Genomic DNA, 57,671 nt, shown 5'->3' on the forward strand with positions numbered 1-57,671 from the left:
CGCTTCAACAGCGGAGGAATAATACATCACACTCATACTGAATATGATGATGAGTCCCAGGCTCATACGCGTCCAAACGTTAGCGCGAAGGTTAGGGCGTGACCCGTATCGGTTGCTCATGAAACTATAATCTTTCATGCTCCTCATACGGGATTGGTTCATGATCTGTTGCTTGTCTTCATCCCCCTCATTGATGCCGTGCTTCCTGATTCGTGTTGTACATGAACAAAGACTCGCTTGATGATTTCCCTTGTCCTCCAAAATTCCAGTTTGCATTCTCTTCTGCTCCCTTCAAATTGAATTGATAGTTAGAACCTACTGGAGTGTCTGTGCGGTGATTCGATTACAATCCCTGATATACAAACTGGCAAAAAACAAAAAAAGCACCCGTAAGTCAGGCGTATTGCCTGCTCTTACGGGTGCTTCCCTCATAAGCCGTTCCATATGGGATTCGCCGAAATAGTCATCATTTCGAATCGAACCACTACCTTTTTCTAATATATTCCATACGTTGTATCTGGTCAAGCCAGATAGAGAAATCAGCATATTTACCGGGAGAACCCTTCCCGCTTGCAGATTATCTTACTGTCCGGCCAGGATGGCTTTCATTTCTTCTGTCAGGTCTTCTTCCTTCAGTATCATGTAGATATTCTCCCCCTGGGTAACATTCAACTTGATCTGATAGATGGTATCTCTCTCTGTTTGATAACCGGACCGTTGACGCTTGAGCAGTTGGCTGATAATTTTTTTATTTTTGGTTGCGACCTGTTTATTGCCAGTAGCATTCCCGTCTACATACTCTGACTGAGGATAGAGCAACTGAGGATTCCCGGGACTGTTGACCTCCTGCTTCACAAACTGCGCGGAAGCCACCTCATCTACTGAAAATTCCAGTTGTTCGTATAATTTGTTTTCTTTCAGCCAATCCAATACTCGATCATAGCTTGGTTTGATCTCAAAATTCCACATCTCCTTAGGCTGAAAAGGATCATTCGATGAAGAATCCTGATTCATTTCCGCAATTGCAAAAGACTGCCACGGGGAACGTTGCTCCTCGTATGTCTGGTCCATAATATCCTGCTTCAGCAATTCCTTGAACTCACGAACTTGCTGCGGATTACTGATATACACCTTCAGATAAGGACTAATGGTTGAGCGAATTCCAATACTCAGCGCGTCCTCTTCCAGCTTATACGTATCATATGCAACTCTTTTGTAGTCCTGGGTCTGTTTCAGAGTCATTAATTCCTGACGGAACTCAGCTTCGGGAATGTAGTATTTGCGTTTCATCACCTTGCCGTTATCCAGCTTGTAATTAATAAACACATACTCGTCATTACGCATACCTGGATTGATGGGATCATCCAGCAAAGACAGATCAGAATCCACGATCTTCTGATGAAGAGCAATAACGGCTTTCATATATTCAGAATCACTTAAATAAAAAGGACCATCATCCACCTTCAATGAGACACCGTTTGTATAAGTGTATCTCTCCCCCCCAAGCTTGATACTGTTGACCTTGTTCAGTTCAGGTACTCGGATAACATATCCATTCCAATTGGCAACAGGGACGTACAGAATCAATCCAGCCACGATACCATATAAAGCAAACTTGGGCAGCAGTTTGCTGCTCCAGATCAACCACGTCTTGCGGATAATCATCTCGGCACCAATATAACCGACAATTCCACCGAGGATATATCCGAAGATTCCCCACCCCGATGATCCTCTTGGAGCAATTATGGTAAAGTAGGCACCGCCAATTAAAACCAGCGTAAACATTAAACCAAATCGGAATATGGGTTTAACCAGCGTAAACGTCACCGCTTGGGTAGCAGATTCCACCTGTCTCTTCGCATAGAATACGTAAGACAACGGGATGAATAACAGTGTCAATATCGAATAAATAATGAGTTCCCAACCGATCACAGGAGCCCCACTAATCGAAGCCATGCGAAGGACTAAAGATATTTTTTCTGCATTTCGCCCAATCTCATCGTACGGATATCCAAGCAGGTAATGCTGAAGATGCAAGGAAAAAATGAACCATACAACAACAGGCAACAATAGAAGCGCGTACACGGTGAGTCCCTGCAACACGGACTGTCCAATGCACATACCAACCACCACGGTCAGCATGAACATAAACAACGAGTAAATGCTCATACTGAGGCCCCACATCCAGATTGAACTACCTCCGAATATAAATGCGGGCTGATCCAGTGCTGCCCATACCCAGCCTGTAATGGCAGTCGTTATCCAGATCGGAAGCAGGATCATAATAAATCCTGTCAACAAATTAACGGTTAACAGATGCTTGCGGCGCAGCGGCAAACTGTGAAACAGATCTGAAGGTGCACCGGATTGCACATACCGGAACAGAAAAATGCCCGCAGCTACCGGGAACGTAATGGCAAACAGAATTTGTACTTCTCCATTCGCCTGGAACAAACTCGTAATCTGCTGTGGTAAATCCCGGTACTCTGTACCGATATGGAGCGGTAGCGAAAACAACAACGTGATCAGGTACAAGATGCCGATCCATCCATGCTGCCTGAAATTTTGGAACAGGATGCCCCGGTTACAGAACAATCGGTTGAATATCATATCCTGCATCCTCCATTTCATAGATAAATATTTCTTCCAGCGTCAGCGGCAGCACATCCAGCAGATAGGGATCAAATGCACGGAATCGTTCCGTCACAGCCTCGCGATTGCCTTTCACAATAAACAGGGATACACTTCCACGCTGCTCTTCATGCAAAATATTCACCTGTTCATCCATTGCCTTGGCATGATCAGGATGGCGGAAAGCAACCTGAATTTTATGCGTATCAGCCTTCAGATCATCCAGATCTTTCTCTACGATAATCCGGCCTTTATGCATGATGGCAACATGGTCGCACAAATCTTCAATCTCGCGCAAATTGTGAGACGAGATCAGAATCGTCACTTGACGCTCCGCTGCTTCCTGGAACAGCAGATTCTTGATCTGCTGCCGCATGACCGGATCAAGTCCATCGATCGGCTCATCCATGAGCAGCACTTCAGGCATACAGCTGAGCCCAAGCCAGACGGCTGCCTGACGGCGCATGCCTTTGGACATGCGATGCAGTTTACGTTTCACGTCCAGTTTAAATACACTGCCGAGCTGCACAAAACGCTCCTCATTCCAGCGCGGGTATACCGAACGATAGAACTCAGCCATCTGATGGATGGACGATTGCGGGAAAAAGTAAGGCGCATCCGCCATAAAAATGGTGCGTCCCTTGAGGTCCATATTTTCATATATTTCTTGTCCCTCAATGCGAACCGTTCCGCTATCCTGACGATAGATGCCTGCCAGTATTTTGAGCAGCGACGTTTTGCCTGCCCCGTTGGAACCGAGCAAACCGTAGATCGATCCCTTATGTACTTGCATCGTGACGCCATCAACGGCTTTTTCCTGTTCAAATGCCTTAATGACCTGATTCAGCTCAATCATGCGGCTCCCCCTTCTCTATACGGGCCATCGCTTCCTCAAATAAAAGCGTCATATCGGCTTTGCTCAAACCGGAATATGAAGCTTCCGCAATCAGCTTCACCAGAGCGGCTCTGATTTCATCTCTCATGGCTGCATTCGGATGTTCCACGGACGATGATACGAAGCTCCCTTTTCCCTGCAATGAATAGATATAACCTTCACGTTCAAGTTCCCGGTACGCTTTCTGAATCGTATTCGGATTAACCGTGAGTTGCCCGGACAGTGTGCGAACGGAAGGCAGCTGCTCATCAGGTTGGAGAACACCGTACACGATCATTTCTTTGATTTTGTCCACTAGTTGCTCATAGATCGCCTTACGGCTGCGTACATCCAATTCGAACATCCCGCACCTCCTCTCTATAAAAGTTGTAATACCCTATTGATGAAAGATGACTGTATTTTGAAGTGTATATATCCAACACTAAGGTGTATTAACTGTACTATTATTATTAGTACAGTTAATACAGATTGTCAACCATTTACTTTGACTTCTCGTATGATTCGCGTTAGGTTTATATATATGATTAAAGTGACATATAGACAGATGGAAATAGATCACTCTGTTATATAAAACGCGTAATTTCGGGGTTCAGTTTGGTTCGGGCGGGTTGCTACTGTTCGTTAAATCACTTATCCAGCTAAATACGTTCAATGCTTGTTCTGATCTTTCCTCTTCCGTTATGATGGAGAAGAACGTTGTGCACATTCACTGGTTCACGCGCTCGCTTCGCTCGTTGTCTGTACAGTTGTCCTAACGTCTGACATATGCGTACATATTTTATAGATGGCTTTTAAAAACCTCATAAAGGAGAATCCGGGATGAATGAACAGAAACAGAATGATTCTATAGAACGTAATCGCCCAGAAACTACAAGCTTGTCAAGTAGCTTTGAAACAAACTCGACATCCACAGCTTCGACACAGCGTGTATTAATCGTAACCGCCGTTGATGCGGAAAAAGAGGCTGTACTGCGCGGCCTGGGTGACCAGGCAGCGGAACGCTTTGATGTGATAGCTGCGGGCGTAGGCCCTGCCTCGGCCGCTGCAGGAACCGCTGCCGCGCTGGCGCAAGGCTCCGCTGCGCCAAGCAAACCCGATGCGGCACAGGCATCTGCCGCATCCTCAAGGCCGGGGCCCCTTGCCGGGACCGGACTGACCCCAGCGTACACGCTGGTGGTCAGTGCCGGCATCGGTGGCGGGTTCCCCGGCCGGGCGGACGTCGGCTCCCTCGTGGTGGCCGACGCCATGGTTGCCGCCGATCTGGGCTCGCAGACGCCAGACGGCTTCCTCAGCGTGGACGAACTCGGTTTCGGCTCGTCCCGTGTGGCGGCGGACGCGGTGCTTGCCGCGCGCCTGCGCCATGAGCTGCAGCGGGCAGGGCTCGCTGTCAGCGGAGGCACGGCGGTCACCGTATCTACGGCGACCGGAACTGCCGAGACGGCCGCGGAGCTGCTGCGCCGCGTGCCGGATGCCGCCGCCGAAGGCATGGAAGGCTTCGGCGTAGCAACCGCAGCCCAGCAGTTCGGCGTGCCGGCACTCGAACTGCGGGCTATATCCAACGCGGTCGGTCCACGCAACCGCGACGCCTGGCGCATCAAGGACGCCCTGGATGCGCTCCAGGCTGCAAGTTCCATTTTACGGGAGGTACTTACATCATGAAAATTGCATTTTCCCCTTGTCCCAACGATACATTTATCTTTCACGCCTGGGTGCATGGACTGATTCCAGGTGCACCTGAGCTTGATGTCCGTTATGCGGACATCGATATTACCAACGGCCTTGCGGCAAATCCGGATGGACCAGATACACCTGAAGTCATGAAAATATCCTATGCAGCACTGCCTTATGTGCTGAATGATTATGCGCTCTTGCCTGCGGGCGGCGCACTTGGCAGAGGATGTGGTCCACTGGTTCTGACCGCTAACGGCACAACCGATCCGGCCTATCTCTCGGGACGCCGAGTTGCCGTGCCGAGCGAACGTTCAACAGCCTACCTGTTATTCCGTCTCTGGGCAGCACAAAATGTTCCCGGCGGTGTAGGCGAGATTGTCGTTATGCCATTCGACCAGATTATGCCTGCTGTCCGGGACGGCAAGATCGATGCCGGCTTGGTGATCCATGAAGCACGCTTCACGTACCAGAATTATGATCTCAAACTTATGACAGATCTCGGTAACTGGTGGGAAAGCGACACTGGCCTGCCAATCCCTCTGGGTGCAATCATCGCCCGTCGCAACCTGGATGCTCACGCTCTTGCAGGTTGGGCACGTGCCTCGGTGGAATACGCATGGGCGCATCCGGATGAGTCCAAAACATACGTCATGGAACATGCACAAGAGATGGACCCTGATGTAACTGCGCAGCATATCGGCCTGTACGTTAACGAGTTCAGCGCCGACCTGGGCGATGACGGTTACGGTGCAATTACAGCGTTGCTTGGTCGAGCGATGAAAGAAGGACTTGTTCCCGAGTTCGATCTGGATTTGTTGCGGATTTAATTCGCACGGCATCAATACAAAACATACATCACTGAGGTCTGTGCCCAATTTCGTTTTTCTATTTTCTGCTGGGTACAGTCTCATTACTGATACTACCGATAACTAAAAGGGCTGTCCTATAAAGTCATGTTCATGACAATAGGACAGCCCTTTTTAATTTATTTCAACAACAAACCGAACCCGTATCACAATATTGTTCCAAACTCCATCATTCCGCCACTACCGTGCGAATCATAATCCGCAGAGCATCCAGCATCATGGGAATGGGTAGTGACGACACGGAAGGCTGAAGCACAGCCATCTCCGTTGAAGCCGGAAAATGTACAAATCCGGCACGAATCGGAAGCTGTTTCAACCGAATATGATCCAGCACCCGGTACATCGTATTGTTGCAAATATACGTACCTGCCGTATTGGACACTGCAGCCGGGATGCCTGCTGCCCCTATGTTACTCACCATCGCACGAATCGGCAATGTAGAGAACAGGCCGTCCGGGCTCCCTTCCACTATGAGCTCGTCCACGGGATGTTGGCCCTGGTTGTCCGCGAAGGAGCCAGGAGGAACGTCTTTGACATTGACAGCAATCCGTTCAGGTGTAATGGCTGTCCTGCCTTTGGCCAGTCCACAGGCGATGACGGCATCCGGTTGATAGGATTCCATCTCTGCGATTAGCAGATCCGCACATTCATCGAAGTGCACAGGCAGCAGTACTGTTTTCAGCTCTGCTCCCTCAATCACTTCATGCGCAAGTGCTTCCATCAGTTCTCCCGTCGGATTCACCGCATCCCCGCCAAAAGGTTCAAATCCGGAGATCAGAATTTTCACCATCGCTTCTCCACTCCTATCTATTTATTTCGGATTTGTAACGCAGGCCCCACTGACCACGAATCGTGTCCATCAGCTTCATAATTTCCAGGGATTCGTCCAGTTGGATCGTTCTGCTCTCTGTACGTCCCTCCAGGATGCAGCGCCCTGCTTCCTCCGCTTCAAACGCATATCCGATACATGTCCGGTCATCGGTAAATTTCTCCGGTTCATCCTGACCGTTCACGTGCAGATAGGCTTCCTTGCCTGCCAGGAAGAGCGGCAAACGAATGTATCCTTCTGTGCCATATATGACCGCTTCGTTACTCAGGTTAAGCCGAATGGCCCCATTCAGCGATGCAGAACGACCTTCGGAATAAGACAACAATACGGAGAATTGTTCATCCACACCCGTCTGTCCAATGTTCGCCGTACTCCACACATGCTGAGGCTGCTCGCCAAAAATCATGGACGCAAAGGAGATCGGATATACCCCTGCATCGAGCAAAGCACCTCCACCCAGATCCGGGTTAAGCAACCTGCCTTCCGGCTCCCAGCCTACACGGAAACCAAAGTCTGCTTTGACCAGACGTACCTCGCCGATTCTGCCTTCCGCAATCCATGCTCTGGCCTGAGTGATCGGCGGCAGGAAGCGTGTCCACATGCCTTCCATGAGAAAAAGCTTGCGCTCACGCGCCTTCTCCACCAGTTGCTCCAGCTGACGGGCATTCATCGTAAACGGTTTCTCACAGAGTACCGCTTTGCCCGCTTCCAGACAGGCAAGCACATTTTCCTTATGTAACGGATGGGGGGTTGCCACATAAATAATATCCACTTCAGGGTCCTGCAGCATTTCATCATATGAACCGTAAGCGCGTGCAAAACCATATTCAGCTGCAAACTTCTCTGCGCTTTCGGCTGTTCGTGAACCTACCGCTGCTTTTACGGCGTTCCCGGCATGCTCCAAATCCCGCGCGAACTGAGATGCAATCCATCCTGTGCCCATAATGCCCCAATTTACTTTGTCCCGTCCAACAACTTTCGTCATCGTAAAGCCTCCCCTGATATCAAATATTTTAAAAAGATCACGATCTTGATTAGGCCAACACGGAGTCTTCTTTATTTTACCAAAAAGAACCGCTTGCGTCAGACCGGTTTCATCTCCCCCATTCCATCATCTAAATTCAACAAACGAATTGAGACCCACTCTCATTTCAATTATTCCGTATTTTTGCTAAGATAATTGCAGATCACGGATGAAAGGACGACCCGACTTTGTCCACACTTTTAACCATTAATAAGCTAGTGAAACGTCTCGGTTTAACCGAACAGCGTATTTTATTCGAACAAGTGAATGCAGCAGTGGATCAGGCAGAACGTATTGCGATACTCGGTGCATCCGGCCAAGGGAAAAGCACATTGCTCCGCATTCTCGCCCTGCTGGATGTTCCTGATGAGGGAGATCTGATGTGGAAAGGAATTTCTTATCGGGATTCGGACCCTCGTATATGGCGCATGCGTATGACTTATGTGGCGCAGCAGGCTGTCATGCTGTCAGGCAGTGTGGAGGATAACCTGAAAATGGTACACCTGCTTCACCGACAGCCATATGATCAGGACTTGGCCCAACGCCTGCTTGCAGGCATGGGATTGGAGAACCTTGATATTCAGAAACGGGCCAGCGACCTCTCCGGTGGGGAGAAACAACGCATAGCCCTGATCCGTTCCATGATGCTTCGTCCTGAGGTGCTGCTGCTGGACGAAGTGACTGCTTCCCTGGATCGGACCAACGCCCGCCTGGTGGAAGAGCAATTGACCCGCTGGAGTCAGCAGGAGGGCACTTCCCTCGTCTGGGTTACCCATGATCAGGAACAGGCACAATCTTTCAGTACAACCACCTGGTTCATGGGCAACCAGACCTTGTTGGAACGCCAGCCGACAGCTCATTTTTTTGACAATCCGGCTACTGACCTGGCCAGACAATTCATTATGCACCCTGCCCCTGCGGCAGAATAAGGAGAAATCATGTCACTCATCGCTCTGAGTTTTACCATTATATTTGTGATGTTCACCATGCTCATCTCTGTCTGGCAGAAGCTTGATCTGGAAAAGGATATCGCCATCGGCACTGTTCGTTCTGCAGTACAACTGTTGCTTGTCGGTTATGTACTTCAATTTATTTTTAACTCGGACCACCCCGCTCTCATCATTGCCATTGTCGGATTCATGATTACAGTAGCTTCCATTAATGCCGGCAAACGCGGAAAAGGACTTCGCTGGATTTCCTTATATATTGCGGCTGCAATTACGGTTACGGAGCTGCTCATGATGGGGTTATTGTTAGGTCTGGGTATTGTGGAGCCTACTCCCCAATACATTATTCCATTGAGCGGCATGACCATCGGTAATGCCATGGTGGTGTCCGGGCTGTTTCTGAACCAGATGAAACGCGAGGTCGAATCCTCCAAAGGAGAGATTGAATCTCTGCTTGCACTGGGCGCAACGCCAAGACGCGCTTTTCAGGACGTATTGAAACGCTCCGTGAAATCCAGCATGATTCCCACGATTGATGGTATGAAAACGGTAGGACTCGTACAGCTTCCTGGCATGATGACAGGCATGATCATTGCCGGTGCCGATCCGGTTGAGGCCGTTCGTTACCAGATTCTGATCGTATTTGCTTTTACCAGTTCAGCCGCTATTACCAGCATCCTGCTCAGCCTGATGACGTACCGACAGTGGTTCACATCGGATATGCGGTTGCGCTCGCTATAACACATCAATCCCGCCAGGAAAGGAGGTCACACGATGTTAACCCATCCCAGCACCAATAATAACCGCAATACCTCCCACACGTTGAACCAACCGGATCAGCCGAAACGCACTGATGAATCCATTTCACGAACGGAAATGGATGCTTTTCTGAAGAATGCGTTGCTCGAACTTCGTCAGGCAGAGTTGATCACCGTGAATACGCATTGGCAATGGAGTCAGACCGAGCTCCCTCACCATACCTTTGTCTACTTGCACAAATTCACGGGTAAACTGGTGGCGAACGATATCGAAACCCTTGTCGCCCGTAAGTCCGCCTTCCTGTGTACTCCGGGAACTTCTCTGGAGCTCTTCTCTGATGCTGACCATGAGATTGAACTGTACATCATTCATTTCGATCTGTTTCGGGTTGCTGAGAAAACGGAAGAACGGCGAATATATGAGCGAGAGCTTGGTTCACCTTTAACAGGGTGGATTCAAGGCCCTTACTATGGGATACAGCGAATTGCCGCACAATTAACAACCGAAGCTTCACAGACCAGCCTGAAAGTGCAGCTGCTCCTGACCGATCTACTTCATATGCTCTGGCCGCAGGAAGGTCAGTCGGCTGCGGAAGGACAGGATGAGCCTGAACAATGGCTCAGATCCACCTTGCAATACATGCGGGAAAACTATATGAACGAAATCAAGCTGGAAAAGCTGGCCGAACTGGCCGGCATGCATCCGTCGTATTATTCACAGCTGTTCAAGAGCCGGATGCAGAAAAATCCTATCGAATATATCACTCATTTACGAATGAATCGGGCCAAGGAACTGCTCATGACTTCAGATCTACGTATTCGTGATGTGGCCCGCCATGTAGGCTATCGGGACGAATTCTATTTCAGCCGCAGGTTTAGGAACCATGCTGGTTATGCGCCAACATCCTACGCCAAGCAGGTCCATCGAAATATCGTCTCACTCTCCTATCCATACACCGATCACCTGATGACACTTGGCATCACACCATGCGCAGCTCAAATCCAGGGTCATCTGCCCCATGTTCCCAAATCGTTAACGCTGCCATTCCATGCCTATGAACCCTGGGAACAGGGACGCCAGGCATTCCTTGATGTGAATCCCGATTTGATTCTAACCAAGGATAACGCAGCGGCTAAAGCGATGGAACATATCGGAGATGTCGCTCCAATCATCACCATCCCTTGGAATCAGACAGACATCTTCGGTCATTTGCAGAAAATCGCCTCTATCGTGGATCGTACTCAAGCGGCGAAGGAGTGGCTTGATCGGTATGAGCGCAAGACAGAGCGGGCTCGCAAAAAGATCAGGGAAACGGCAGGTCAGATCACCGTCGCTGTCTGTACCTTAACTGCAAAAGGACCGCGCATGTACAGCAATCGCAATTTCGGTCATGTATTTTACCGCAGCCTGCAACTGGCCGCTCCTGATCGAATTCAGAGGGAACTGGCGGGAAAAACTGCCGGAGTGGGATTCAACTGGATGTCTTTCACGCCAGGAGAATGGGATGGTCTTGAAGCGGATGTGCTCCTGATTGCAGTTATGTCCATGCATGAACGTGTCGCACTGCTGCAGCAGATTACTACAGATCCGTTGTGGAAAAAATATCCTGCAGTAAAAAATGGGCGAGTGCATGTCATAGACTGGAATTCATGGGTGGTATACGCTCCGTATTCCATCAACATCCAGCTTGATGAAGCGCTCTCCATGTTGACGAACAAAGCCGTATTTCTGTAATCTAAAAAATGTCCATCTCTAGAATCTTAATTTATGCCATGTACGGGCCTGAATTAAGATTTTATAATGTTCACTAATTGATAATGATAATCAATAACAACAGCAATGCGTTGTTGGTAACAAAGGAGTGACCCGCATTCAACATCCGGGACTGTCACAACGTCCGTCCAAATCACGAAAATCCGCAGTGACGGTTGGCCTGATGTTTTTGGCGGCTATTGCCGCGCTGCTGCTTAGTATGTTTGTCGCCATTTCTCTGGGGGCCAAAGGGTTAACACTGGAGACGGTATGGACTGCCATATTTCAGTACAACCCGGCTTTGACGCCGCATCAGATTATTCACGAGTTACGGTTGCCACGTGTAATTGCTGCTGCTGTCATTGGCGCAGCCTTTGCAGTAGCTGGAGCGCTCATGCAGGGGATCACACGCAATCCGCTGGCAGACACCGGCATACTTGGAATCAATGCAGGTGCTACCTTTGTCGTGGCGCTCAGCTTCGCATTCTGGCCGGGATTACCTTATGGCTGGATCATGTTCCTGTCATTTGCAGGGGCTGTTCTCGGCACATTGCTCATTTTCCTGCTGGGCATGGCGGCCCCCGGAGGACTAACATCCATAAGGCTAACCGTTGCGGGTGCCGTTATTGCAGCGATGCTAAGTTCACTCAGCACTGGTGTAGCCATATATTTTGACTTGAGCCAGGATTTGGCCTTCTGGTATGCGGGTGGCTTCGGGGGGATTGAATGGCGGCATCTAAAGCTGATTCTGCCTGTGCTGCTGGTTGCCCTCGTGCTCACCATGCCCATGGCCCGTCGTGTCTCCCTTATGTCGCTCGGAGAAGAAGTTGCGATTAATCTCGGGATCAACCTCCGCTGGACCAGGCTGTTTGCCTTGACAGCGGTTGTAGTGCTGGCTGGCGTATCCGTATCTGCTGTAGGCTCGATCGGCTTCGTTGGATTAGTTATTCCACACATCTCTCGCAAATTGGTTGGCGTGGATTATCGACTTATTATTCCGATGTCCTCCCTGCTCGGAGCCGTCTTGCTGGTGCTCGCCGATCTGGGATCACGCATTGTGAATCCGCCTCAGGAACTGGCAGTAGGCATTATGGTCGCCTTTGTCGGTGTACCCTTCTTCCTCTATCTGGCCCGTAAAGAAAGGAGGGCCCTGTAGCGATGAACTCCAATACACACTCACGAGGCAAACGTTCCATAGCGGTCAGTGTTACGCTGCTCTGCATCGCCTGTGCCGTCATCGTGATCAGCCTCAACACGGGAACGATTCGCCTGTCACCAATGGCCGTGCTTCACACCCTGCTAGGCAATGGTACGCCGGATGATCAGATTGTATTGTTTGACTATCGACTGCCACGCATTCTGGTTACTGTACTGGCTGGAGCAGGCCTCGGCGTCGCTGGTGCTGCGCTGCAAGGTATTACACGCAATCCACTTGCCGATCCAGGCATCCTCGGATTGCATGCAGGAGCGGCCTTTGGATTGATGGTATTTGTAAGCTTCTCCCATTCCATGAATGGCTCGGTTGCCTTGCTGATTCCGTTGTTTGCTTTTGCAGGCAGTGTCGCCGCGGCGCTGATTATCATGCTGCTATCCTATGATCGTCATAACGGAGTAGCCCCCATTAAGCTTATTCTGGTGGGCATTGCCGTAGCGGCCGGATTCCATGCCTTGACGCTGTATTTGTCCCTCCGTTTGGATGAAGAAACCTATTCCTTCGCCGCTCGCTGGCTGGCTGGCAGCGTCTGGGGCAGAGACTGGGTTCATGTCCAGGCGCTGCTTCCATGGATTGTACTCTGCATCTCGTACATATGGAGTCGCTCCAAAACGCTGGATGCCTTTAATCTGGGAGATGCTGCCGCAACCAGTATTGGTACACCCGTCAGATCCCAACGTGTTATTTTGCTATTGTGCACGGTAGCATTATCTGCCGTCAGTGTGTCCATGGCTGGCGGGATTGGATTCATTGGTCTGGCGGCGCCGCATCTGGCCCGCAGACTGGTTGGCCCGATGCATCGCCATCTGATCCCAGCCGCCGGACTCATCGGTATGGTTATTCTGGTCGCCGCCGATACGGTCGGGCGAACGATCTTTCAGCCTAATTCCATTCCGGCAGGCGTCGTGGTCGCGGCGATAGGCGCACCTTACTTTTTATACCTGTTGGTACGAACCAAGTAATGGTTTTAAAGGAACAATACAAATAATTCCACCGGTACACCAAACATAAAAACGACATCCATGAGATGTTCAAGGAGATTGAGATTACCCATGTTAAAGAAAAACCTTATGCTCTTCATGAGCATCTGTCTGGTGCTTGTACTCGCAGCCTGCGGGAACGCCAATAATTCATCCTCTGCTTCGGAAGGTTCCACTACGGACACTTCGAACGCTACACAGGACACCAATTCCGCTTCTGGAGACCAACGCATCGCATCCATGTCGATCCATCTGACCAATGACCTGCTGTCTCTCGGCATTACACCGGTTGGTTCGGTGATCGGCGGGGAAGCTAAAGCCTTCCTGTCCCATGTTGCTGACCGTCTTCAAAATACAACACCGCTCGGTCCCGTCAAGGACCCGGACATGGAAGCCTTGCTTGCCCTGAAACCGGATGTCATCTACCTGGACGAAGAATTCTCCGGTGATGATATTGCCAAATTCGAGAAAATTGCCCCCGTACACGTCTTCAATCTGGATGATGGCACTTGGCGCGACCACTTGAAAGACATTGGTAAACTCGTGAATCGCGAGAAGGAAGCCGAGCAATACATTCAGGATTATGCGACAGAAACGGAAGAAGTGAAATCCCTGATCCATGACACTATTGGTGATGGTACCGTAATGGCTATCCGTGTTACCGCCAAAGAATTGCGTGTATTCAGTACACGCCGTCCGATGGGACCGATTTTGTATGAGGATCTGGGTCTGACCCCATCTAAAGGCATTGAGGAATTCGATTCGTCCAAACCATATCAAGTCGTTTCCCGTGAAGTGCTGCCCGACTTTGATGCAGATGCGATCTTTGTTGTCGTGAACTCGGATGATGAAGCTCAGAACATGTTCAAAGAGCTGCAAAACAATCCGATCTGGCAAGGGCTTAAGGCTGTCAAAGCAGGCCATGTCTACCCGATCGGTGCTCAACCTTGGCTGGATTATTCTTCAATCGGCAACAAAATGGCCATGGATGAAGCCAAAGAAATGTTCTCCAAGAAATAAAATAATCCTTACTCACAACGCATAATAAAACACAAAAAAACTCTCTTTGTAGATCGGAACAGAGTCAGGCAACACGCTCTCTCCATCCGCTCAAAGCAGAGTTTTTTTATATTCATATTTGTATCTCCGGATGGACGATGTCCTGCATTCCCCGTATACTCACCCGTTTCGATGACCCAATCGGCGTTTTTACGCCGGAAAGCGGCAGCCAGCAGCTTTTTGCCACTGATGGTCTCGTATACTTTCTGAAGAGAGGTTAGTGTAAATGTCTCCGGCATCAGATTAAAAGCAATATCCGTATATTCCACCTTGGCCCGCAGACGTTCCAGCGCGTAATGTATGATCTTCGCATGATCAAAAGCAATTCCTTGAACCTCATTCACCGAAATATTGCTGCCACAAACGTTCATTATGCCGCGCTCACACATGATTCTTTCTGGATATCAAAAATCACTTGACGATATGTCAAAGGGAACTTATCATTTAGTTAGTCGACTAATTAAAAGGATGGAAGCGCTTATGAAATCAGCTCGAAATGAACGGTTAATGGGCCAGTTATCAGAACTCGTCAAGCTACAGCGATACAAGGTGCATGAGAAGCTTGTCAACCACCCTGAGTTATATCCTGGACAACCGCCGCTGCTGTTCCAGCTTGAACGGGAAGATGGTCAGACCCAGAAGCATCTGGCCGAACAGCTGCGTCGCGCCCCTGCAACGGTAACAGTTATGCTGAAACGCATGGAAAGCTCGGGCTTTGTACGGCGTGAAGCCGACCCGAAGGATCTGCGCAGTCTGCGTGTCTACCTGACAGATCAGGGCCGTGATGCGCTTAAGGAACTGAGAGAAGTGTTCCAGGAGCTTGATTGCCAAGCTCAGAAAGATTTTACACCCGAGGAATCGCAGCTGATGTCAGCGCTCGCCCAGCGGATGGTCCAGAATCTGCGAGAATATTAAATGAGGTGCTTCTGTCTCATGAATATTTGCAACATGATTATTTCATAACGAATGAGGTGATTTTTCCCATTGTGGACGTTAAAACGATTCCTTACCCCGTATAAATCAGCGGCCATTCTTGCTCCGCTGCTCATGGTCCTTGAGGTTGCCATGGACCTGCTTCAACCCAAGCTGATGTCCAGCATTGTGGATGATGGTGTTCTTGCAGGGAACCTGTCCCACATCGTGACTACAGGTTTGTTTATGCTTCTTTTTGCGTTAATCGGATGGGTTGGCGGTGCAGGATGTACGCTGTTTTCAAGCAAAGCCGCCGTTGGATACGGCACCGATCTGCGCCAGGAGTTGTTTGATCATATCCAGAAGTTCTCGTTCCGTAATCTGGATACCTTCGAGGAGGGCTCGCTTATCACCCGCCTGACGAGTGATATCACCCAGATGCAGACCTTTGTACAGATGCTTCTGCGCATGTTCATTCGTTCGCCAATGCTGATTATCGGCAGTATTATTATGGCGTTTACGATCAGTGTCAAACTGGCGTTGATTCTCATTTTGTCCGTGCCGATTCTGTTTATCATCTTATATATCCTGATATCCGCTTCCTATCCGCTGTTCGCCAGTGTTCAGAACAAGCTCGACAAGGTGAATGCTGTTCTTCAGGAGAATCTTGCCGGCATTCGTGTCGTCAAGGCTTTTGCACGTGCACGTCAGGAGAAGAAGCGTTTCCAGCAAGCCAATGAAGATTACACCCATACGGCAGTGAAAGCCTGGCGTATCGTTTCACTGAATGCACCGGTATTAAGCCTGATGCTGAATGCTACCATTGTAGCGGTGCTGTGGTTTGGGGGCTTTCAGGTGGTGGGAGGCGATATTGCCGCCGGGGATTTGATTGCTTTTATCAACTACGTGACCGTTGTACTCTCGTCCCTCACCTCAATCGGCATGATGATGATGAGCTTCTCCCGAGCCAAGGTGTCTGCTGCACGGATCAATGAAGTGCTTCACACCCAGCCTGATATCCAATCCGGTCATGATGTGTCTCATAAAGGAGCAGGTCAGGTGGAATTCAGGGGCGTATATTTCCGCTATGATGGGGAGCATACACTATCTGGAATTACACTGACGGCTCGGCCTGGGGAAAAAGTGGCCCTGCTTGGCTCTACAGGATCGGGCAAAACCTCACTGGTACAGCTGATCCCCCGCTTGTATGATACCTCTCAGGGTGAAGTGCTTGTGAATGGAGTGAACGTGCGTAACTGGGATCTCCAGGACCTGCGCAGCCGTGTATCCATCGTATTACAGGAATCCATCTTGTTCAGTGGCAGCATTCGGGATAACATCTGCTTCGGCAGACCTGATGCAACAGAATCCGAACTGCGTGCCGCAGCTCAAGCAGCGGCAGCTGATGATTTTATCATGAATCTGAAAGATGGGTACGACACGGAACTGGGCCAGCGCGGGGTTAATCTCTCGGGTGGGCAGAAACAGCGGATTTCTATTGCCCGTGCCCTGCTCATGCAACCGGAAGTTTTGATTCTGGACGATAGCACCAGCGCCGTCGATCTGCGCACGGAAGCGAGCATTCAGAAGGCGCTGCATTCACTAATGAAAAACAGCACCACCTTCCTGATTGCACAACGGATAACTTCCGTAAAGGATGCAGACTGCATTTACGTGCTTGATGAAGGTGAGATCGTGGCAAGTGGTACACATGAGCATCTCATGGCCCATTCGTCACACTACCAATCCATCTATTATTCGCAGCAACGGAAGGAGGATGTTCAATTTGGCTAAAAACACTTCTTCCTCCATCCATCAAACCGTTATTCCGCCGATTGGAAGACCTGGGCCACCCGGCCGAGGCCCGGTTCCCAAAGTAAGAGCCAAGAATGCCCGGCACGCCATTATTCGAGTGTGGTCATACATGGGACGTCATCGCAAAGGAGTTATCACGGCTCTGGTACTGACGGCTCTTGGAACGTTGCTTAATCTGGCAGGACCTTATCTGCTCGGCCGTGCGGTCAATGAACATATCGTTCCCAAAATTACGGATGGCCTCCTGAAAGACTGCATGCTACTGCTGACTGTTTACGTCCTCGGCTCGCTCATGATGTGGGCTCAATCCTATGTCATGATCGGCGTATCTCAACTGACCGTAAAGGATCTGCGTCATGCTCTGTTTTCACGGTTGCAGCAGCTGCCGATCAGCTTTTTTGACAAAAATCAGAGCGGTGATCTGATGAGCCGGGCTACCAATGATATCGATAACGTATCCACGACGCTGAACCAAAGTGTAACCCAACTGATGTCCAGCGCCATCTTGCTGGTTGGCTCCCTGTCCATCATGTTTGCACTGGATGTCCGACTGACCCTGCTCAGTCTGGTGACGGTTCCCCTGATTACGATCGCTACTCGCCTGATCGCTTCAAGAACACGCAAGCATTTTACTGCCCAGCAGAAGCTGCTTGGTGAGCTTAATGGCTACGCTCAAGAAACCATTGCCGGACAAAAGGTGGTCGCCGCCTACAACCGTCAGGAGCAGGCACATAAACATTTTCAAAACCTGAACGAGAAGCTTCGCACTTCCAGTACCCAGGCTCAGAGCGTATCCGGTCTGGTTGGCCCAACGATGAATGTCATGAACAATATCGGCTTTGCCATACTGGCAGCGGTAGGTGGATGGATGGCTTATCATAATCTGACGTCCATCGGGCTGATTGTGAGTTTCCTTGCTTACTCCCGCCAGATTGAGCGGCCCATCAATGATCTGGCGAACCAGTACAACCTGATTCAGGCAGCCATTGCAGGTGCTGAACGCGTGTTCCACATTATTGATACACCAAGTGAATACGTGGAAGAACAGAAGAAACAGCTGGAGCAGATTCAAGGTAAAGTTGTATTTGAGGATGTATCCTTTGGATATAACCCAGAGAGAGAAATCCTGAAAAAGGTCAGCTTTACCGCGAAGCCAGGCGAGATGATTGCGCTTGTCGGACCGACTGGTGCGGGTAAAACGACCATCATCAACTTGCTGCCCCGTTTTTACGAGATTACGGGCGGACGGATTACCATTGATGGCTGCGACATCTCCGAACTGGAGAAAGATCAGCTTCGGCGCGAACTTGGCATCGTGTTACAGGATGCTTATCTATTCTCCGGAACCATTCGAGACAATATTGCCTACGGCAAACTGGATGCAACGGTTGAACAGATTCAGCAAGCGGCGAAGCTGGCCAATGCCCACTCCTTCATTCGCAAATTATCGCAGGGTTATGACACTAAGATCATTTCCGGTGGCAGCAATCTGAGTCAGGGACAGCGACAACTGTTAACCATTGCTCGTGCCATTCTCGCTGATCCCGCCATTCTTATCTTGGATGAAGCGACCAGCAGCATAGATACGCGCACCGAGATGCAGATTCAGGAAGCGATGCGCACCTTGATGAAAGACCGGACCAGCTTCGTCATAGCCCACAGGCTAAGCACGATTCGTGAGGCCGATCAGATTCTCGTCATCGATGACGGCAAAATTGCCGAACGAGGCAGCCATGATGAGTTGATGCAGCAGCAAGGTTTCTACTATCAGTTGCATCAGGGACAACTTAGTTGATTGGGTTCATGTTCATTGATTGATTAGGATACACAGCCAAAAACGCCGCAAACGGTTCTTCTGAACCCGAATGCGGCGTTTTTTATGATTGGAATTACGCTTACGTTCCCATAGGTAGATGAAGGGTGAACGTAGAGCCAATCCCCATTTCACTATGAACGGTGATTTTGCCATGATGGTCCAGAGCGATTTTCTGACAGAGCGCCAGTCCAAGTCCTGTACCTTCTTCCTTGGTCGTATAAAATGGATTAAAGATCGTTGCCAGAGATTTCTCCGGAATACCGCTGCCCGTATCGCTAATCGAGATAAGTGCTTTATCTCCATCATGCAACAGATCAATATGCACCTCACCGGGGTCTGTCATCGCTTCAAAAGCATTACGAATCAGATTAATCAGAACCTGTACAATCTTGTCCCGATCCATGTTGACCACGACTGGCTCACCAGTCATTTCAAGCGTAATCCGATGCCCCCGTGATGCTGCATCCGACTCAGTTAACGACATGACTCGTTCAAGACAGTGCTCCACTCGTTCAGGTTTCATGTGATTGGCATGTGGCTTGGAGAACTGTAGAAACTCCGCTGTCAGCTCTGTTACTCGTGTAATCTCACCCATAATAACCTCATACCATGGTGCAATATTGAAGGCCTGGCCCCGAGAAAGCTGTAGAAAGCCTCGAATGGCAGTCAGCGGGTTGCGAATTTCATGAGCCATACCTGCGGCCAGCTCACCAACAGCCCGGAGTCTTTCGGAACGGAAGACCTCCTCTCCGTTTTTCAACCATTTGCTGCGCTGCTGCTGAAACAAACTTTCCTCCGCCACCGTAATAAAGTGCTGCAACGTCTCGGACACCCCCGGATATAGAGAAATACTATAGTTCACCTGCAACCCCCGCAACTCCCCTGACAGCAGTGATGTCATGCGTTCTTCGATATTTTGTATTTCAGGCAAAACGACAGCATACCGATCCCCCGCATACCGAGATACGCCATATGCATCTGCAAACTGTTTCGAAACACTCTCACCTGTCGCTTTGATTACATGACTCCAGTTGTCTTCGACCTCTTTATCAAACCCATTGAAATTCTGAATGTTCATGATAATCAGCAAAAATGATCGTTGCTCGTCCGCCGTTTCCTTCAGTACATTCATATATCCCTCGTAGTTTAGCAATCCGGTGAGCGGGTCATGGAGAGTGAGAAAATGATTTTTCTCCCGAAGTCTACGCTTCTCTGCTTCGCTGTTAATCAAGGTGTGGTACAGAAAGATGATGACAATTGCTGTTAACATGTCAAACAGGGATACCAGCAAAGCATATGTATCGATCGGTACATACGAAAGCCGAATTACGGTATATTCAAACACAATTAACATTGAAATAGGTAACGTCTGCGTAACACGCTGTTTATCCTGAATCATGGACATGATGAGCAGATAATACAGCATATTGCACCAGTTCAGTTCACTGAAATAGTGGAATATCCCAAGAAAGACCCAGTGGAAGTTACGCAGTGCAGGATAACGTTTCTCCCCGTATATACTTGCTACAAATAACACACCACCACATATCATTAACGTGAGATGGGGAGTAAGCCCTAGAAAATAAGAGGACAGGATCACAAGCAGACATCCCAGCGGGAAAATAAGCATTTTCATCGTGTAACTTAGCAAAAAGCCTCGCCCCCTTTGACATAATTCTCACATCCAGATTCTATTTACATGTATTATATAGATTATGATTAGCTGATGTTGTCGATATTTGGAGGCTCGTCAAATTCACATGGATGTATAAGTTTATAATTAAAGTAGGACAAACGGTTTATAGGAAATCAGATAATGCGAAACAATCCTTCAATCACAATGCTAAGAACTGTGTTACAATACATTAATGGATTTATTTAGGATAAAACCTTGGTTATGGAGGGATACGAATGATTCATCAAAGAAAACCGTTGGGCATCGGTACACTTTCTTTGCTTGTACTCGCAATGGGGTTGGCCTTTAATTTCCCCTGGGGCACAGAAAAGGTGCAGCTCAGCCACTATTTATTTAATCTGCTGAACTTGCCTATCTATAGCAATGGTCATCAAGGATTTCACATTCCATTTATCGTAGCTATAATCTTTTGGTTATCTACCGTTTTGATCGCACGCAAATATCATTCTCACTATGGTACAAAGTTGGCCTACAAGGTCGGTGGTTTCATGCTGATCTTTAGCGTCATGATCTTTCCACTTTACGGAATAATATGGACTGTATTTCATTAAAAGAGAAAAATAAGCATAAGGCCAGCCCCTGTCATTCCAGGAAGCTGGCCTTATGCTTTATTACAGCATTTCTATTTTTTCGCCATATACTTACGGATATCAAATGCCACCGCAGCCACAATAATTAATCCTTTAATAATCAGCTGCCAGTAAGGACTTACCCCAATAAAGGTCAGACCATAGTTGATGACTCCAAAGATCAGTACCCCCGCCATAACACCGGGCACCGTACCAATACCACCCGCAGTGGAGACTCCTCCCACAACGCAAGCGGCAATGGCATCCAGCTCATACATGTTGCCGTAATTGTTCGTTGCCCCGCCCGTACGCGCGGATTCCAGCACACCGCCCAGTCCATATAATGCACCTGCAATGGCATACAACGCAATCAGGTTGCGTGCCACGTGAATGCCGGACACATGCGCAGCCTGAATGTTGCCACCAATGGCATACATGTTCTTCCCGAGGCGAGTCTTGTTGAAGACGACCCAGCAGATCAGCGCAACCCCTATAGCAATCAATACGATATACGGAATGGAATAACCACCACCAAGATCAATGTAACCAGATCCAATAACGGTAAAATCAGGTCTCAGTCCACCAATTGGTTGTGACTGATTGGGCTCCGTATCAAAATAAATCGAGTTCAGACCGTATACCGCAACCATTGTACCCAGTGTCGCGATGAAGGGTGGAACATGTAATTTGGCTACAATGATTCCGTTAACTAGACCCACTGCCAGGCCCGCGATGATTCCGATAGCGATCGGCAATCCCACCCAATATTGTGGCAGATCCGGAAAGAAACGATTGGCATATTCGTCAATTTGCAGCATCGATGCAGATACGACAGCCGTCAGACCAACGACCCTTCCTGCCGACAAATCGACCCCACCCGTTACCAGGATAAACGCAGCACCCAGCGCGATGATGGCCCGTGTGGAGGACTGTTGTAATATATCCCGAAGTGTAGAGAAAGCAAGAAAGTGTGGGTCGGCAATGGCAATACCAATGACGAGCAGGATCAGCACAATAAAGATCGCGCGCTGCGCCACATACTGCTTCACCTGATTGATAACCTGTGTATTCATGTGTTCCCTCCTGACTAAGCCATCCGCTGCTGTGCGGCCAGCCTCATGATATCCTGCTCTGTTGCCTCGGCTCCGTCCACGATTCCGGTGAGCCGTCCTTCGCTCATGACCATAATTCGATCCGACATGCCCAGCAGTTCGGGCATCTCCGAGCTGATCATAATAATGCTTTTGCCCTGGCGGGCCAGTTCCGTAATAATCGTGTAGATTTCAAATTTGGCGCCCACATCAATCCCTCGTGTCGGCTCATCGAGCAGTAGAATTTCCGGGTCAGTCAACAACCATCTAGCCAGAAGCACCTTCTGTTGATTACCGCCGGAAAGGTTTCGAATTAGCGTGTTAACCGAAGGCGTTTTAGTTCTAAACTTCTGAGTCTGCTCAAGTGCCTCATCTCGGCCTTTCTTCTCGTCCAGCAGACCCATCCGATTCCGGTAACGTCCGAGACTCGCAATAATGGTGTTTTCATACACAGACAACACTGGAAAAATTCCCGTGACTCTTCGCTCCTCGGTCAGCAACGCTATGTTATGGCGCTTCGCTGCGGCGGGCGACTTGATCTTCACCTTGCGTCCATGAATCGATATCGTCCCTGAAGCAAGTCCGCGTAAGCCAAACAACGACTCAATCAATTCCGTTCGCTGTGCCCCAACAAGGCCACCGATTCCAAGTACTTCACCTTTCCTCAGTTCAAACGTCACGTCCCGGAAAGAATTCGGCTGGCTGGAGGTTAAGCCTTCTGCCTTCAAAATCACTTCCCCAGGTACGTTCGTCCGTTCTGGGAACCGTTCATCCAGATCACGGCCAACCATGCGGGTAATGATCAGATCGGTCGTTAAATCGTTAGCATCCCAAGTACCCACCACAAAGCCATCCCGCATAATCGTGACCTCATCCGAGATCGTCAGAATTTCCTCCATCTTGTGCGAAATGTAGATAATAGACACGCCGCGACTGCGCAGCTGATTAATAATGGCGAAGAGCTGGTCCACTTCCTTGCCCGTGAGCGATGATGTTGGCTCATCCATCACGATGACTTTGGATTGAAAAGAGACCGCTTTGGCGATTTCCATCGACTGTATTTTGGAAACGGATAGAGTTCCGGCCAGAGCCTTGGGATCAATGTCCAGATTGAGATCCTGGAACAGGGCCAATGTATCAGCATACATTTGTTTCTCATCCACCAGCAGTCCCCACTTGGGAAACCGTCCGAGCCAAATGTTCTCCATCACCGGACGATGAGGTACCGGATTAAGCTCCTGATGAATCATCGATATGCCATGCTGAAGCGCCGCTTTCGAGCTCGGAATCTCCACCTCATTGCCGTCCATCCGAATCGTTCCTTCATCCGGGCGATACATACCGAACAGACATTTCATTAGCGTGGATTTGCCCGCTCCGTTCTCTCCCATCAGCGCATGAACCGTGCCCGGCTTTACCTTCAATGTGACCTGACTCAGTGCCTTCACACCCGGAAATGCTTTGGATATTCCGTCCATCTCCAGCAGGTAAGGTGATTCCATCTTTCATCCTCCCCTTCCGTAAACCCGGCAAAAAAAGGACGCCATCTCATGACGGACGTCCCTGTTTGCTGCTGTTATTGGGCGTCGGCAATGTTGTCTTTCGTAATTTTTTTGTATGCAATCCAGACGTATTTGCCATCCGTAATGTCATAACCCGTGTTTTCCTTCGTAGGTGTCTCACCCTTCGCGAGTACGGAAGCGAGTGCAACCGTCGCTGCGCCCTGGTTCTTGGCATCATTCAACACCGTGCCCAGCATCGTTCCGTCCTGAAGAGCCTGAATGGCTGGAGCGGTCGCATCTACACCGACAACCGGCATCGTTTTGCCGTCCTTGAAGTATCCGGCTGCTTTCAACGCCTCAATGGCTCCAAGTGCCATGTCATCGTTGTTAGCCAGTACCGCTTCAATCTTGTCTCCGTGGGAGGCAAGGAACGCCTGCATTTTTTCCTGGCCTTTGACCCGATCCCACATCGCCGTATCTTCCGCCAGCGCCTCCACTTCGATACCGGCATCCTGAATGGCCTGAACGGAATATTTGGTCCGCAGCTCAGCATCCTGGTGGCCCGGTTCGCCTTTCAGCATGACGTATTGCAGCTTGCCGTCCCCGTTTTTATCTGCCTCTGGGTGAGCCTTCCAGTAATCCACAATAAGCTGACCCGAGATCGTGCCGGACTCTTCCGCCTTGGCTCCAACGTAATACACTTTATCCCACTTGTTCATGTCTTCGGCAACCGGCTCACGGTTCAGGAAGACCACCGGAATGCTTGCCGCTTTGGCTTTGTCAATAATGACGCCTGCTGCGGTCCGGTCCACCGGATTCACGGCCATTGCGTTGTACTTCTTGGATACAAACAGATCGACTTTCTCATTCTGGGTTGGCTGTGCGTTCTGGCTATCCACGATATCGAGTGTGGCTTTGCCTTCCGCTGCTGCGGTCATCGCATTCCGTACCCCCGTCATGAACGTATCATCGAATTTATAGATCGCCACACCAATCTTCGGCGTTTCCGTTCCTCCTGCTGCCTGACCTCCCGCGTCTGTTCCGGTACTTCCACCTGCGCTGTCTCCGCCACCGCTGCAACCCGCCGCTGCAACCATAAATGCTGTAAGTAACAGTGTCATCCAAGCTTTCTTCATATCCTAATGACCTCCCCCAAGTTCATTCGGCTTTACCGATATCTTTATTATGAAAGGGTTTACAAATAATTCGAATACAATATCTTCCTCTGTTTTATCGAAATCTTCCTCAAATATCTTCCTGTCTTCATTGTACAAAAGGAAACAGCAGCTTCTGGTTATCCATCCAGAACATATTGTCCGTACTGACCAGCTTCGTTTCCAGCGTTACTCTGGCTTGCACCTGTTGATTGTTCAACCGTGCAACGGCCTGATTCACGCCAAGATATCCTGCGCTGAATCCGTTTTGTACAATTAAGTGCTGAATTTTACCTTCCTGTAACTGCTCTAACTGCTGCTGTTCACTGCCAAATCCCACAATCTTCACCTTATTCCCATTCTTCTCGGAAGTTCGCCGGTTCAATTCATCCGCTGCACCCAGAGAGGCTGGTTCCTGAAGGGCAATCAATCCGTCCACCTGATGCTGATCAAGCAGTTGCTTCGTCGCCTGCCAGCAACCATCCCGGGTGCTGCACACGGATTGTGTCTCCACATGAATGTCCGGATACTGGGCTAGTGATTCTTCTACCCCTTGCTCTCGGTTAATCAGACCCGGATTTACAGGATCAGGACCGAGCAAGGCAACGCGCCCTCGTCCTCCCAGCAGTACAGCCATGGCCTGGCCCGCCTGCCGTCCAGCCTCAACGTTATCCATCGAGATGACACTCGTTATGCCTTTGACAGGAAACTCATCATTCAACAAAATTACGGGGATAACCACCCCGTTGACACCCATAGTCTGTGCCTTCTCGATGATGTCGATGAGTGCCTTCTGACTTAAGGGGTCGATCAACAGGGCAGAGGCCCCCTGTTCCAGTGCCAGCGATACTGCATCGACCTGGGCTCGTTCACGCTCGCTCAGTGGATAAATCCCATTTTGCAAATGCTCTTGCTTGACCTTTATCTGTTCTGCTGTGAAGTCGGGGTTAGATGGCGCGTAAGTTAATCCCTCGGAGGGAAAAGCCTCCACCGTGATTAGCTCTGCCCCCGCTTCTTTGGCAGCCGCTTCAGCCCCAAGACGTATCGCTTCAGCGAGTTCTCCGGTTCCCGCTGGTGTAATCAGTGCAATACGCGGCGGCGACCCAGCCGGATCAGCGTTCGACATACCACACGCTACACATAACAACAGGCAGCAGATGGCTGCTGTCATGGCCATATAACGAAGTATAAGGACTCTCACTCGAATAACTTCCACACGGATGCAGATTTTTATTTTCATAACCAAATACCCGATCCAGTCAGTTCTATTGATCTTATTCGCCTTGTTGATTCGCTTGGCGCACATGCTGTTCCCTTTATTGTTCATCGTGAGCATCGTCCTCCTCCCGTTCCCATTGGATCGGAATCCGAATCCAGACCGTTGTGCCTTCTTCCAGCTCACTATCGAATTCAAGACCGTAAGCTTCGCCATAATAGAGCTGAATCCGATCATGCACATTGCGTACAGCTACACCTGATCCTGCACCACTTTTCACGATAGGACTGCCCACCAGGAGTTTCGACATCTGTTCTTCCGTCATGCCGACACCATTATCCGTAATGCGGAACACTAGCTTTTCTTCCTCCCGATACACACGAATCTCTATGCATCCCTCGTCCATGTGATACTCAATGCCATGCACGATGGCATTTTCAATGAGTGGTTGAAGCACCAGCTTAAGTGTCAGGCAGTCCAGTGTGTCCTCATCCGCATTCATGCTGAAATTGAATTTGCGCTTGAATCGCATCTGTTGAATCGTCAGGTAATGGTGGGCGTGCTCCAGCTCTTCCCTGACCGTAATAATCGTTTTGCCTTGACTGAGACTGATGCGAAACAATCGGGATAACGAAGTGATCATCGTAATGACTTCCTCATTCCGGCTCATGCCCACCATACGCACGACCGAATTCAACGTGTTGTATAGGAAATGCGGATTGATCTGAGCCTGCAAAGCTTCGAGTTCGAGACGCCGTTTCTGCTCCTGTTCATGGATAATTTCACTCATCAGGGTACGGATTTTATAGACCATCAGATTAAACCGACGGGATAAACGTTCCACTTCAAGCGGGCCTTCTATAGGTAGCTCCACGTTGAAATCCCCTCGCTCCACGGCCTTCATCTTTCGTTCCATGCGTCGAATCGGACGTGTCAGACTGGAAGAGAGGAACAGCGAGACGAGAATGACCAATACCAGCACAACCAGCAGCACCCGAATCAGATATCCATTAACCTCCTGGCGGGTAGTCATAATCTCATCCAGATAGGCAACACCAACGATCTTCCACCCGATATTAGCGACGGACTTGACGGTATTCAGCCTCTTCTGTCCGTCCGCCTCATCTTCATAACTGCCCGTTGCAACCAACGCCTGTTCAATATTTTCACTTTTGAGCCCCATGTACATCAATTGCTGCTGTGGGTGGTATACGATATTACCTGCACTCTCGTCGATGATATAGACGTATCCACGTTTCCCCAGACTGACCCGGCGGCTCAGTTCGTCCATTTGTTTGAAGTTGATATCCACCAGCAAAATGACCTTCCGATCCTGACCATTTTGCCGTATAGTAATGCCTTTGCTCATGGAAACGACCCATTTGTATGGGCCTGTGTACATGTTCTGAATATGAGGCAGCGAGAAACTAAGGTGATCCGGCACTCGGAGCGCAGATTGAAACCACCCTTGCTGTGTCACATGGGCACTCGGTTTTAATTCGGCTGAAGGTCTGTTCTTGAGCAAATGCCCTGTCGAATCCAGCAAAGTAATAGAGATGATATCTTCACGGCTGCTGAGCAGTGTGTCGAGCTGTTTATCTACCTGATCCCCTTCCCACGTGCCATCCCGCAGCATATGTTCTTCGATGGCTCGATACAGATGTGACATGCTGCGGACATAATCCTCCAGATTGTAACTGACCTGATCCACGATCTGTCTCGTCGTCAGCTCCGCACTTCGCTCCGCAGCCTGTGTGAATTTGTCATGCAGCAGCAGCGCCATGATGGTTAGCACCAATACGATGAAAACGGAGAAAGACCACGTAATAATAAAGCGGATACTGCTGACTCTCGATGACCTCAACCTGGACCGTAGCCTAAGCCAAAGGGATCTCACCCAGCCGGCAAACGGTCTCATCGGATTAACCCTTCACTAGCTGTTAGTGCTGCCTGTTTGCGATATTCTTTAGGAGAGACGCCGATATGCTTTTTAAAACAAAAACTGAAATAATTCGGTTCGGCGAAGCCTACCTGACCTGCAATCTCAAACGACTTCAGCTCCGTGGAGCGAAGCAGTTCCTTGGCCGCTTCCATCCGAATCTGCATCAGATATTGCAGGAAGGTAAGCTGCACTTCTTTTTTGAAAATGCCACAAAAGTAACCCGAGCTGATATGCAGATGACCGCATACTTTCTGAATGGACAGATCCGGGTCCGCATAGTGTTCTTTGGTAAACGATAACGCCTGCTCCACAATATCCTTGTACACATGCTGCCGTCCGCTGGCGATGCGATGTTGTACAAGCAGACAAACCTCTCGCACCTTGCCCTGTGCCTCAGATAACCCTGGCAAACGGAACAAATCGGCGTACAACTGAAACCCCGCCCCAAAGATGTCCTCCATCGCCTCACCTGATGCCTGAGCTGCCTTCCAGACGGTCGTTAAAACTTCAATCAGATAGAGCTGAATGTCACTTCGCCCATGCTCTACCGTAATTTCCCGGAAAATGATCTGCAGCGCTTCTTCCAGTTCCGTCTGCGTGCCCGCCTTCAGACAACGTGTCAGCGTCTGCTGCTTCAACTCGTCAAAACGAAGCTTGCCCGCCGTCTGCCGCTCGACATCGGCAATATAGATGAGCGGATCAGTCCCCGGTACAAGCCGATAATCCAGCGCCAACATTGCATCCTCATAAGCATGCTTTACACCCGCCAGTGTATTTACAATCTGTCCTGATCCTACGGTAGCCGGAATGCGCAAATAGTGGTTTATGCTGCGCATGACATTTTCGAGTGCCTGCTGCTGGCGTTTCTCCCCCTCTGCTCCACCCCAGCGGTCCACGTAAAGTAGTACAATCGTCTCCTGATGCATAAAAGCATGTCCGGCCCCGTGTTCCGTCCACACTTCTGCTGCAATGTTCAGCGCAGCAAATTGCTTCAACTCAGCATCCTCCGATTGACGCAAGGACTGTCCTGTTCCTTGTCCAAGTTCAAGTGTATTTTCACGTTCAGCACCAGCCCGCTCGCTATCCACTCCTTGCTGTACATTTTCTGCATTCCGTCCCTGTGAAGTTTCCGCTTGCTCACGCCGCAACGTTCTCTTCCCTTCTCCATCCATATGGAGGGTCAGTACAGAAACACCATACCGTTCACCGAGTAGATCCAGTCCGCATTGCTTCGCTTTGTCATGAATATATTCCGGCGATTTCTGCCGATGCAGCAATGTTGCCATCAGATCGGCCTGTATCAGGGGTAGGCTTGTATAATAATGGTCGCGCAGCTGCTGTACATCCTCTCGCTCTGCTACTTCAGCCGCCATCTGCGCACGCAATCTGGTAAGCAGTTCTGTCAGATGTCCTGCCGAGAAAGGCTTCAGTAAATATTCATCCACACTCAGCGAGACCGCTTGCCGGGCATAGTCGAATTCATCGTATCCGGTCAAAATCACCACTTTCACTAGCGGATTGCGCTCCCGTAACCTTTTTGCAAGTTCAAGTCCATCCATAAATGGCATGCTGATGTCCGTCACCACAATATCCGGTTCCACCCGTTCAGCCATCTCCAGTGCTTCCCGGCCATTCTCCGCCAGACCAACAATGCTAAAATCCAGCGCTTCCCAATCTACTTCTACGACCAACCCTTCGCGTACATCCTCTTCATCATCCACCAGCAATACCCGGTACACGTTCGGACTCCTCCTTTATTTAACGGGCCATATGCCCAAGCAATAATATATATGTCGATATGATCCAAGGTTGCCATCATAATATACAATATAAATTTAATTATGTAATCGCTTACTTTTAAGGCGATAAGATTGATATAATGAGCGCTCTCAAACGAAATATATGGTAAATTATTGAAAGGAGTTAATTATAAAATAGGAAAGGAGTTTTTTAAAACATGATCATACAAAGGCGGTACAGTTCTGGGAAAAGCATGATGGAACCTATGCCATGATTGTGATGGATACCCGAATCAATGAAAATGGCAAAGACAAGTGGTATGTAAGTCGTTCGAAGAAATAAATAAGCCCTAATCCACTTAAGCGGGCTAGGGCGTTACTCATCCTATATCAGATAAACAAAGAAAGAACTTCTCAGGTACCGTTCTAACAACTGCGATGTGCTTTAATATAGTTCCGTTTCTCCATCCTCTTCTACTGACGAAGATAGATTGGTATTTAACCCCTTCACATAAATCATCGTGGTATCCGGATTGGTATGCCCCATCATTTCTGCCAAGCGATGCAGTGGTGTATGCTCGGCCATGGCGTATCCGAACCGATGACGCAGATCATGGGAACTGAGTCCTTCCAGTCCGGCTGTGGTCATCGCCTTTTTGATCAGATGGCGCAACGCCCTCTCCGTTAAGCGATCACTGGTTTTCTCGGAAGGAAACAGGTAAGGACTATCCGCAGCCAGACCAGCCATATACATCTTCAACAAGACAATACACGTCATGTTCAGCGGGATTTTCCGTTGACCGTTTCGTTTATCGGCTCTCACCGTGAGTTGCCCGCTTCGTTTTCCCAATTCAATATCACCGGGAGCAAGATTGCATACCTCCATCGTTCGCAAACCCGTATGAAACATGAGGGTAAGGATGGTCTGGTCCCGAAGCGAATTGCCGTTCTCGGCCGCAGATATGAACGATTGTTCTTCCTCGGTTGTCATTCGGCGTGGGCTAACCTTGTCTTCCGGAATGAATTTCAGAGGTTTGGAAGGATCATTGATGATCCTGGATTCCGAGGCAGCCCACTTGAAAAAACGCTTCAATGTAATCAGTCTGCGATTAATGGTAGATGGTTTCAATTGCATTACCTTTTGTGAATCTTCCCGGTAACGGACTAAAGTCGATGTATGCACGTCCTCGATTTGGAATGAGATCCCTTCACCCCGAGAATCATTTCCTTTATACCATTCGGTAAAATGCTTCAAATCACTCGCATATTCCTTCAAGGTTTTGGGAGTCAACTCTCCCTGAATCGTAAGTATATGTATGAATTCCTGAACAACCATTTCCCCTTGTACCGAAGTACCAGATACCTTATCCATTAGAAAATACCTCCAAATCTTGACTTATATTAGCGGACATGGTATTATCATATTAATCGATACATTAGCGGACATCAAGTCTGTGGGTTTGAATATACCTGATTAGCGTTGATTTTCTAAATTAACCTTTTCAAAATGGTCGTTAAAAAACTTATTTTTTTGGAGGAATCACATGCAAACAGGTACAGTGAAATGGTTTAACGCGGATAAAGGATTTGGCTTTATCGAAACTGAAGAAGGAACAGACGTATTCGTTCATTTCAGTGCAATTCAAGGCGACGGCTACAAATCTTTGGATGAAGGACAACGCGTCCAATTCGAAGTAACTCAAGGTAACCGTGGACCACAAGCTGAGAACGTTACTAAAGTTTAATTATATTAAGGCTGCCTTGTACAAGGCAGCTTTTTGTTTTATTTCATCCAAAAACGAAAAGTGAGGTATGACAAATGGACAAAGAACAATTGATCACAGAAGTAGCCAAAAACGGCGGATTCTCCAAAAAGAACGCTGAAAAAGCCGTTACCGTTGTACTAGATTCAATTTTGGAAGCCCTGAAAGAAGGCAAAGAGGTTCAACTGGTCGGATTCGGAAAATTCGAAGTACGTAATCGTGAAGCGCGTATGGGCAAAAGCCGGAGAACGGGCAAGGAGATTCAACTTCCAGCAGGTAAGGTTCCCGTATTTACAGCAGGATTAACGATGAAAGAAGCTTTAAACTAAACAGCAACAACAGGATTGGAAAAGAGGTTTTTATTCAAACACACAATGAACATTTTGATGTAAATGTCGTGTTTTCTACGGTTGATGATATCATTAACTTTTATTCCGGCAAGCAGACAGACCAGAATAACGCGGAAGATCACACCCATTCAACACCCCCATTAGAAGAGTCTGCACAGACGCCACAACCACCCACTCGCTAAAACGAACCTTTCATCTTGGACAATAAGAAGCCCTGTTCCGCTCAACACGGTCCAGGGCTTGATTTGTGTCAATCGAGCACCCAGGGAGAATGGATTTTGGGTACGTCGTTGATTAATTGCTTGGTATAGGGATGCTCTGCATGGTGAATGACCTCCTCTGCTCTCCCTGCCTCCACTATTCGTCCATGCTCCATAATGCAGATCGTGTCGCTCACATAATAAGCCAGCCCCACGTCGTGCGTAATAAACACAATGGTCATGCGGTTCTCGTCACGCAGCTTGAGCAGCATATCCAGAATGGTTGAACGCGAGCAGGCATCCACCATGGAAGTCGGTTCATCCGCGATTAGCACCTTGGGATGCAGCATGAAAATGCGGGCAATCATAAGTCGTTGCATCTGTCCACCAGACAGCTCAAACGGATATTTGTTGTATAATTCCTCGAACTTCAGGTTAACAAAAGAACAGGCTTCCTTCATTTTGGCATATTCCTCGTCTTTGTTCAGCTTTAGTCCCTGAAGTTTGATACAGTCCACCAGCAGCTTTTCCACCCGGTGAAATACGTTGAAAGAAGAGAAAGGGTCCTGGAAAATGGCCTGAATATCCTTCCAATAGGCTTTACGCTCACGGTAACGCTTCATCTGTCTGGGCTTGCCATCGTATTCGATTGCTCCACCCGATTCCTTGAGCAATCCCATAATCATTTTCGCAAGCGTGGTCTTGCCACTGCCGCTCTCCCCCACAATGGAGATAATCTCCCCTTCATGAAAATCAAAGCTTACATCGTCCACCGCTGCCTTTTTGCGATTGCCTGTACCGTACACCTTGGTCAGATGGCGGCCACTGATCAGCACCTTGCCCATCGCCATACTACCTCACTCCTTTCAGGGAGCCTTGATCAGAGCCCATTACGCCCAGTAGGAATTATTTCATTGGTCTGCAATATCGTCTGTGGCAGTTCGAACATCCCGGACTTCTTCTGTGTTTGAAGCGTTCTCCTCTTGGTTCTGTTCCCTCTCCTGGGACTCTTCGTTCACACGCTCCTGCTCTAAGTGGCCGTCCTGCTCCTGTACCCTGATCTGCTCCAGCATCTCCGGTGTCAGGAGACAGCGATATATACGCCCATCGATATGAATGTTCTCAATTTTTCCCTGACGGCACTCGTCGGTCACCAGTGTACAGCGCTCTGCGAAGCGGCAGCCCTCCGGCACATTTTTCAGATTCGGTGGAGCACCGGGAATTGCAGCCAGCTTGTGCTCCTTCATGCCCTCTTCCGGCACAATGATGGAGCCCATCAGCTTGCGGGTGTAAGGATGCAGCGGATTAAAAATCATCTGCTCTGCCGTCCCTCGTTCGACGATCTCCCCGGCATACATGACCATAATTTCATCCGTCACATGGTACAGCAACGGCAGCTCATGTGTGATGAATACCAGTGACTTGATGACCTTTCGGTTCAGCAAATCCTTCAACAGACGGATGACCGCCTTCTGAGAAGTGACGTCCAGTGCGGAAGTAGGTTCATCTGCAATTAGCACATTCGGATTCAGAATCGTTGAGATAGCGATGACCGTTCGCTGCTTCATACCGCCGGACAATTCATTTGGATACATATCCAGCACATCCGGCGACAGATTCAATGATTGGAAGCGCTCCGTAGCCATCTTCCGCACATCCGGCCGTTTCATCTCAGGACGATGCTCCTTCATAATATCTTCAATAAACCTGATAATACGCAGCGTTGGATTCAGTGCATTCATGGCGGCCTGCGGAATATAAGCAATTTCCTTGCCCAGAATACGAGAACGAAGCTGCTCTTTGTTCAGCTGCATAATATCGGTACCATTGATCCGGATCGAACCACTGCCATAATGAAGCGGCGGGAAATAAAAGCCCATCAGACTGAGCGCCAGCGTCGATTTGCCACAGCCCGATTCACCTGCAATACCAAGAGTCTGCCCCTCTTTCAGTCCGAACTCCACCCCGTCAACGGCAAAGACATTCTCCTTGAGCCGGGTACGGTAATAGGTTTTGAGACCGCTGACCTGAAGTATAGGTTGGTTCATGGTCTTAGCTCCTTATTTTCGGATTGAAAATTTCGTCCATGCCCGTATTCATCAGATAAAGCGAGAAGGTAATGACGGCAATCGCCAGTGCCGCAGGAATGAATGCCCACCACGCCCCTGCTACTGGCGCTTCAAACACCAGTGCCCAGTTCATCAGAATGCCGAGCGAGATCGTATTATACGGTCCCAGTCCCAGCATGGAGATGGAAGCTTCGGACAGAATGCCCGAGGCTGTCTGGAGCACAAAGGCCATCACCACATAAGACGCGATATATGGCAAAATCTCATGGATAATGATACGCGGCGTACTGTGTCCCGAAATTTTCGCAATATGCACATGATCGCGGCTGCGCAGAGATGTCGTCTGGGCCCGCACAGCCCGAGCTGTCCAAGGCCAGCTTGTTATACCGATAATGATCGCCGTCACCAGAGAACTGCGTGAATCAATACTAACCGAGATCAAGATCAGGATGATGAACGAAGGTATAACGATGAAAATGTTTGTGATCGCCGTCAGAAAGTTATCCAACATTCCTCCGAGATATCCCGACACCAGGCCCATAACCAGACCGATAACGGTAGCAAAAATACCTGCAATCAGTCCCACGCGTATAGACGTCTGGATGCCATACATCAATTCAAGGAAAATGTCCCGTCCAAAATTATCCGATCCAAGCAACAGGCCATCACCCGGCGGCTGGAACGCCATCGCAATCATCTCCAGGGGATCACTGCGATTGATGAGCGGATAGATCGTAACCAAGAGCAGCATGCCGACAAAAGTCACCGCACCGATCATGAATTTGGGTGACTTCAGCAAAATAGAGATCGAATGCTTCATATCACTGTTCCTCCATTTGAGCGGCCTTGATACGCGGGTCAATGAAGCCGTAGATGACATCGATGGTAAAATTGGCAAGCAATACAGCAATGGCAATCAGCAGTGTGCACCCCGAAATTAGAGGGTAATCCAGCTGCCGTATAGCCGTGAACAGCCAAGTGCCGATGCCCGGATAACTGAACACAATCTCACAGATCAGTGATCCGCCAACCATCGTGCCGATGGAGAGCGCAAGTCCCGTAATTTGCGGCAGCATGGCGTTGCGGAAGACGTAACGGGAGATCTTTCCGTCGCGTATGCCCAGCAGTTTGCTGTACAGCACATAGTCGGAATTCAGCTCATAGATGGACATCTCCCGCATGCCAATAGCCTGACCGCCAATGGTCACGAGCACAATGGAGAGGAACGGCAAGGTATGGTGTCGAACCACGGACATGATGAAGTCGAAGCTCAACTGCGGCACCATCTGGAAGTCATATCCCCCCGACAGCGGGAACCACTTCAGTGATAACGCAAAGACATACAGCATAATAATAGCCAGAGTAAAAAAGGGAATGGAATTGATGAACAACGCTACCGGAAACAGCACTTTATCAAAAACACCCTTCCGGTACGCCGCAATGGCGCCGAGCAAATTACCAATCAGCCAGCCGACCAGAATGGCCGGAAGTTGAAGCCCCACCGTCCAAGGGACGGCGGAGGCTAGAATGTCCGTCACAGGCTTCGGATACAGTCCAAAGGACGTACCCAGATTGCCTGTGAACAGATTTTTCAAATAGATGCCGAATTGGGTCCATAGTGGCTGATCAATGCCGAATTCAACCGTAAACGTCTCATAGACCCGCTTGATGGAATCCGAGTCGGTCATCCCTGACGTCATTTTGGAAGCGATCATGCTCACCGGGTTGCCCTCAATCATTCTTGGCAAAATAAAATTCAGTCCGATGGCAATGACCAGGGTCAGGCCATACCAGAATACTTTTTTGGCGACATATCTGGAATAGGCATTCATAGGATTTAGCACCCCCGAGTTTAGCGGATAAGGGCCTTATGTCTGAAGTAGCGTGTTACTTCATCGTGTCCTGATTCAATATGAGTTCCTTAATTGTGAATCTGATACAACGCCTTGATGCCGGCTCCGTCCATCGAGATTTGCGGTGGAATGTTGGTGCCATCTCCTTCGGTCGGGAAGCCTTTCCAGACCGATTCGTTCACGGTGTCAAACACCCATGGTCTGTACATCAACGGAATGGAAGGAATGTCTTTCAGCCAGATCGTATTCAGTTCGGTGTACAGTGACTTCAGCTTCGCCTCGTCAGACACGGATGGAATCTCTTCAATAATGGCGTCTGCGCGGTCATTCTGGTAACGTCCCCAGTTCCAGAACGCCATCTCACCCATTGGGGCAACCCCTTTGGAATACATGATCGTCATCGCACGGTTCCATGGCTGGCTTGGGCTGACCCCGCCTGCAGGTGTGTTCATGATGATATCGAATTTGCCGGTTTGCAGATCATTGGTCCATACCGGTGATTCCGGGAATTTGGTGCGAATCTCAATCCCTATGGCCTTGGCGCTCTGCGCTACGATCTCCAGGGCAGCGTTCCAGTCGGACCAGCCGTAAGGACATTCAACCTCGAAAGGTCCAAGGCGTTTGCCGTTAAGAACACGGATGCCGTCTTTACCTTTGGTTGCTCCAATCTTGTCGAGCAGGGCGTTGGCTCCTTCAATATCCATCGTCCATTGCAACGACTTGATGGCATCTTGGTCAATATATTTGGACTCGGCGTCCGAGTTCAAGGTCAGAGAAGGCTGCATAGGTGCGGAATATCCGCTCATGGCCAGCTCCGAGATTTTGTCATAGTTGATGCTCATGGCTATCGCACGGCGAACGTCTGCATTATCCAGTCCAGCCTTGGACAGATTGAAGAAAATGCTTGGCATGGAACCGGGCAGATAATACGGCGCATCCTTCAGATACGTTTTGACGGCAGCCCCGCCTTCCCACATCTTCCACACTTGAGGGATAAACTGCTGGGAGACGTCCACTTGCCCACTCTTGAACGCCAGATCACCTGCGGCATTATCCTTGTAGATCACGTGGGTGATGTATTTCGGTGCGGGCAATTTGCCGAACAATTTCTGACCCCAGTAGTTGTCGTCACGGACAATCGTAATTTTCTGGTCGTTGTAAAAGTGAAGCTTATATGCTCCGGTGCCCACCGGATTGTCATTGATCTCTTTGCGAATCGCGGTCAGATCATTATTGTTCTTCTTCTCAATTTCTTCCCAGATATGCTTCGGCAGCATCGGAATCAGTTCAATGCTGTCCAGTACGGTCAGCTTGTTTGGGTTATCAGGGTTCAGCTTAATTTCCACGGCCTGCGCTCCATCCGCTTTCACTTCACTGATGTAGGTCCAGAAGCTGCTCCAGTTGATATCGTATTTTTTGCCCAGTTCATAGGTGTATACAACATCATCTGCTGTAAAAGCCGTCCCGTCGCTCCACTTCGCATCCGCATTCAACTCAATGCGCAGAGTGGTTTCATCCGTCCATTCATACGAATTGCCCAAGAGAGGTTCAAGGCCACCGTCCAGCTGGTTTACCATAAACAGTGTCTCGTACACCAGCTCCCTGGAGTTGCCGTAATTCACTGGAAATGCGGGATTTCCGCTCAACAGATTGAAGTTGGTTGGTGGCCCCCATTGCAGCCCATTGATATACAAAGTCTCATTACGCGGTGTCTCCTTGTTGGTCGCAGGTTCATTCTGGGTTGTCGTGGTTGGTGTATCCACCGTCCCTTGTGGTTCACTTACTGATGGCGGCTGAACACTTTGGCATCCGGCAAACAATGTGACCGACATGAACAGAGCGACGAGCGGTGTGGCAGCTCTCTTAAATCGCATTCTGAACCCCTCCGTGAATTCATATTGATGTTATTGGAAGCGCTTACTTAAAGTTATTCTATGACTTATCTCACACCAAACATTCCATCTCTTTTCTCAATTTTGAGACATTATTTATGGGGACATACGAAATAACCAGCTCCGCACAGGGCAGCTGGTTATTTGCTAAATTACGATTACTACTCCACATAAGATTAAGAACGGTTTACTTGACGAATCCATTACGAATGGCAAAGACGACCGCCTGTGTGCGGTCTTCCACCTGAATCTTTTGCAAAATACGATGCACATGAGTTTTGACCGTACTCTCCCCGATAAAGAGCTTGCGAGCAATCTCCTCATTCCGTAATCCGTACGCCATCTGCTGCAAAACCTCCAATTCCCGTCCGGTAAAGCGTTCCGGCAATTGTTCGTTTGCTACCGTCTCCTTCATCGAATCCGAATGACTCGGAGTTGAACGAATGGCAAGACCGATCACCTTGGCTGCCACCGCCGTGCGGTAGATGGCCTCCCCCCGGTATGCAGCACGAACCGCATCAACGAGTTCGTCCGGCGCCGCATCCTTGAGCAGATAACCGACAGCTCCGGCACGTATTCCTTTGTACACATAATCCTCATGATCGAATGTGGTCAGGATGACCACTTTGCAGTCAGGCAGTATCTTCATCAGCTCCGCTGTCGCTTCCAGTCCGTCTCCTGCTTCCATCTGTACATCCATCAATACGACATGTGGACGAACCTCAGCTGCCAGACGGACTGCTTCATGTCCCCCGCCCGCTTCGCCTACCACTTTCATATCCTGCTGTGCATTAATAATAAAACGTAATCCATGCCGGACCAGATGCTGGTCATCTACGAGGAGTACACGTATTTCCTGTATGTCCTGCTCCATTATTGTTCATCACCTCCCATAATCTCCTTCACATCTTGAGGAATGGTAAGGGTTAACCTCATTCCATGTGGATCGACTGCATTAATGGATAAGGAACCGCCTGCCCTCTCACACCTTGCTCTCATACTCGATAGTCCGAAACCGGGAGAGATCGAATTTTCTTTGCGATACATTCCGTTATCCTCCACAATCATATGTAGCTGGCTCTCCTTCTCCAAGATATCCACCTTCACTTGCGAAGCCTGGGCATGACGAATGATATTCGTTAACGCTTCCTGAAGTACACGGTACAATAGTTCGGACGTTTCTGGCGTCCAATGACTCGTCTGCTCCTGGGGAGTGAGTTTGATCGTAAAACCTGCCATCTCGCGTATCTCATTCACCAGACTCGTCAAGGCAACAAGCCCGAGACCTGCTTCATTACTGCCCATCTGATGAGCAACGGTCCGAACCTCCTGGAGACATTGTCTGACTACTTCAAGCACCGTACCCATCGCTTTGTCCGCTTCCGCTGTGTCCATCTTCATCATATACGGCAATGCCTGAAGCTGAACAATAATGGAGGTCAATCGGTTGCCAACACTGTCGTGCAAATCCATGGAGATCCGGCTTCGTTCTTCAAGTACAGCATACTGCATCAATCGCACAGTAGCCTGCTCCAGCTCCTGATGTGTATCCTGAAGCTCCTGATGGGCATGTGTCAGTTCAGCGTGCACCTTCTGCAATTCCTCATAATGTCGTTTGCTGTCCTGTCTGCTGTCCCGCCTGATTTTCGCAGCCCAGCATAGAATATAGGTTACAGCGTGAGCCATCGAATACACCAGAATCTGATTGGGTTCGTATTCATCCATATAGAGCAGCGCCGCATTCCCAATGAGGATAATGATGCCTAGCAACGAAGAACGATGAATGGGCAATTTCAGTGCAGTATATCCGATGAGATAAAAGCTTAATTCAAATATGCGATCCTCGGCTTGGAAGAACTGGGCATAGAGCAGCGTCACTATCCAAATCACCAATATCCCTAACGTTCGCATCCGCTCATTTCGAAGTGACTGTGGAACCCAAACCAATATAAGGTATGGCAACCTAACGATGAGTCCTGCACCCAACTCGACCCACGCCAATTCTTTGAAGGGCTCGATCAGACTGTAAAGCAGCAGCAACGTTAAAATAATATCTGCTGTATGATCCAGTACCACCTTTCGAATCTGCATCCATTTCGAATCGTTCTGCATAGCTATCCTTTCCAATCCTAAAGTTTGAAAATATTATACACATCTGCCTTGAAAGCGCTGGACTTTGGCATACAGAAAATAACGCCGGGCAGCAATACTTCCCAGAGGCAGAAACAACAGAGCATTGCTCAGTGAAACCACCGTATGATGCACATCCCATTGGCTGGCGAGCTGTCTCAGTACCATAACCGCGATCAGAAGCAAGCTGCTGGCCAGCGATCCCTTGGACATCATTTTGCCTGTAGTTGGATGGATTCGAAGCTGTTCCAGATGTACCCGCCACGCACCAATCCCGCAACCTATGATCAGAAAAACAATATATAACAGAATGTTGCCCACCATTAATGGTGTATTTACTACGCTCGAAAGCACCCAATACGCAATGATCGCTGGAAAGACCCATAAACGGGATGTCTTCACTTCCTTCTCCCTTAGCGATAACAATAGAACAATGACGGCTACAATAACAATATTCATCATGTTTTTTTCCTCACCTTCTCCACGTGTTCTCTGATCTACATTCAGTGTAGCCGAATTCAACGGGAGTTAAGTCCACCTACAGATGGATTGGCTCTCTTAACTTCTTCCATCCAGGGGCTTAGTGTGGATATGCAAGGTTCCATGAAGTGTGATGATGATGAGCATATGGAGTTCAAAATAAAAAAAACTGGCTCCATAAGGAACCAGCGATAGTCTCGTTTTTTTTGCATATCAATTCACGTACATCAACCTACTTGCTCTTCAGAAGCTCACGCAATGTCTGGAGATCGTATGTAGAGACCAGTCGTTCCAAATGTGTGTCCAGCCACACCTCATCCTGATCCCACCATTTCAGTTCCAGCAGTAAAGCAATGATCTCCTCGTCGAAGCGCTTTTTGATTGGCTTGGCAGGATTACCACCCACAATGGTGTAAGGCTCGATGTCCTTGGTGACTGTCGCATTGGAAGCGACGATGGCACCGTCTCCAATGGTGATACCCGGCATGATGGTTACATTCTGTCCAATCCAGACGTCGTTCCCCAATAAAGTGTCTCCCTTAAAAGGCAGCTGATCCAGCGTAGGGGTCACTCTCTCCCAACCACCACCAAAAATATTGAAGGGATAGGTCGTCATGCCCTCCATCCGGTGATTGGCGCCATTCATAATGAATGTCACACCTTCGGCAATTGCACAAAACTTACCGATCACCAGACGATCACCCAGGAAATCATAATGATGCTGAATGCGGTCATAAAATTGCTCGGGTGGACGACTGTTGTCACTATAATACGTATAATCACCGATCAGCACATTAGAGCGCGGCGGCAAATTTTGAATGTAACAAACGGTACGAATATTGTCGTTAGGGAAAAGTTTTGTTTTATCGGGAGCCATATTTATCCCCTCCTTTTCCTCATTGTACCAAAAAGGGATTCGATCTGACCATCGAATCCCTTTTCTCATTCTCCCTAGAACAACGTTGCTTTACCGGGGAGATTTCTTATTTGGTTGTAAGTGTTACTTGTGCAGCCGTTTGATCCCAATCCACGGTCAGTCCCAGTCCTTCAGAGATGAAGCGTACCGGTACAAGCGTGCGACTGTTTTTGATAATGGCTGGTGCATCAATTTCGAGCGTTTCACCATTCACTGTAGCTGTGCTGCTTCCGATCTGGAGCACAAGTGTCTGGTCATTTAGAACGGCGGTTACAGTTTTCACTGTTTTGTCCCATGTCACTTCTGCACCCAGAGCTTCAAGGATGGCATTCACAGGAACCATAACCCGGCCGCTTTGTTGCAATGGGTCTTGATCCGGGAACGTAATTGATTTGCCATCCAAGGTTACAGTAATCGTTTTGTCCGTCGTTGCTGTTCCGTTATCCGTGCCTGTATCTTCCGAAGTCTCAGGCAACGGCGTTACTTCACGTCCAAGTTGCTCTTGCAGGTTGGCAAGTCGGTTCAGTGCAAACGTGGTCAGCGATCCTGCTGCCATGGAGCCCATACCCCCACCTCCGCCAAAGTTACCGCCAGGACGTGTCTGGGTATTGCCTGTACCCGTTGTTGTGTCTGTAGTTCCTGTTCCAGTTGTACCATCTGGCTGTGTCGGTGGTGTTGTTCCATCCGGTGGTGTCATACCCTCAAAACCTTCCGGAGGTGTCATGCCTTCGAATCCTTCTGGTGGTGTACCACCCATGCCACCCATACCGCCTGTTGCATCAGCGTTGGCAGAGTATGCAATGTTGGATTCAAACTGTTCTGTTGTGTAGAACTTCGTAGGATCTGCTTCTACATAAGGACGAATGATGTCAGCCAGACCTGTGATGCGGTCCTGGATGCCTTCCAGATAATCCGTCAATTCGTTGACGTAGCTCAAGTATTTTTCCTTATACTCAGGCACTTCAAGCAAGTTGTTTATCATCGGTACATTTTCCATGCTAATGCCCAGTACTGGCTCGTCCACAGATACATTCGTTGCGTTGGTGTTGGTCGTCGTTGATCCTGTTGTTCCACGTCCGCCTCCACCAGAATATCCATTAAAGGACATGTTAAAGTCCCAAGGTACAACCGTGAACTTGCCATCTGCATCGCCGTAAAGCATATAGTTATGCCCTTTGTCGCCGTTATAGCTGTCATAGTTGCCAAAGACCATATTACCCGCGATGTATTTCAGGGCCGAATCAACGTCCAGCACACTCTCAATATCGCCTTTTTCACCTTCAGGCATGTCATTCAGCGTTTTGATAAAGTTTTTGAGCTTGGTTTTGTTCTCGTCTGTACCCAAATCTTCCGTGATGGTGCTGTAGTCGCTGCCTTCTGAATATTGCAGGTAACTCTTCTCATCCGTATCGTAGAGGACGCCGTCCTCATAATCTTCACCGTAGTTGCGTTCCAGATAGCTGTCATCTACCGCTTCAACCCCGGTATAGAAACCAACCAGTTCGCCGTTTACATACAAGTTAACGTAGTTCGTCATCGGTACATCCATACCAATGCTGCGCAGCGCTTCATAATGAAGAACTTCACGCATGTATGATGGATCGGCGTAGTTGTTGTTCAGGACCATTTTGTCCAGACCGAGCAGGGTTTGTGTTTTGTCGTATTTATCGAACTTCAGTCTGAAGCTGTAACGGTCCGAATCATCCATCGAAGCTACGGATTTCAAAGTCAGATTACCCTTGGTGGAGAAACCAACGTTATCCAGCTTGTTGCCATCCACTTCTACACTGACCTTCTTATAATCCTTATCCAGCGGGCTTTCGAGCATGCTCTTCCAGTCTGCATCATCAATCGTAACATTCACATCAATGACGTTGTCCGTCTGGAACAACGATTCATAGGCTTGCGTGACGCCTGTGCTGGTGCTCGTATCCTCTGCGGCATACGCAGCGTTCGGACTTCCTACCAGGGCAAAAGATGATGTTACCATCGTCACGGACAAGGCCGTTACTGCAACTTTACGTAGTAAACTATTCAAATGATGAATCCTCCTTCTTGGTTTCTGTTAAGCAACTTAGGCTTATGAAACCATGGTAGAGGACAAACCTTTAATGAATCTTAAATAAATGATTCACAACAAAAAGTAGCCCGCAGGCTACTTGTTCTGATCATTTATAACTCGGTAACTGTCACACCTGCTGCTTTGTAATAATTCTCATTCACATTGTTTAGCATGTTAGCCTTCAGCAGAATGCCGACTCCGGCAAAGAGTCCGATTCCGTTTGTGTTACCTTCAATTCGGTTATTTTCAATCAACACATTCTCGGGGTTTCCTTCGCCGATATTGCCCGCTCCGGAATCGCCTTTGTCGCGCTCAAGCCGCACACCCCAGTATCCACTGGCGGTATTGTTACGGATCGCATTGCCTCGAATCACCGTACCCGGTCCGTTTAACACTTTGATTCCTGCCGCATCTGCAATCGTGGTTGTATTCTCGATGAGATTATCCTCGATTAATGTATCGGGGGTGCCCATGGTTACCGAAATGCCAATTTGGCTGTTCGTGATTGTGTTGTCATGAATATAGTTTCCTTTGCCGGACTTACTGTGGTTGCTGGGTGCTGAACCTCCGGTATTGCCGAGTCCGATACCTGCACCAGTAAGAACATCCGTAATGATATTACCGGAGATTTCATTGAAATACTCCAGTTCACCATGAAGATCAATAGCATCCAGCTTCGTTTCGTTAAATGTATTGCCACGCAGCACGTTGTTATGGGCCACAAACTGGATCAACGCTCCATGTCTGAGATAAGGACCCTCAAACGTACTATCCTCCACCACATTCCATATCGTATCATTGTCAAAGCCAAGCCGATCGGTCTTGGCCGTTCCCTGAATGGAAATTCCATAGCCTGAACCTCCAGGGCCCAGATCTGTTGCGTTGCGGAATGTTGCATGCTTCACAACGACATCGCGGCTGTGCTCGATGCGGATAGCCATTCGTTTGAATTTCTCCACAATCACGCCATCGATCGTAATGTTATACGATGGAGCCTCGCCATAGTTGGCGATGTGAATCATGCTATCCGGCCCCCCTGCGGAGGGATTATTGGATTTGTGGTCAGTCGTGTAGCTGCCGGACCAGGATGAAGTTATGGTCATATTGGTTACGAGAATGCTATGCTGAGCCGATGCTTTCAGGACAGTGCTGCCGGTCACCTGATCCAGCGATGTCTTGAGCACGGTTCCTTCACTACTCTCACCTCTCAGGTTCACCCCGGATTTGAGCATCAGATTGGTGGTTCCATCCGGCCCAGATAACAAATTGTACACTCCATCAGGCAAAAACACTTCATCACCGACGTTAGCCTCATCAATGGCAGCCTGTATAGCGGGCCGGTCATCGCTCGTATTATCTGCCAAATCTGCTCCGTAATCTCGTACATCAATCGTACGTCCGGTTACGACATGTGGAGAATGGACAGCATGTGGTGTTCCATCTGTCTCCGTTAGACCTGGAGCAATAAATGGCACAGTCCCCTCAGGAGGTTGTGGCTCAATGTATGGAATGAGTGCAACAGGTGTCCCACCCCCTGCGAATGGTGCATACAAGTGCACATCGGTCAGGCTCGTATAAATACTTGAATCGGAATTCCCATGCCCGGTGATCCGTACATAACGTGCAGAAGTGTCCGGGATATCAAATGCTTGCATCTCTGTCGTATCCCCGCTGCTTTCTCCGCTGAACACCTGCGTCCACAGTTCACCGTCAACAGACGTTTCAATTTCAAAGAAAGTCTTCCTTACATCCCCTTTGTAAAAGCCAACACCAACATAGCCGACTTGCTGCGCCTGCCCCAGATCAAATGTGATCCATTGCCCTTCTCCGGCAACAGACCAGCGTGTATAGCTGTTATTGTCGATGGTATTGGTCGCCAGGTTGCCGTCGCTGCCGCTTGCCGAGACGGAAGCAACAGGCAGGGACGATATGGGAACGACAAGGGTGGTCATATCGGTTGATAAAGCACTGCTGACGTTGCCCGCCTCGTCAATCGCCCTCACTTGAAATGTATACGGCGTTCCGTCTGCAAGTCCGCTGTCCCGGAATGACTGCTTGCCTTGTTCGGCCAACAGAACTCCATCCCGATAGATTCGGTAGGCAGATACAGCCATATCATCATTGGCAGCAGGCCATCTCAGTTCCGCAAAATCCGTTCCCCAATTGCGAACTGCAAGCGCGGCGCCCGGCGCCCACTCTGGCGCTTGTGTGTCGCTTCCATCTTCGATTAAAGCGATGACGGATAACTGCGGACGCGGATTGCTCGTTCCATTGGCTTCCTTGGTGTATACGTTCACGGAAACGCCTGTTGATTCGGCGTCCCCGAGCAGAAATGCCACCTGTCCCGCCGCTGAACGGCTCTTCACATAGTCGGTCACATCGACTTCGTAGACTGCCGGGCTTCCATTACGATCTGCTGTGACCTGGAATGTACCAAGTAGCGAACTTTCACTGAGACTTTTGACTGGCGCATTCGACCAGGTTAACGATGATTCGCTCCAGTCTGTTGCATCCAAACCGTACACAGACAATTCCGTATCCGTATTGGACGTGCCTTTCTTTGCGGCAATCCGCAATCGATACCGATCTCCCTCAGGCTCATTTCCGGTCATGGCAAACTTGAAATACACATATTTTTTGGTGGACGAAGTCGAGGAAATGCTGAGTAACCCGGTGCTGGAGCCTGTAGCCTGATTAAAATTCAGGTCAGGCTTACCGCTGTCAATCGCCGCATCGTCGCTTGGCAGCTTGCTGGCGATGATCTTCTCTATCAACGGTTTCTCTTCTTCACCTTCTTCCTCTCCAGGCGAAGTGTCATCTTTGAAAATAATTGGCTTCGTAACGATCCGGTTCTTCACATGTTCATCAAGAAAGGCCCACGCCTCCGCATTGGCAACCTCGGAAGCCGTCCCTGTAAATCCATGGCCCTGACCGGGTACGACTTTCATATCCACAATCGGGACACCCGCAGATTGAAGCTGTCCCGCGAAAGTAACACTGTCGGTATAGGGAATGGTGGCATCAGCATCACCGTGCCGAATCCAGAACGGTGGATCTTCCGGTGAAGCATACGTGCCAGGCATGGCAAGTCTGGCCTGCTCCGGAACATCGAACGCACGATGCCCGCCAAGCAGAGCCGTGACCGAGCTATAGTTATTGGCAAATGTCGTCGTAAAATCAGCGGGTCCGTACCAGTCGGCGACGGCCTGCACTTTGTCGGAATACTCAGGCCATCCGCCAGAACCTTCAAGATCAGGTACATCTACCGTCACTCCTGTATCGAGCATTACGGTGTCACCAGCGCCCATGTCCCCTGTTGTACCGAGCAATGCAGCCAGATGGCCGCCCGCAGATGATCCCCAGACGCCGATACGACTCGGGTCCAGATTGTACTGCGCCGCATGGGCCCGCAAGTATCGGATAGCAAGCTTCACATCCTGAATCTGGGCAGGGAAAGGCGCCTCAAGCGTCAGCCGGTAGTCCAGAGATACACCGATATAACCGCGTTTGAGTACATAATTGCATATGGAGTTCAATGTCTGCTTTCGGTCCCCGTGATTCCATCCACCTCCATGGATATAGACCATGACCGGCATCGGTTCAGCTGCCGCTGTCTCGGGAACAGCAATGGATGAATAGATTGCTCGCCCACCAGCCGTGCCAATCTCCACATCCTCGTATAAAGTCACTCCTTGTGGTGGCGTAAATTCAGTATTCTCCTCTCCAGGCGGAACTGGCGATGGGGCAGGCGTTATACCGGGAATAGCCTGACCGTAAATGGCAACATTGTCGATATACATGTTGGCCTGCATGGCATCTCCTGTTCGAAAACGAATTTTTATCGTGCTGTTATTGTTCGCTTCCGAACCCAGCGTCCAACTTTTTAGCGTATTTCCTTCCTTATTCTTCACGTCTGGAGTGCCTGGGGGAAGTTCAAATGTCTCCAGCGTTGCCCAGGAAATGCCTCCGTCCTTCGACCATTCGATAATAATGCTTCCGCTGATATAGGACGAGGCGCGTGTGTAGTAGCTCAGCCGGATATTTCCGTATCCAGTCAGATCAAGTGGCAGGGCGAGTGCATCGGTTCCGTCAATCTTGATCATGTTGGGTAGCGAGGGTGCGGTTGTGGAAGATGACGTTTTGGCCTTGCTCCCACCTCCCCCTTCCTGCAGCCAAGGGGCTCTCAGTGCAATTCCGCCTGTAGAGCCAAAATTGTCCGGGTCATCAAAATTTTCCGCGTAAATCTCCAGCTCCGGGCCCTCCGGAACTGGGATATTCTCCTCCTGCGTAGCATTTAAAATAGAATGAGGAACAGCGTCTTCCATCGCCCGGACTTCATGCACGGGAACGGCAATACCGCTAATGAGTATGACAGACATGGCAACAAGTACAACGCGCTTTTTCCACGTTTTGAACAAGTTTTTCACTTGTATCCCCTCCGCACGGTAGTCAAATCTCCTGACATTATGCCCTTGCGATCTGCCGTTCTCTGGAGCTGCTGCTTCTCGTTGACGTGTTTCATCTGCACGGTGAGCAGGACATCCTATTGCTAATTGTAGTCATTGCTTATCATGCACAATTCTAGCGACGCGGCAAAGATACGCCTTCCCCGTCCTTGAATTTCTGCGTGGCCTCCTCAATCGCACGATCGCCGCCTTTGGATTTCCATTCCTCAACCACTTTCGGCCAATCGGAGATCGGCTCCTTCCCGTACACCATCTTGATCATGTGCGTGAGCAATACCTGAGGAGGGGTGTCCGAATTGGGAGCAATATCGGGATTCTGTACAAAAGCTTCCAAACGCGGATCAAAGTTGATGCCATCCCGGCCTTCTTTTGCTAAAACAGTATCGTAAATATTCATCAGCTTTCTGCCTTCTTCTGTCAGCGATAACGAGCCTTTGTTGTACGTCGTGTCCTGCACGAACCATAAGAACGACTGACGGTAACGCTCTTCGTCCACGCCAGCAGAGTCTGTCGGAGCTGTATATGAAATCACGCCATTATCCTCCGTGTAGGTCTCTCCTTCTGTACCGTACGTGAAAAATTTCTCCGCTTCATCTGACACCATCCAGTTAAAGAAACGGATAATGGACGCCGGATCAGCCGCATCTTTGTTAATAAAGTAAGCCCGTGTCACCGGACCGTACAGATAATAACCACCTTTTCCGTCCGGGCCGACAGGCGAAGGGATAATCTCAATTTTGGCATCGGGAACCGACGCTTTAATCTGCTTCTCCCACTGGATCAGTTCGTTGGCGTTCATGGACCACATGCCCGCTTTTCCAGAGAGAATCGTATTTTTAAATACCGTTGAATTGATGGTCGCGAACTCTTTGTTAATGAGCCCTTCCTCGTACATCGTCTTGTAGACGGTCAGGGCTTGCTGCATATTCTCATTATCCATAAACTTCGGTACAATCTGATCACCCTGCTGCTCCATCATGGACAGGAACTGCTGAACGTCATAGGCGCCGAAAAAGGTATCTGCATACTTGAAATCTTCACGCCCCATATATGGATTCTCCACGCCAAGTTTCTTAAAGGCGCGTAAAACGTCCATAGTCTCCTCAACCGTAGTGGGCACCGGTAGTCCCGTTTGATCCAGTAAATCCTTGCGAATCCAGGTTGCCCGGCGAGATGGATTGGATAAATATTCGGGGATGGCATAAATATGGCCGTCATGGGTTACCTGGTCCCAGGCTTCTTTCGGCACGGCTTTGAGCAAATCTTGCCCGTACTGCTGCAGCAGTTCATCCAGCGGCTGAAATACCCCGGCCTCGACCGAGCCAGCCATCTCTTTGCCGTTGACGCCGCCGTCACCCTGCACCACGTCAGGAATATCATTGGTGGCAAACATCTGGACCATTTTCTGCTCATATTCCTTATGGGGCACCAGGACGATTTTCAAATCGGTATTGGTCAGATCCTCCAGCTTCTTGACCCATTTATCCTTGTTAATGTCCGGCGACTTCTCCACATACGTATACGCCAACGTACGCAGTGACATGGAGAACTTCGTTTTGCCGTCTCCCCCGCTCTCACCGGATGCCGCTCCGCTCCCCTTGTTGCACCCTGTCATGACAGCTGCCACCAGCAATAGCGCCATGCCTGAGACCATCCACTTTTTCATGCTACCCCTCTTTTCATCCTGATTTAGATTTAGGTACCACTCGTTGGTAAAGCGCTTTCAAGTTAGATGTTAAAACATCCCCACCGCCTGCAACAATGGGGATGTTTTAGATGAGGTTGCGTTTTCTTTAGGTCAGTACTCTGCGTTCCGCAGCATCCAGTCATATAGCACTATATAAATTGAACGTACAAACTTTACACTCAGCCACTGCGATTGCAGTACCCTCTTCCGATCGCTGTTATCCCCAGATTTTTTTGATTCCCTTTTCAAGAGGGAACAATCCGGGGATAAAGGCGAACGCTTCGCTTCTTTAGATGGGTTCTGCACTCTTCGTTCTTGTGTAAATATTCAGTTCATTTTATCTAGTACGTCTTGGATACCTCAATCTTCTTCGTTACACCGTTGTCGGTGAAGTAGAGATGGATACCGTGATCCTGGTCATCGATGAAATAGGGGACATACTTCGGCTCCTCGATCTTATACGGCACAAGCAGCGTTACAATTCTATGGCTTGAAGCGGACCGCGTTTCCGCGCTTAGATGATAATGCTTTTCCAGCCCTTCATACTCTGCCGGGTCCACTCCTGCGAATTGATCCGTCTGACTGAGCGATAGCTCACCGGAGGATGCATAGACAAACGTCCCTTCTAACCCTGCCTTATTTCCGTTTAGACGGAAGCTCTGCCCTTTCAGCTGTAGCGGGTGCAGTGCATGGAACAGCCATTGAACGCTGTCCGGCTTCTCCAGATCAATGTGGTCCACAATAACGAAGTAGGATGACTGCAGAAAATGGATTTCCCGTACAACACGCTTCACATGGGGTACGGTGCTGGCATAGGCATCGGTCGCTACCGCTCGCACATAACCATCGCCGTCCCGCCAATAGGCCTCTTCAATCTGTCCAGTTGCGGCCATATTCAGCACCTTGTTGTTCTCAGCATACTGTCCTGCTCCACCAATCAGCAGGTTGTTTTTGGAGCGCGTCTGCCTGCGCCATTCCCGGTGAAAGGAGCTCCCGTGCGCTATATAGTAGCCAGTATCCGCGGCGAGCGGCTCACCGAATGCATGCAGAGTGAAGCTGTTCTGATCCGCATGACTGTGGCTGATCGAACCGTAGCGGCTCGACTTGAGCAGCAGCATCATATGCTCATCCGGATCATCCATCCGGTGATGCATGGCTACCCACCCCACATCCCGGAACCACTTGAGCGGCGCGATGTCTACAGGAGACTCTTCCTCCACCTGCGGATAATCGTGGCGGTATACCAAGTCGTCAAAGTTAAAGTCCCACCAACCATAGTTATAAAATGCTCCCTCTGTCCCCGGATCGGATTGGCGTACACGCTCAAAGTACCACTGGTACCAACGATTGCCTGTAACACCTGCCAATTGGCGGACAAGATAGCCTGTTTTCAAGTTTACCGGGTCACCAAGCGTAGACTGATCGCCAAAGCTGGCGCGCCGTGCATCGGGTGGATATACATAGAGCGGAAAATCCCCAGTACGCTGAAAGAACGGCCGGCGGAAGAAGTCGATGCCCGCATAGTTTCGCAACAAATTCATTGCTTCGGTCACATAGGCCATGCCTGTTGTCCAGTACATCGGACCCTCGGCCCAACCTCCATCACTTCCTCCCCAAGGGGAGTACAGACAGGCATAATAATCGATCGCATAATCCAGCCACGCTGCGGCCTTTGGTTCCTCATGCAGCAAGGCCATACAGCAAGGTACAAGCACGGAGGACAATGAACGCACCGCATGGCTGTCGTAAGGCACATGATGGATCTTCGAGCGAACCATCACATGCTGGGCCACCTGCTCTGTCCGCCGCAGCAAACTGCGCCTTACCATATCTTGCTCTTCGCTGTTCAGCTCATCATGCAGCCAGTCATAACCCCAAGCGAGCGCGGCGGCAACCCGAAAGGCTGCCTCGTCATTATAATCGCGGGATGTCGTTCCCTCCGTATCCCAGGCCGCCACATGCAGCAGCCAGGTTTTCGCCGCTTCAAGCAACCGTTCGTCATGAAGCACCCGGCCAGCGATGCTCAGATGACGAATCGCATATAACACTTCCTGACAGTCAATGTACATTCGACGCCATAATGGAGCGACGCGTTTGTTATCCGGGTAAGGTAGCGGTTCACTAATCGGCTCGCGATTTGCCCACGGCTCAACGGAATTTGCCATAAATACATCCCAGCCGCAATATGAGGGATCGGACGCAATGCCATCTGCAAGTGCCTGCAGCCCACTTTCTCCGAGCCATAGCCGGGGATGAGACGTGTCCGCGGAAACGTACCGCTGTGCCCGAGAAGGTATCGGTGTCTCGGGTAATCCTGCTGGTACCGTAAACTGCCGGACCTCACTCCATGCCGACATTTCCTGCTGCTTTCCCAGAACGGCGTCCACTTCTGCTTCGCTTCCTTGCTGAACTCGATGGTCTACAAGCAGCGCATAACGCCAGTAATAATCCCCCGGTTCAAACACCCGGTCTGGCGTGAAAAAGTTATACGGGAGCGGCGCAAAGGTCATCGTCTCTTCTTCCTGAAAAGAAGGCCCCACCGAAACCTGCAGTATATAGGCATTCTGATCCTCCTGCTGTGCCGCCATCCAGGTAAACCTCGGCGGATTCTCTGCCAGAACGGTATGTTCATCAGGCGCATAATCCACATGGAACGGCCCGCTAATTGGTTGGTACAACGATCTTTTTGCAAGCTTCCGCTTCACTTCCATCGTATCGTCCCCTCCTTATCGCAATGGTGTAGCATCAACGCATATACATTCCGCCATTGATTTCAAGCGTTTCCCCCGTTATAAAAGAACCCAGCTCCGAACACAGGTACAATGCCGCACCTGCCACATCCTCGGGATTGCCTTCCCGTCCAAGGGGAATGCTGCTTACCGCAGAAGATCGACCTTCCTCCGAGGTGAACGTTGCATGGAACGCCGTTTGCCCGATGAAGCCCGGTGAGAGGGCATTAACCGTAATCCCGCCAGGAGCTAGCTCTTTGGCAAGCCCTTTGGTTAACGCGATGACTGCTGCCTTGGAGGCTGCGTAAATAGCTGCACCCGGACCGCCACCATTATGAGCCGCTACCGAAGTCAAATTGATAATTCGACCGCCTCCAGCTGCCTTCATGCCTGGAATGACCGCTTTGGAGACAAATACAGCGCTCTTCAAATTCACATCCATAATTCGGCTGTAAAGCTCCTCGCTCATCGTTTCAATGGGGCTCCGCTCCACCAGATGCCCCGCATTATTGATCAACAGGTCAATCGGACCGCCGAAACGGAGCGTAATATCCCCAACCATCGACTCTATGGCATTTGTATCGGTCACATCTGCCTGAAATGCCGCTGCTTCACCGCCAGCATCCCGGATTGCGGCCACAACCTCCTCCGCCCGATCCATATTATGCAGACCATTCACAGCCACCTTTGCACCACAACGAGCCAATGCGCCCGCAATGGCAGCGCCAATTCCTCCGCTTGAGCCCGTAACCAACGCAATTTTTTTCTCCAAGTTAATATTCATTTTCTATCGTCCTCCCTGTTATAGGTTTAATTAAATCCGCTTGCTGTGCTGATCCGCCGGAAGCGCCATGGTAATGGTCGTTCCCAAGCCTTGCTCACTCTCAATCATTAAGCCATACATTTCTCCAAATACCAGTTGAATTCGACGATGGACATTCATGAGCCCAATGCCCCCGCGATGGTAAACATCATCGGAATCTTCACCCGCCAGACGATTCAATTCCAGACGGCGACGCAGCTTCTCCAAGCGTTCCTCGCTCATGCCCATTCCGTTATCCTGGACGATGACAAGAAAGCGATCTTCAAGACGCCGAGCGTCGATGCGGATAAAGTGGCCGGGCTCCATGCCCTGTGGAAACGCGTGTTGTAACACATTTTCCACCAGCGGCTGAAGGGTTAGACGAACCATTTTTTCCAACAACAGATCCGGCGCAATGATGACCTCCACTTCGAGCTCCCGATCCATGCGATGCTTCATGATGGAAAGGTAGGCCAGCACATGTTTAAGTTCATTCGCAACCGTGATTTCCTCCAAGTTCGTCTGAATGGAATAACGGAGCATATGGGCCATCGATTCCACCATTTGCGTAATTTCTTCGGAGTCCTGTACGACGGCATAACATTTGATCGTTTCCAGGGTGTTGTAGAGAAAATGCGGATTGATCTGCAATTGAAGTGCCTGAAATTCCGCACGATGCCGTTCCAGCGCCTCCTGCTGAAGCTCGATCTCCGATTTCTGACGGCGCAGTTCCGATTCATACACACTTTCAATCATGTCCGACAAGCGGCTGACCATCAGATTATAACTGCGGATCAACACGCCGATTTCATCGCGCCTTTCCTTCATTTCCACCTTGTTCCAGATTCCCTTCTCGGTCTGTCTCATTCCGTTCATCAGCACACGAATCGGTTCCACCTGAGAAGCTCCGATCCGGTAGGCCACGACCAGTGCAGCCAGCAGCGTTCCTGCACCAACCCACAATGTGGTCGAGCGAATCGTTGCAATGGGTCGTTGAAGCTCCTCCAGGGGCACGGAAGCAACAAAGCGCCAGCCAGAATAATCGGAAAGCTCCGAAATGAACAGCCGTTTGGTGCCATCCGTGTTCAGTTCAAGCGAGCCTGCCTCCATTTGCATAAGCCTGTTTACGCTGCTGGATGGCATCGCTGTCTGCGCCTCTGCCTCACCGGGTGTGTAGATAACCGTTCCGTTCTGATCTATCACATACTGATAGCCGCCCTTACCGAGGTCGAGTTCTCCCCATATTTTGTCAAGCTCCAGCACATTCACTTCCATCGCCAGTACACCGTTTGGGGTATAGGAGGACACTCCTCTGATCCGCCGCGCAATCGTAATGACATTGGCACTCTGCTCGCTACGAATACTGCGTGTAAGCAATGTGGATTCGCCGTTTGCAGGCGTTGCGGCCAGTAGCTCCTTATATTGAAGAGCCGCGTCCATATCCGGTATACCCGCTGAATTCTGGTTGTCGTCAATCACAACACGCCCGTTTTCCCCAATAACATACAGAAACTTGATCTGCGGATATAACATAAAAACAGGCGGGAACACGTTCGTTTTAATCTGACGACTGTATTCGTAATAGGCATAACTATCCTCCGGATTCATGTCCAGAAATTGCTTTACACTTCCGTTCGACAGAATGGAGTACGTGGCCCGATCATAATTTTGCAAATACAGGTCGGTCTGGTACGCCGTATTGCGCATCGTTTGGGCGATGTTGTCCGCAAGCTGGTCGTTCATTTCGGTTGAGGCATAGGTATAGGTAAACACGCCTATGGCAGACAAGGATAACGTAATCACAATGGCAAAATGAAAGAACAGGCGGATCGACAGGCTGCGCTTCATCAATCAATGCCCAACTTGCTGCGGTACTCGGACGGTGTCAGTCCGGTAATCTTCTTGAATGTCTTCGTAAAATGGGGATGATCCGCATACCCCACTTCGTAGGATATATCCGTAATCCGGTTACCCGGCTGTTCCAGCATGCGCTTGGCCAGTTCCATTTTGCTGCGTATCCGGTATTGGATAAAGGTCTGCCCTGTCGTCTGTTTGAACAGCTGGCTGAAGTAGGACGGGTTAAGCCCCAGCTTGGCCGCAATCTCATCCAGCGACACTTCACGGCGCAAATGCTTCTCCAGATAGGCTTTTGCTTCTTCTACCGGATGCTTGCGCTTGCCGCTACGCTTTTCCTTGATCGTTTTCATCAACGTGTGAATCTCGTTGCCCAGAGCCTCAAAGCACTCTTTCGAGGAAGCGCTTACATTAATCTCGCATGACGTACTCATCGTTCCGTTACCACGTGCATTCATTCGGGCCACAATCAATTCCAGCAATTCCTGAAAAAGCTCTGCTGTCTGCTCAGGCATCAAGGCGTATGCCGGATAACGACCAGACCATGCTGCGAGCAGTTCTGTCACATCGGACTGCCTTAGCTCCCATATGGCCTCTTCCAGACGCATCGCCCAATCATTAAGCTCCCTCACGGGAACAAGGGAAGCCGTTGGCTTTTCCTCTTCAGACGCCAGCAATTTGAGCAACAGCTCATGAAGCTCCTGTCGTCCCACAGGCTTCAGCAGATAGCGCTTTACTCCATAATCCATACAGGCTCTTGCATATTCAAAGTCCGAATAACCGGAGACCACAATAATGCGCATCGTACTTCCTTGCTCGGATAAACGTCGACACAGCTCAATACCATCCATCGTCGGCATACGGATATCCGTAAACAGGATGTGTGGCCGAAAGTCCTCCACCACTTGAAGGGCCTCTTCCCCATGCGCTGCCTGCCGAATCTCACAGTCGAACAGCCCCGCTTGCTTGATCATCTTCGCCAGACCCATCCGAATCATCGGTTCGTCATCCGTAATCAAGATTCTGAACATCGCCATTCCCCCGTTTCCGTCAGATCTGTATACTTCTTGTACTTAAGATTTGACGGAGCCGACCATGATTCCTTTTACAAAATGCTTTTGCAGGAAAGGGTAAATGATAATAATGGGTAAGGTGGCGATGATAATCGTTGCCATTTTGATGCCTTCCGGCGATGTATGTGCAAGAGTGCTATAGACGGCTGAACCCGGATCGACGGAAATATCGTCACTTTCAAACAGTTTCTTGAGTGTTACCTGGATCGGCCACCAGGCCGGATCATTCAGATAATACAGCGCGGTGGAGTAGGCATTCCAATGACCTACCGCATAGAAAATGCCGAGTGATGCCATGGCCGGTTTGGACAATGGGATGACGATACGCCAGATGATGCCGAATTCTCCGCAACCATCGATGCGGGCAGCGTCGATCAGTTCACCCGGCAGCTGTGCGAAGAACGAGCGCATGACGAAAAAGTTAAAGGCATTAATCGCTCCTGGCACAATCAGAACCAATGGATTGTTGACCAGATGCAGTTCCTTCATCAGGATGAAGTTCGGAATAAGCGGCGCCGAGAATACAACGGTCACCAGAACAAACATGACGACCAGCGAGCGCCCTTTGTACTCTGGACGGGAAACGGGATAAGCCAGCGATGCCGTTGCGGCGAGATTGATCAGCGTCCCGAACAGTGTCACCCCAACCGATACCGCAAATGCCCGCCAGAACGAAGCATCGCCGAATACATATTCATAATTGATCCAGGTAAAAGCAACAGGCCAGAAGCTGACCTTTCCGCCCATTATCGCTTCCGAGCTGCTGAGCGATTGGGCCAGTACATTAATGAAAGGCAGAATCATCGTCAACGAGAGCAGCGTAAGAAAAACGAGATTTCCAATGCGGAATATACGGTAACGGACACTGGGGGTACGCATAGAACTCGCCTCCTAATACAGGCTTTCGCCGGTTGTTTTTTTGCTGAAGAAATTACCCAGTAGAATAAGCATCAAACCCACGACGGACTTGAACAACCCGATGGCCGTTGTATAGCTGTATTGCTGTGAGAGAAGCCCGGCTTTGTAGATATACGTATCGAGAATTTCACCGGATTCCAGATTGAGCGGATTCAAGAAAACAAACACACGCTCAAAGCCCAGATCAAGGAACTTCCCGATGTGCAGCAACAGCAGAATCATAATCGTCGGTAGCAATGATGGCAGGGTAATCGACCATATTTGCTTCAAACGTCCGGCTCCGTCCACCTCTGCCGCTTCATACAGGTCGGGATTGATCCCCGCAATGGCAGCCAGGAAAATAATTGTG

General features: G+C 49.6%; 45 protein-coding genes and 1 pseudogene (1 of these 46 only partly in view). 14 read left to right on the forward strand and 32 right to left on the reverse strand.

Annotated features, from left to right (window positions below; translation table 11 throughout):
* Nucleotides 1–582 precede the first annotated feature (582 nt).
* From AMS66_RS28360 to AMS66_RS28370, 3 genes are read right to left on the reverse strand one after another with little or no spacing between them, the layout of a single operon-like run.
* Entirely contained in the window at nt 583–2,631 is a 2,049-nt protein-coding gene (locus tag AMS66_RS28360; RefSeq protein WP_236703663.1) for a hypothetical protein, read from the reverse strand.
* Nucleotides 2,585–3,487 carry an ABC transporter ATP-binding protein gene (locus tag AMS66_RS28365; RefSeq protein ID WP_053783969.1) on the reverse strand — a complete coding sequence of 301 codons (903 nt, stop codon included), beginning with the start codon at nt 3,485–3,487 and terminating at the stop codon, nt 2,585–2,587. The genes AMS66_RS28360 and AMS66_RS28365 overlap by 47 nt, the downstream gene beginning before the upstream one ends.
* On the reverse strand, nt 3,480–3,869 hold the full coding sequence (locus tag AMS66_RS28370) for a GntR family transcriptional regulator (protein WP_053783970.1): 390 nt from the start codon (nt 3,867–3,869) through the stop codon (nt 3,480–3,482). Before AMS66_RS28370 ends, AMS66_RS28365 begins: the two co-directional genes overlap by 8 nt.
* 476 nt (nt 3,870–4,345) lie before the next feature.
* Between AMS66_RS28370 and AMS66_RS28375 the strand changes: the two genes are divergently transcribed.
* Together AMS66_RS28375 and AMS66_RS28380 are read left to right on the forward strand one after the other, a co-directional pair.
* Complete coding sequence (locus AMS66_RS28375; RefSeq protein ID WP_053783971.1) at nt 4,346–5,185, forward strand: futalosine hydrolase; 840 nt, start codon at nt 4,346–4,348, stop codon at nt 5,183–5,185.
* A complete protein-coding gene (locus AMS66_RS28380; RefSeq protein ID WP_053783972.1) occupies nt 5,182–6,024 on the forward strand; it encodes a 1,4-dihydroxy-6-naphthoate synthase in 843 nt (280 codons plus the stop codon). The genes AMS66_RS28375 and AMS66_RS28380 overlap by 4 nt, the downstream gene beginning before the upstream one ends.
* Before the next feature lie 208 nt (nt 6,025–6,232).
* On the opposite strand, the gene AMS66_RS28385 is transcribed toward AMS66_RS28380, so the two are convergent.
* Complete coding sequence (locus AMS66_RS28385; protein WP_053783973.1) at nt 6,233–6,853, reverse strand: pyroglutamyl-peptidase I; 621 nt, start codon at nt 6,851–6,853, stop codon at nt 6,233–6,235.
* 13 nt (nt 6,854–6,866) lie between these two features.
* On the reverse strand, nt 6,867–7,877 hold the full coding sequence (locus AMS66_RS28390; protein WP_024633470.1) for a Gfo/Idh/MocA family protein: 1,011 nt from the start codon (nt 7,875–7,877) through the stop codon (nt 6,867–6,869).
* A gap of 227 nt (nt 7,878–8,104) precedes the next feature.
* On the opposite strand from AMS66_RS28390, the gene AMS66_RS28395 reads away from it, so the two are divergent.
* The 6 genes from AMS66_RS28395 to AMS66_RS28420 all read left to right on the forward strand — a co-directional run bounded on the left by AMS66_RS28395 (nt 8,105) and on the right by AMS66_RS28420 (nt 14,587).
* Nucleotides 8,105–8,845 (forward strand): ABC transporter ATP-binding protein, encoded by a 741-nt coding sequence (locus AMS66_RS28395; RefSeq protein WP_053783974.1) that lies wholly within the window; start codon nt 8,105–8,107, stop codon nt 8,843–8,845.
* Between the two features lie 9 nt (nt 8,846–8,854).
* Complete coding sequence (locus tag AMS66_RS28400; protein ID WP_053783975.1) at nt 8,855–9,604, forward strand: ABC transporter permease; 750 nt, start codon at nt 8,855–8,857, stop codon at nt 9,602–9,604.
* Nucleotides 9,605–9,637: 33 nt separating this feature from the next.
* Complete coding sequence (locus AMS66_RS28405) at nt 9,638–11,356, forward strand: helix-turn-helix domain-containing protein (RefSeq protein ID WP_053783976.1); 1,719 nt, start codon at nt 9,638–9,640, stop codon at nt 11,354–11,356.
* Between the two features lie 202 nt (nt 11,357–11,558).
* Nucleotides 11,559–12,530, forward strand: a complete 972-nt coding sequence (locus AMS66_RS28410; RefSeq protein ID WP_052016823.1) for a FecCD family ABC transporter permease — start codon at nt 11,559–11,561, stop codon at nt 12,528–12,530.
* Between the two features lie 2 nt (nt 12,531–12,532).
* Entirely contained in the window at nt 12,533–13,549 is a 1,017-nt protein-coding gene (locus AMS66_RS28415) for a FecCD family ABC transporter permease (protein WP_053783977.1), read from the forward strand.
* A gap of 90 nt (nt 13,550–13,639) precedes the next feature.
* Nucleotides 13,640–14,587, forward strand: a complete 948-nt coding sequence (locus AMS66_RS28420; RefSeq protein ID WP_053783978.1) for an iron-hydroxamate ABC transporter substrate-binding protein — start codon at nt 13,640–13,642, stop codon at nt 14,585–14,587.
* A gap of 128 nt (nt 14,588–14,715) precedes the next feature.
* Here AMS66_RS28420 and AMS66_RS32075 read toward each other — a convergent pair.
* A pseudogene (locus AMS66_RS32075) lies at nt 14,716–14,970 on the reverse strand (NUDIX hydrolase); the annotation flags it as partial.
* Nucleotides 14,971–15,106: 136 nt separating this feature from the next.
* Here AMS66_RS32075 and AMS66_RS28430 point away from each other — a divergent pair.
* From AMS66_RS28430 to AMS66_RS28440, 3 genes are all read left to right on the forward strand, one after another.
* Nucleotides 15,107–15,541, forward strand: coding sequence for a MarR family winged helix-turn-helix transcriptional regulator (locus AMS66_RS28430; protein WP_053783980.1), 435 nt, complete (start codon nt 15,107–15,109; stop codon nt 15,539–15,541).
* 69 nt (nt 15,542–15,610) lie between these two features.
* Nucleotides 15,611–17,332, forward strand: coding sequence for an ABC transporter ATP-binding protein (locus AMS66_RS28435; protein ID WP_053783981.1), 1,722 nt, complete (start codon nt 15,611–15,613; stop codon nt 17,330–17,332).
* The gene (locus AMS66_RS28440) at nt 17,316–19,148 is read left to right on the forward strand and encodes an ABC transporter ATP-binding protein (protein ID WP_201782239.1); all 1,833 of its coding nucleotides are present in this window, start codon (nt 17,316–17,318) and stop codon (nt 19,146–19,148) included. Before AMS66_RS28435 ends, AMS66_RS28440 begins: the two co-directional genes overlap by 17 nt.
* Nucleotides 19,149–19,248: 100 nt before the next feature.
* Here AMS66_RS28440 and AMS66_RS28445 read toward each other — a convergent pair whose 3' ends face one another.
* Nucleotides 19,249–20,805: an ATP-binding protein gene (locus AMS66_RS28445; protein WP_236703664.1), complete on the reverse strand. Its 1,557-nt coding sequence runs from the start codon at nt 20,803–20,805 to the stop codon at nt 19,249–19,251.
* Nucleotides 20,806–21,080: 275 nt separating this feature from the next.
* Here AMS66_RS28445 and AMS66_RS28450 point away from each other — a divergent pair, with 275 nt between their 5' ends.
* A complete protein-coding gene (locus AMS66_RS28450; protein WP_053783983.1) occupies nt 21,081–21,416 on the forward strand; it encodes a hypothetical protein in 336 nt (111 codons plus the stop codon).
* Nucleotides 21,417–21,487: 71 nt separating this feature from the next.
* Here the strand turns inward: AMS66_RS28450 and mglC are convergent, their stop codons facing one another.
* The 7 genes from mglC to AMS66_RS28485 form a co-directional block, all read right to left on the reverse strand.
* On the reverse strand, nt 21,488–22,507 hold the full coding sequence (gene mglC, locus AMS66_RS28455; RefSeq protein ID WP_053783984.1) for a galactose/methyl galactoside ABC transporter permease MglC: 1,020 nt from the start codon (nt 22,505–22,507) through the stop codon (nt 21,488–21,490).
* 14 nt (nt 22,508–22,521) lie between these two features.
* The gene (locus AMS66_RS28460) at nt 22,522–24,027 is read right to left on the reverse strand and encodes a sugar ABC transporter ATP-binding protein (RefSeq protein WP_053783985.1); all 1,506 of its coding nucleotides are present in this window, start codon (nt 24,025–24,027) and stop codon (nt 22,522–22,524) included.
* Nucleotides 24,028–24,101: 74 nt separating this feature from the next.
* Nucleotides 24,102–25,163, reverse strand: coding sequence for a galactose ABC transporter substrate-binding protein (locus AMS66_RS28465; RefSeq protein WP_053783986.1), 1,062 nt, complete (start codon nt 25,161–25,163; stop codon nt 24,102–24,104).
* 127 nt (nt 25,164–25,290) lie between these two features.
* Nucleotides 25,291–26,508 (reverse strand): substrate-binding domain-containing protein, encoded by a 1,218-nt coding sequence (locus AMS66_RS28470; protein ID WP_053783987.1) that lies wholly within the window; start codon nt 26,506–26,508, stop codon nt 25,291–25,293.
* Nucleotides 26,498–28,315: a cache domain-containing sensor histidine kinase gene (locus AMS66_RS28475; protein ID WP_082350933.1), complete on the reverse strand. Its 1,818-nt coding sequence runs from the start codon at nt 28,313–28,315 to the stop codon at nt 26,498–26,500. Before AMS66_RS28475 ends, AMS66_RS28470 begins: the two co-directional genes overlap by 11 nt.
* Nucleotides 28,312–30,078, reverse strand: a complete 1,767-nt coding sequence (locus AMS66_RS28480) for a response regulator transcription factor (RefSeq protein ID WP_053783988.1) — start codon at nt 30,076–30,078, stop codon at nt 28,312–28,314. Before AMS66_RS28480 ends, AMS66_RS28475 begins: the two co-directional genes overlap by 4 nt.
* 445 nt (nt 30,079–30,523) lie before the next feature.
* The gene (locus AMS66_RS28485) at nt 30,524–31,450 is read right to left on the reverse strand and encodes a tyrosine-type recombinase/integrase (RefSeq protein ID WP_053783989.1); all 927 of its coding nucleotides are present in this window, start codon (nt 31,448–31,450) and stop codon (nt 30,524–30,526) included.
* Nucleotides 31,451–31,622: 172 nt separating this feature from the next.
* On the opposite strand from AMS66_RS28485, the gene AMS66_RS28490 reads away from it, so the two are divergent.
* Both AMS66_RS28490 and AMS66_RS28495 read left to right on the forward strand, forming a co-directional pair.
* Nucleotides 31,623–31,823, forward strand: coding sequence for a cold-shock protein (locus AMS66_RS28490; protein ID WP_024628826.1), 201 nt, complete (start codon nt 31,623–31,625; stop codon nt 31,821–31,823).
* Between the two features lie 74 nt (nt 31,824–31,897).
* Entirely contained in the window at nt 31,898–32,170 is a 273-nt protein-coding gene (locus tag AMS66_RS28495; protein WP_053783990.1) for an HU family DNA-binding protein, read from the forward strand.
* A gap of 271 nt (nt 32,171–32,441) precedes the next feature.
* On the opposite strand, the gene AMS66_RS28500 is transcribed toward AMS66_RS28495, so the two are convergent.
* From AMS66_RS28500 to AMS66_RS28585, 18 genes are all read right to left on the reverse strand, one after another.
* Nucleotides 32,442–33,242: an ABC transporter ATP-binding protein gene (locus AMS66_RS28500; RefSeq protein ID WP_053783991.1), complete on the reverse strand. Its 801-nt coding sequence runs from the start codon at nt 33,240–33,242 to the stop codon at nt 32,442–32,444.
* A 60-nt stretch (nt 33,243–33,302) separates the two neighbouring features.
* Nucleotides 33,303–34,439 carry an ABC transporter ATP-binding protein gene (locus tag AMS66_RS28505; protein ID WP_082350934.1) on the reverse strand — a complete coding sequence of 379 codons (1,137 nt, stop codon included), beginning with the start codon at nt 34,437–34,439 and terminating at the stop codon, nt 33,303–33,305.
* Between the two features lie 4 nt (nt 34,440–34,443).
* Nucleotides 34,444–35,280, reverse strand: a complete 837-nt coding sequence (locus AMS66_RS28510) for an ABC transporter permease (RefSeq protein WP_053783992.1) — start codon at nt 35,278–35,280, stop codon at nt 34,444–34,446.
* 1 nt (nt 35,281) lies between these two features.
* On the reverse strand, nt 35,282–36,292 hold the full coding sequence (locus AMS66_RS28515; RefSeq protein ID WP_053783993.1) for an ABC transporter permease: 1,011 nt from the start codon (nt 36,290–36,292) through the stop codon (nt 35,282–35,284).
* An 89-nt stretch (nt 36,293–36,381) separates the two neighbouring features.
* On the reverse strand, nt 36,382–38,187 hold the full coding sequence (locus AMS66_RS28520) for an ABC transporter substrate-binding protein (RefSeq protein ID WP_053783994.1): 1,806 nt from the start codon (nt 38,185–38,187) through the stop codon (nt 36,382–36,384).
* 205 nt (nt 38,188–38,392) lie between these two features.
* Complete coding sequence (locus tag AMS66_RS28525; protein ID WP_053783995.1) at nt 38,393–39,079, reverse strand: response regulator; 687 nt, start codon at nt 39,077–39,079, stop codon at nt 38,393–38,395.
* Nucleotides 39,079–40,296, reverse strand: coding sequence for a sensor histidine kinase (locus AMS66_RS28530; RefSeq protein WP_201782231.1), 1,218 nt, complete (start codon nt 40,294–40,296; stop codon nt 39,079–39,081). The genes AMS66_RS28525 and AMS66_RS28530 overlap by 1 nt, the downstream gene beginning before the upstream one ends.
* 54 nt (nt 40,297–40,350) lie before the next feature.
* Nucleotides 40,351–40,857 (reverse strand): hypothetical protein, encoded by a 507-nt coding sequence (locus AMS66_RS28535; protein ID WP_053783997.1) that lies wholly within the window; start codon nt 40,855–40,857, stop codon nt 40,351–40,353.
* 190 nt (nt 40,858–41,047) lie between these two features.
* Entirely contained in the window at nt 41,048–41,692 is a 645-nt protein-coding gene (locus AMS66_RS28540; protein ID WP_053783998.1) for a Vat family streptogramin A O-acetyltransferase, read from the reverse strand.
* Nucleotides 41,693–41,798: 106 nt separating this feature from the next.
* A complete protein-coding gene (locus AMS66_RS28545; protein ID WP_053783999.1) occupies nt 41,799–43,769 on the reverse strand; it encodes a CotH kinase family protein in 1,971 nt (656 codons plus the stop codon).
* A 134-nt stretch (nt 43,770–43,903) separates the two neighbouring features.
* The gene (locus AMS66_RS28550; protein ID WP_053784000.1) at nt 43,904–48,220 is read right to left on the reverse strand and encodes a CBM96 family carbohydrate-binding protein; all 4,317 of its coding nucleotides are present in this window, start codon (nt 48,218–48,220) and stop codon (nt 43,904–43,906) included.
* A 154-nt stretch (nt 48,221–48,374) separates the two neighbouring features.
* The gene (locus tag AMS66_RS28555) at nt 48,375–49,925 is read right to left on the reverse strand and encodes an extracellular solute-binding protein (RefSeq protein WP_024628839.1); all 1,551 of its coding nucleotides are present in this window, start codon (nt 49,923–49,925) and stop codon (nt 48,375–48,377) included.
* A 362-nt stretch (nt 49,926–50,287) separates the two neighbouring features.
* Nucleotides 50,288–52,657: a DUF4962 domain-containing protein gene (locus AMS66_RS28560; protein WP_053784001.1), complete on the reverse strand. Its 2,370-nt coding sequence runs from the start codon at nt 52,655–52,657 to the stop codon at nt 50,288–50,290.
* Between the two features lie 34 nt (nt 52,658–52,691).
* Nucleotides 52,692–53,459, reverse strand: coding sequence for an SDR family NAD(P)-dependent oxidoreductase (locus AMS66_RS28565; RefSeq protein WP_053784002.1), 768 nt, complete (start codon nt 53,457–53,459; stop codon nt 52,692–52,694).
* Nucleotides 53,460–53,489: 30 nt separating this feature from the next.
* Nucleotides 53,490–55,325: a cache domain-containing sensor histidine kinase gene (locus AMS66_RS28570; RefSeq protein WP_236703672.1), complete on the reverse strand. Its 1,836-nt coding sequence runs from the start codon at nt 55,323–55,325 to the stop codon at nt 53,490–53,492.
* Nucleotides 55,325–56,362 (reverse strand): response regulator transcription factor, encoded by a 1,038-nt coding sequence (locus AMS66_RS28575; protein WP_053784004.1) that lies wholly within the window; start codon nt 56,360–56,362, stop codon nt 55,325–55,327. The genes AMS66_RS28570 and AMS66_RS28575 overlap by 1 nt, the downstream gene beginning before the upstream one ends.
* Nucleotides 56,363–56,404: 42 nt before the next feature.
* A complete protein-coding gene (locus tag AMS66_RS28580; RefSeq protein WP_024628844.1) occupies nt 56,405–57,283 on the reverse strand; it encodes a carbohydrate ABC transporter permease in 879 nt (292 codons plus the stop codon).
* A gap of 12 nt (nt 57,284–57,295) precedes the next feature.
* Nucleotides 57,296–57,671, reverse strand: the final stretch of a protein-coding gene (locus AMS66_RS28585) for an ABC transporter permease (protein WP_053784167.1). Its footprint extends 542 nt past the window's final position; only the last 376 of its 918 coding nucleotides appear in the window; its start codon lies off the right edge, out of view; the stop codon is at nt 57,296–57,298.

The sequence above is a fragment of the Paenibacillus xylanivorans genome, from assembly GCF_001280595.1.
Taxonomy (GTDB): Bacteria; Bacillota; Bacilli; order Paenibacillales; family Paenibacillaceae; genus Paenibacillus; species Paenibacillus xylanivorans.

Excerpts from the sequence above, each read along its gene's own strand:
- AMS66_RS28360 (WP_236703663.1), bottom strand. The coding sequence starts at position 2,631 with ATGAAATGGAGGATGCAGGATATGATATTCAACCGATTGTTCTGTAAC.
- AMS66_RS28365 (WP_053783969.1), bottom strand. The coding sequence starts at position 3,487 with ATGATTGAGCTGAATCAGGTCATTAAGGCATTTGAACAGGAAAAAGCC.
- AMS66_RS28370 (WP_053783970.1), bottom strand. The coding sequence starts at position 3,869 with ATGTTCGAATTGGATGTACGCAGCCGTAAGGCGATCTATGAGCAACTA.
- AMS66_RS28375 (WP_053783971.1), top strand. The coding sequence starts at position 4,346 with ATGAATGAACAGAAACAGAATGATTCTATAGAACGTAATCGCCCAGAA.
- AMS66_RS28380 (WP_053783972.1), top strand. The coding sequence starts at position 5,182 with ATGAAAATTGCATTTTCCCCTTGTCCCAACGATACATTTATCTTTCAC.
- AMS66_RS28385 (WP_053783973.1), bottom strand. The coding sequence starts at position 6,853 with ATGGTGAAAATTCTGATCTCCGGATTTGAACCTTTTGGCGGGGATGCG.
- AMS66_RS28390 (WP_024633470.1), bottom strand. The coding sequence starts at position 7,877 with ATGACGAAAGTTGTTGGACGGGACAAAGTAAATTGGGGCATTATGGGC.
- AMS66_RS28400 (WP_053783975.1), top strand. The coding sequence starts at position 8,855 with ATGTCACTCATCGCTCTGAGTTTTACCATTATATTTGTGATGTTCACC.
- AMS66_RS28405 (WP_053783976.1), top strand. The coding sequence starts at position 9,638 with ATGTTAACCCATCCCAGCACCAATAATAACCGCAATACCTCCCACACG.
- AMS66_RS28410 (WP_052016823.1), top strand. The coding sequence starts at position 11,559 with ATGTTTTTGGCGGCTATTGCCGCGCTGCTGCTTAGTATGTTTGTCGCC.
- AMS66_RS28415 (WP_053783977.1), top strand. The coding sequence starts at position 12,533 with ATGAACTCCAATACACACTCACGAGGCAAACGTTCCATAGCGGTCAGT.
- AMS66_RS28420 (WP_053783978.1), top strand. The coding sequence starts at position 13,640 with ATGTTAAAGAAAAACCTTATGCTCTTCATGAGCATCTGTCTGGTGCTT.
- AMS66_RS28430 (WP_053783980.1), top strand. The coding sequence starts at position 15,107 with ATGAAATCAGCTCGAAATGAACGGTTAATGGGCCAGTTATCAGAACTC.
- AMS66_RS28440 (WP_201782239.1), top strand. The coding sequence starts at position 17,316 with ATGTTCAATTTGGCTAAAAACACTTCTTCCTCCATCCATCAAACCGTT.
- AMS66_RS28445 (WP_236703664.1), bottom strand. The coding sequence starts at position 20,805 with ATGAAAATGCTTATTTTCCCGCTGGGATGTCTGCTTGTGATCCTGTCC.
- AMS66_RS28450 (WP_053783983.1), top strand. The coding sequence starts at position 21,081 with ATGATTCATCAAAGAAAACCGTTGGGCATCGGTACACTTTCTTTGCTT.
- mglC (WP_053783984.1), bottom strand. The coding sequence starts at position 22,507 with ATGAATACACAGGTTATCAATCAGGTGAAGCAGTATGTGGCGCAGCGC.
- AMS66_RS28460 (WP_053783985.1), bottom strand. The coding sequence starts at position 24,027 with ATGGAATCACCTTACCTGCTGGAGATGGACGGAATATCCAAAGCATTT.
- AMS66_RS28465 (WP_053783986.1), bottom strand. The coding sequence starts at position 25,163 with ATGAAGAAAGCTTGGATGACACTGTTACTTACAGCATTTATGGTTGCA.
- AMS66_RS28470 (WP_053783987.1), bottom strand. The coding sequence starts at position 26,508 with ATGAACAATAAAGGGAACAGCATGTGCGCCAAGCGAATCAACAAGGCG.
- AMS66_RS28475 (WP_082350933.1), bottom strand. The coding sequence starts at position 28,315 with ATGAGACCGTTTGCCGGCTGGGTGAGATCCCTTTGGCTTAGGCTACGG.
- AMS66_RS28485 (WP_053783989.1), bottom strand. The coding sequence starts at position 31,450 with ATGGATAAGGTATCTGGTACTTCGGTACAAGGGGAAATGGTTGTTCAG.
- AMS66_RS28490 (WP_024628826.1), top strand. The coding sequence starts at position 31,623 with ATGCAAACAGGTACAGTGAAATGGTTTAACGCGGATAAAGGATTTGGC.
- AMS66_RS28495 (WP_053783990.1), top strand. The coding sequence starts at position 31,898 with ATGGACAAAGAACAATTGATCACAGAAGTAGCCAAAAACGGCGGATTC.
- AMS66_RS28500 (WP_053783991.1), bottom strand. The coding sequence starts at position 33,242 with ATGGCGATGGGCAAGGTGCTGATCAGTGGCCGCCATCTGACCAAGGTG.
- AMS66_RS28505 (WP_082350934.1), bottom strand. The coding sequence starts at position 34,439 with ATGAACCAACCTATACTTCAGGTCAGCGGTCTCAAAACCTATTACCGT.
- AMS66_RS28510 (WP_053783992.1), bottom strand. The coding sequence starts at position 35,280 with ATGAAGCATTCGATCTCTATTTTGCTGAAGTCACCCAAATTCATGATC.
- AMS66_RS28515 (WP_053783993.1), bottom strand. The coding sequence starts at position 36,292 with ATGAATGCCTATTCCAGATATGTCGCCAAAAAAGTATTCTGGTATGGC.
- AMS66_RS28520 (WP_053783994.1), bottom strand. The coding sequence starts at position 38,187 with ATGCGATTTAAGAGAGCTGCCACACCGCTCGTCGCTCTGTTCATGTCG.
- AMS66_RS28525 (WP_053783995.1), bottom strand. The coding sequence starts at position 39,079 with ATGGAGCAGGACATACAGGAAATACGTGTACTCCTCGTAGATGACCAG.
- AMS66_RS28530 (WP_201782231.1), bottom strand. The coding sequence starts at position 40,296 with ATGCAGATTCGAAAGGTGGTACTGGATCATACAGCAGATATTATTTTA.
- AMS66_RS28540 (WP_053783998.1), bottom strand. The coding sequence starts at position 41,692 with ATGGCTCCCGATAAAACAAAACTTTTCCCTAACGACAATATTCGTACC.
- AMS66_RS28555 (WP_024628839.1), bottom strand. The coding sequence starts at position 49,925 with ATGAAAAAGTGGATGGTCTCAGGCATGGCGCTATTGCTGGTGGCAGCT.
- AMS66_RS28560 (WP_053784001.1), bottom strand. The coding sequence starts at position 52,657 with ATGGAAGTGAAGCGGAAGCTTGCAAAAAGATCGTTGTACCAACCAATT.
- AMS66_RS28565 (WP_053784002.1), bottom strand. The coding sequence starts at position 53,459 with ATGAATATTAACTTGGAGAAAAAAATTGCGTTGGTTACGGGCTCAAGC.
- AMS66_RS28570 (WP_236703672.1), bottom strand. The coding sequence starts at position 55,325 with ATGAAGCGCAGCCTGTCGATCCGCCTGTTCTTTCATTTTGCCATTGTG.
- AMS66_RS28575 (WP_053784004.1), bottom strand. The coding sequence starts at position 56,362 with ATGTTCAGAATCTTGATTACGGATGACGAACCGATGATTCGGATGGGT.
- AMS66_RS28580 (WP_024628844.1), bottom strand. The coding sequence starts at position 57,283 with ATGCGTACCCCCAGTGTCCGTTACCGTATATTCCGCATTGGAAATCTC.